General features: G+C 41.2%; 48 protein-coding genes, 1 pseudogene and 1 riboswitch (1 of these 50 running past the window's edge). Of the genes and pseudogenes, 33 read left to right on the top strand and 16 right to left on the bottom strand.

The features are described 5' to 3' along the window. Both BCU84_RS05070 and BCU84_RS05065 read left to right on the top strand, forming a co-directional pair. Positions 1-461 carry the final stretch of a sigma-54 dependent transcriptional regulator gene (locus tag BCU84_RS05070; RefSeq protein WP_102527012.1) on the top strand. 922 nt of this gene lie to the left of the window's left edge, so only the last 461 of its 1,383 coding nucleotides appear in the window; its start codon lies beyond the left edge, outside the window; its stop codon occupies positions 459-461. A 3-nt stretch (positions 462-464) separates the two neighbouring features. Next, positions 465-2,594, top strand: a complete 2,130-nt coding sequence (locus BCU84_RS05065) for a HAMP domain-containing sensor histidine kinase (RefSeq protein ID WP_102527011.1) — start codon at positions 465-467, stop codon at positions 2,592-2,594. An 820-nt stretch (positions 2,595-3,414) separates the two neighbouring features. On the opposite strand, the gene BCU84_RS05060 is transcribed toward BCU84_RS05065, so the two are convergent. Beyond that, positions 3,415-3,870 carry a GNAT family N-acetyltransferase gene (locus tag BCU84_RS05060; RefSeq protein WP_102527010.1) on the bottom strand — a complete coding sequence of 152 codons (456 nt, stop codon included), beginning with the start codon at positions 3,868-3,870 and terminating at the stop codon, positions 3,415-3,417. Positions 3,871-3,934: 64 nt separating this feature from the next. On the opposite strand from BCU84_RS05060, the gene BCU84_RS20685 reads away from it, so the two are divergent. Continuing rightward, on the top strand, positions 3,935-4,075 hold the full coding sequence (locus BCU84_RS20685) for a hypothetical protein (protein ID WP_157936192.1): 141 nt from the start codon (positions 3,935-3,937) through the stop codon (positions 4,073-4,075). Between the two features lie 11 nt (positions 4,076-4,086). Here the strand turns inward: BCU84_RS20685 and BCU84_RS05055 are convergent, their stop codons facing one another. Beyond that, positions 4,087-4,770, bottom strand: coding sequence for a 7-cyano-7-deazaguanine/7-aminomethyl-7-deazaguanine transporter (locus tag BCU84_RS05055; protein ID WP_102527009.1), 684 nt, complete (start codon positions 4,768-4,770; stop codon positions 4,087-4,089). Positions 4,771-5,044: 274 nt separating this feature from the next. After that, positions 5,045-6,346, bottom strand: coding sequence for an isochorismate synthase (locus tag BCU84_RS05050; protein ID WP_102527049.1), 1,302 nt, complete (start codon positions 6,344-6,346; stop codon positions 5,045-5,047). A gap of 408 nt (positions 6,347-6,754) precedes the next feature. On the opposite strand from BCU84_RS05050, the gene BCU84_RS05045 reads away from it, so the two are divergent. From BCU84_RS05045 to BCU84_RS05035, 3 genes are all read left to right on the top strand, one after another. Beyond that, complete coding sequence (locus BCU84_RS05045) at positions 6,755-7,933, top strand: HD-GYP domain-containing protein (protein ID WP_102527008.1); 1,179 nt, start codon at positions 6,755-6,757, stop codon at positions 7,931-7,933. 160 nt (positions 7,934-8,093) lie between these two features. Then, entirely contained in the window at positions 8,094-8,756 is a 663-nt protein-coding gene (locus BCU84_RS05040; protein ID WP_102527007.1) for a paraquat-inducible protein A, read from the top strand. A 183-nt stretch (positions 8,757-8,939) separates the two neighbouring features. Further along, positions 8,940-9,158 (top strand): hypothetical protein, encoded by a 219-nt coding sequence (locus BCU84_RS05035; RefSeq protein WP_102527006.1) that lies wholly within the window; start codon positions 8,940-8,942, stop codon positions 9,156-9,158. 84 nt (positions 9,159-9,242) lie between these two features. Here BCU84_RS05035 and BCU84_RS05030 read toward each other — a convergent pair whose 3' ends face one another. Next, positions 9,243-10,181: a putative sulfate exporter family transporter gene (locus BCU84_RS05030; protein ID WP_102527005.1), complete on the bottom strand. Its 939-nt coding sequence runs from the start codon at positions 10,179-10,181 to the stop codon at positions 9,243-9,245. 192 nt (positions 10,182-10,373) lie between these two features. Between BCU84_RS05030 and BCU84_RS05025 the strand changes: the two genes are divergently transcribed. The 4 genes from BCU84_RS05025 to BCU84_RS05010 all read left to right on the top strand — a co-directional run bounded on the left by BCU84_RS05025 (position 10,374) and on the right by BCU84_RS05010 (position 16,408). Next, positions 10,374-11,816: a sigma 54-interacting transcriptional regulator gene (locus tag BCU84_RS05025; RefSeq protein ID WP_102527004.1), complete on the top strand. Its 1,443-nt coding sequence runs from the start codon at positions 10,374-10,376 to the stop codon at positions 11,814-11,816. 190 nt (positions 11,817-12,006) lie between these two features. Further along, on the top strand, positions 12,007-13,512 hold the full coding sequence (gene ccoG, locus BCU84_RS05020; protein ID WP_102527003.1) for a cytochrome c oxidase accessory protein CcoG: 1,506 nt from the start codon (positions 12,007-12,009) through the stop codon (positions 13,510-13,512). 210 nt (positions 13,513-13,722) lie between these two features. Next, positions 13,723-14,559, top strand: a complete 837-nt coding sequence (locus BCU84_RS05015; RefSeq protein WP_102527002.1) for a formate/nitrite transporter family protein — start codon at positions 13,723-13,725, stop codon at positions 14,557-14,559. 70 nt (positions 14,560-14,629) lie between these two features. Continuing rightward, positions 14,630-16,408: a bifunctional protein-serine/threonine kinase/phosphatase gene (locus tag BCU84_RS05010; RefSeq protein WP_102527001.1), complete on the top strand. Its 1,779-nt coding sequence runs from the start codon at positions 14,630-14,632 to the stop codon at positions 16,406-16,408. A gap of 93 nt (positions 16,409-16,501) precedes the next feature. On the opposite strand, the gene cynS is transcribed toward BCU84_RS05010, so the two are convergent. Together cynS and BCU84_RS05000 are read right to left on the bottom strand one after the other, a co-directional pair. Next, positions 16,502-16,942 carry a cyanase gene (gene cynS / locus BCU84_RS05005; protein ID WP_102527000.1) on the bottom strand — a complete coding sequence of 147 codons (441 nt, stop codon included), beginning with the start codon at positions 16,940-16,942 and terminating at the stop codon, positions 16,502-16,504. Positions 16,943-17,220: 278 nt separating this feature from the next. Further along, positions 17,221-17,739 (bottom strand): malate synthase, encoded by a 519-nt coding sequence (locus BCU84_RS05000; protein ID WP_102526999.1) that lies wholly within the window; start codon positions 17,737-17,739, stop codon positions 17,221-17,223. A 198-nt stretch (positions 17,740-17,937) separates the two neighbouring features. On the opposite strand from BCU84_RS05000, the gene BCU84_RS04995 reads away from it, so the two are divergent. Further along, positions 17,938-19,461, top strand: coding sequence for a DUF3612 domain-containing protein (locus BCU84_RS04995; RefSeq protein WP_102526998.1), 1,524 nt, complete (start codon positions 17,938-17,940; stop codon positions 19,459-19,461). A gap of 54 nt (positions 19,462-19,515) precedes the next feature. On the opposite strand, the gene BCU84_RS04990 is transcribed toward BCU84_RS04995, so the two are convergent. Further along, complete coding sequence (locus BCU84_RS04990) at positions 19,516-20,154, bottom strand: gamma-glutamyl-gamma-aminobutyrate hydrolase family protein (RefSeq protein WP_102526997.1); 639 nt, start codon at positions 20,152-20,154, stop codon at positions 19,516-19,518. A gap of 25 nt (positions 20,155-20,179) precedes the next feature. Beyond that, complete coding sequence (locus BCU84_RS04985) at positions 20,180-20,956, bottom strand: hypothetical protein (protein ID WP_102526996.1); 777 nt, start codon at positions 20,954-20,956, stop codon at positions 20,180-20,182. A 478-nt stretch (positions 20,957-21,434) separates the two neighbouring features. On the opposite strand from BCU84_RS04985, the gene BCU84_RS04980 reads away from it, so the two are divergent. Beyond that, positions 21,435-23,342, top strand: coding sequence for a S9 family peptidase (locus BCU84_RS04980; RefSeq protein ID WP_102526995.1), 1,908 nt, complete (start codon positions 21,435-21,437; stop codon positions 23,340-23,342). Positions 23,343-23,817: 475 nt separating this feature from the next. Then, positions 23,818-25,770, top strand: a complete 1,953-nt coding sequence (locus BCU84_RS04975) for a BCCT family transporter (RefSeq protein WP_102526994.1) — start codon at positions 23,818-23,820, stop codon at positions 25,768-25,770. 121 nt (positions 25,771-25,891) lie between these two features. Here BCU84_RS04975 and gorA read toward each other — a convergent pair whose 3' ends face one another. The 3 genes from gorA to BCU84_RS04960 all read right to left on the bottom strand — a co-directional run bounded on the left by gorA (position 25,892) and on the right by BCU84_RS04960 (position 28,878). After that, entirely contained in the window at positions 25,892-27,247 is a 1,356-nt protein-coding gene (gene gorA, locus BCU84_RS04970) for a glutathione-disulfide reductase (RefSeq protein WP_102526993.1), read from the bottom strand. Positions 27,248-27,518: 271 nt separating this feature from the next. Next, complete coding sequence (locus tag BCU84_RS04965; RefSeq protein ID WP_102526992.1) at positions 27,519-28,031, bottom strand: hypothetical protein; 513 nt, start codon at positions 28,029-28,031, stop codon at positions 27,519-27,521. Between the two features lie 121 nt (positions 28,032-28,152). After that, positions 28,153-28,878, bottom strand: coding sequence for a hypothetical protein (locus BCU84_RS04960; protein WP_102526991.1), 726 nt, complete (start codon positions 28,876-28,878; stop codon positions 28,153-28,155). A gap of 322 nt (positions 28,879-29,200) precedes the next feature. Here BCU84_RS04960 and prlC point away from each other — a divergent pair, with 322 nt between their 5' ends. From prlC to BCU84_RS04935, 5 genes are all read left to right on the top strand, one after another. Then, a complete protein-coding gene (prlC, locus tag BCU84_RS04955) occupies positions 29,201-31,255 on the top strand; it encodes an oligopeptidase A (protein WP_102526990.1) in 2,055 nt (684 codons plus the stop codon). Between the two features lie 250 nt (positions 31,256-31,505). Continuing rightward, a complete protein-coding gene (locus BCU84_RS04950; protein ID WP_102526989.1) occupies positions 31,506-32,189 on the top strand; it encodes a flagellar brake protein in 684 nt (227 codons plus the stop codon). A 179-nt stretch (positions 32,190-32,368) separates the two neighbouring features. After that, on the top strand, positions 32,369-32,944 hold the full coding sequence (locus BCU84_RS04945; RefSeq protein ID WP_102526988.1) for a DUF2975 domain-containing protein: 576 nt from the start codon (positions 32,369-32,371) through the stop codon (positions 32,942-32,944). Beyond that, positions 32,944-33,153, top strand: coding sequence for a helix-turn-helix transcriptional regulator (locus BCU84_RS04940; RefSeq protein ID WP_102526987.1), 210 nt, complete (start codon positions 32,944-32,946; stop codon positions 33,151-33,153). The genes BCU84_RS04945 and BCU84_RS04940 overlap by 1 nt, the downstream gene beginning before the upstream one ends. A gap of 27 nt (positions 33,154-33,180) precedes the next feature. Next, positions 33,181-34,041 carry an alpha/beta fold hydrolase gene (locus BCU84_RS04935; protein ID WP_102526986.1) on the top strand — a complete coding sequence of 287 codons (861 nt, stop codon included), beginning with the start codon at positions 33,181-33,183 and terminating at the stop codon, positions 34,039-34,041. 175 nt (positions 34,042-34,216) lie between these two features. Here BCU84_RS04935 and ribB read toward each other — a convergent pair whose 3' ends face one another. Further along, on the bottom strand, positions 34,217-34,873 hold the full coding sequence (gene ribB, locus BCU84_RS04930; RefSeq protein WP_102526985.1) for a 3,4-dihydroxy-2-butanone-4-phosphate synthase: 657 nt from the start codon (positions 34,871-34,873) through the stop codon (positions 34,217-34,219). Positions 34,874-35,018: 145 nt separating this feature from the next. Between ribB and BCU84_RS20955 the strand changes: the two are divergent. The 3 genes and pseudogenes from BCU84_RS20955 to BCU84_RS04920 all read left to right on the top strand — a co-directional run. After that, positions 35,019-35,213, top strand: a pseudogene (locus BCU84_RS20955) (hypothetical protein); the annotation flags it as partial. Positions 35,214-35,229: 16 nt separating this feature from the next. Then, positions 35,230-35,405, bottom strand: a riboswitch (FMN riboswitch). Between the two features lie 238 nt (positions 35,406-35,643). After that, positions 35,644-36,198 carry a thioesterase family protein gene (locus tag BCU84_RS04925; protein ID WP_102526984.1) on the top strand — a complete coding sequence of 185 codons (555 nt, stop codon included), beginning with the start codon at positions 35,644-35,646 and terminating at the stop codon, positions 36,196-36,198. 43 nt (positions 36,199-36,241) lie between these two features. After that, positions 36,242-36,931 (top strand): DNA-3-methyladenine glycosylase I, encoded by a 690-nt coding sequence (locus BCU84_RS04920; RefSeq protein WP_102527048.1) that lies wholly within the window; start codon positions 36,242-36,244, stop codon positions 36,929-36,931. Between the two features lie 6 nt (positions 36,932-36,937). On the opposite strand, the gene BCU84_RS04915 is transcribed toward BCU84_RS04920, so the two are convergent. After that, positions 36,938-37,558 (bottom strand): TetR/AcrR family transcriptional regulator, encoded by a 621-nt coding sequence (locus tag BCU84_RS04915; RefSeq protein ID WP_102526983.1) that lies wholly within the window; start codon positions 37,556-37,558, stop codon positions 36,938-36,940. 106 nt (positions 37,559-37,664) lie between these two features. On the opposite strand from BCU84_RS04915, the gene BCU84_RS04910 reads away from it, so the two are divergent. The 4 genes from BCU84_RS04910 (at position 37,665) to BCU84_RS04895 (ending at position 44,126) form a co-directional block, all read left to right on the top strand. Beyond that, positions 37,665-38,756, top strand: a complete 1,092-nt coding sequence (locus BCU84_RS04910) for an MBL fold metallo-hydrolase (protein ID WP_102526982.1) — start codon at positions 37,665-37,667, stop codon at positions 38,754-38,756. Between the two features lie 378 nt (positions 38,757-39,134). After that, positions 39,135-40,289, top strand: a complete 1,155-nt coding sequence (locus BCU84_RS04905; protein WP_102526981.1) for an efflux RND transporter periplasmic adaptor subunit — start codon at positions 39,135-39,137, stop codon at positions 40,287-40,289. A gap of 9 nt (positions 40,290-40,298) precedes the next feature. Continuing rightward, positions 40,299-43,451 (top strand): efflux RND transporter permease subunit, encoded by a 3,153-nt coding sequence (locus tag BCU84_RS04900; protein ID WP_102526980.1) that lies wholly within the window; start codon positions 40,299-40,301, stop codon positions 43,449-43,451. Positions 43,452-43,655: 204 nt separating this feature from the next. After that, entirely contained in the window at positions 43,656-44,126 is a 471-nt protein-coding gene (locus BCU84_RS04895; RefSeq protein WP_102526979.1) for a TlpA disulfide reductase family protein, read from the top strand. Positions 44,127-44,181: 55 nt separating this feature from the next. Here the strand turns inward: BCU84_RS04895 and BCU84_RS04890 are convergent, their stop codons facing one another. Next, the gene (locus BCU84_RS04890; RefSeq protein ID WP_229370582.1) at positions 44,182-45,813 is read right to left on the bottom strand and encodes an AbgT family transporter; all 1,632 of its coding nucleotides are present in this window, start codon (positions 45,811-45,813) and stop codon (positions 44,182-44,184) included. A gap of 595 nt (positions 45,814-46,408) precedes the next feature. Between BCU84_RS04890 and BCU84_RS21125 the strand changes: the two genes are divergently transcribed. From BCU84_RS21125 to BCU84_RS04875, 3 genes are all read left to right on the top strand, one after another. Further along, positions 46,409-47,701 (top strand): lytic transglycosylase domain-containing protein, encoded by a 1,293-nt coding sequence (locus tag BCU84_RS21125; RefSeq protein ID WP_347231188.1) that lies wholly within the window; start codon positions 46,409-46,411, stop codon positions 47,699-47,701. Positions 47,702-47,709: 8 nt separating this feature from the next. Further along, complete coding sequence (locus BCU84_RS04880; protein ID WP_102526978.1) at positions 47,710-49,080, top strand: M28 family metallopeptidase; 1,371 nt, start codon at positions 47,710-47,712, stop codon at positions 49,078-49,080. Positions 49,081-49,172: 92 nt separating this feature from the next. Beyond that, on the top strand, positions 49,173-49,418 hold the full coding sequence (locus tag BCU84_RS04875) for a hypothetical protein (protein ID WP_133146619.1): 246 nt from the start codon (positions 49,173-49,175) through the stop codon (positions 49,416-49,418). A gap of 104 nt (positions 49,419-49,522) precedes the next feature. On the opposite strand, the gene rlmJ is transcribed toward BCU84_RS04875, so the two are convergent. Then, positions 49,523-50,365, bottom strand: a complete 843-nt coding sequence (gene rlmJ, locus BCU84_RS04870) for a 23S rRNA (adenine(2030)-N(6))-methyltransferase RlmJ (protein ID WP_102526976.1) — start codon at positions 50,363-50,365, stop codon at positions 49,523-49,525. 133 nt (positions 50,366-50,498) lie between these two features. On the opposite strand from rlmJ, the gene BCU84_RS04865 reads away from it, so the two are divergent. Further along, on the top strand, positions 50,499-51,266 hold the full coding sequence (locus BCU84_RS04865) for a class I SAM-dependent methyltransferase (protein ID WP_198589529.1): 768 nt from the start codon (positions 50,499-50,501) through the stop codon (positions 51,264-51,266). 137 nt (positions 51,267-51,403) lie between these two features. Here BCU84_RS04865 and BCU84_RS04860 read toward each other — a convergent pair whose 3' ends face one another. Continuing rightward, positions 51,404-51,799: a nuclear transport factor 2 family protein gene (locus tag BCU84_RS04860; protein WP_102526975.1), complete on the bottom strand. Its 396-nt coding sequence runs from the start codon at positions 51,797-51,799 to the stop codon at positions 51,404-51,406. Between the two features lie 112 nt (positions 51,800-51,911). Here BCU84_RS04860 and BCU84_RS04855 point away from each other — a divergent pair, with 112 nt between their 5' ends. From BCU84_RS04855 to BCU84_RS04840, 4 genes are all read left to right on the top strand, one after another. Beyond that, positions 51,912-52,781: a LysR family transcriptional regulator gene (locus BCU84_RS04855; RefSeq protein ID WP_102526974.1), complete on the top strand. Its 870-nt coding sequence runs from the start codon at positions 51,912-51,914 to the stop codon at positions 52,779-52,781. Between the two features lie 396 nt (positions 52,782-53,177). After that, entirely contained in the window at positions 53,178-55,115 is a 1,938-nt protein-coding gene (locus BCU84_RS04850) for a GGDEF domain-containing protein (RefSeq protein WP_102526973.1), read from the top strand. A 371-nt stretch (positions 55,116-55,486) separates the two neighbouring features. Next, entirely contained in the window at positions 55,487-56,341 is an 855-nt protein-coding gene (locus tag BCU84_RS04845) for an HAD-IIB family hydrolase (protein WP_102526972.1), read from the top strand. A gap of 1 nt (position 56,342) precedes the next feature. Beyond that, positions 56,343-57,563, top strand: a complete 1,221-nt coding sequence (locus tag BCU84_RS04840; protein WP_102526971.1) for a glycosyl transferase — start codon at positions 56,343-56,345, stop codon at positions 57,561-57,563. Positions 57,564-57,671: the final 108 nt, after the last annotated feature.

Raw genomic sequence — 57,671 nt, 5'->3', positions numbered from 1 at the left:
GTGACTTGTACTATCGTTTGAATGTCTTAAATATTTTAATTCCACCGCTGCGTACTCGCCCTGAAGATGTGATTGAATTAACCCATCACTTTACCTGGCAGCTTGCTCGTGAGCTTGGAGTTAAAGAAGTCGTATGGAGTCATGAAGATTTGCAGGTACTGCAGCAACATGAGTGGCCAGGTAATATCCGTGAACTGCGTAATATGATTGAACGCTGCATTTTATTGGGTAAGCCACCGGCAGAATACTGGAAGAAAAATGAACAAGCAGAAGTGGTAACGCAAGCAGGTTACCCGTTGAGCTGGCCTTTAAAGGAAGTTGAAAAGCAACATGTCATGAGCGTTGTTGATGCTCATAGCGGTAATAAGTCTGCAGCAGCAAGAGATTTAGGTGTTTCGCGTAAAACACTGGATCGTAAATATAAAGAATGGTTTGAAGTCGAATCGGATAAGGAAGACTAAATCGTGTCTGTTTTTAGTCAGTTTTTTGGAGTCAGTTGGCAGCAAATGCAGGCCAAGGTGCGTTATCGCATCCTGATATTAACTCTGTTACCGATTTTACTTACCTTGATCAGTTTAGTTTTCATCACTATTTACTGGAATATCAGCTACACAGGCAAGCAGCTGTTTATGAAAGTAAAAGCTGATTTAACTGTGGCAACCAACACCTTAGAACAGGTTCAAAAGCAACAAGAGATTCAACTACTTAATGTTAGTAAGTCTTGGGATTTTCAAAATGCATTCCTAGAAGTCGATAAAGGGAATCAAAGTGAATTAGCCGCGCTCAATCGTTACCTCAAACAGCAAAAAGATATTCTTCAGTTAGATGTCTTACGATTAATCAGGCTCGAAGAAGCTAATGCCGATCCAGATTTACGTCAGATGTTGCCTAGAGTTGAAAACAAAGCCTTATCAGGTTTAATGGTGTTATCTGCTAAACGATTAGACAGGTTAGATCCGAGTTTAGCTAAACTCGCAAGGGTGCCATTGTCTGCAACTATGCGTGCAGAAGAGCCTACAAAGCTTGCTGAAACTCGGGGCATGTTAAGCCGGACACTGCTGCCGATTGCTGATGAATCAGGTCAAGTAAGCTGGTATCTGGATGGGGCAACATTGTTCAATCGAGATACGGTTATTGTCGACCACATCCGGGATCTTGTTTACGACAAAGGTACATTACCTGAGCGCTCAATAGGTACCGTGACTATCTTTTTAGATAACGCACGGATTAGTACCAATGTGCCTATGGACATGTTTTCTCCGAATAAAGATCTCCAATCACGGGCGTTAGGCACATTAGTATCCGAAGAAGTTCGTCAAAAGGTGTTGGTTGATGGCACGCCATGGGTTGATCGTGCTTTCGTATTAAATGATTGGTTTATTTCAGGTTACTCACCGTTAGAAGATGTGCGTGGAAAACGAATAGGTATGATTTACACCGGCTTTTCTGAAGCGCCATTCATTCACACCTATATCTTAAACATCATCGAACTGGGCACCATATTAATGTTAGTGCTCTTGGTGTCTGGCTTTCTGGTGTATCGAGGGGCAAACAGCTTACTTGAACCAATCGAACGTATTCACCATGTGGTAAAAGCGGTGCAATCAGGTCGAGATTTGCGGATTGGTGAGCTTGGATTAGATAGGGATAATGAGCTATCCAATCTTGCTGAACAATTTGATCATATGTTGGATTTACTGCAGCGCCGTAACTTACAGATACAGTCTGCTGCTGAGCAGCTTGAAGTCAAAGTAGAAGAACGAACTCGCAGCTTGCAAGACAAAACTGAAGAGTTACAACGCAATGTGGCCTTACTCAATGAAACTCGCCAACAGTTAGTCACCAATGAAAAACTGACGGCATTAGGTGAGTTAACTGCTGGTATTGCCCATGAGATTAATAATCCGACGGCAGTGATCTTGGGTAACATGGAGTTGATGAAATACGAACTTGGCCCCAATGCAAATGTGGTTGAAGAAGAAATTGAGTTAGTGATCCAACAGGTTGGTAGAATAAGCACGATTATTCGCAGTTTGTTGCAATACAGCCGTCCTGGTGAATTTAATGCCCCACTAGAGATGCATCAAGTACAGTCAATGATTGAAGAAGTGTTAGTTCTGGTTCGACATTCGATTGAAAAGCAAAAAGTAGAACTGATTCAGCAAGTCAATACAACCGCAGAGGTCCAAGTTAACCGCCCTCAGGTTATTCAGGTGTTGATTAATTTAGTGGTCAATGCTGCTCATGCAATTGAGAGTAAAGGCAAGATCTGGATTAGAGCTGATGACTGGATAGAAAATGGAAACGTGGTGGGCGTAAAAGTAGAAGTAGAAGATGAAGGTGTGGGGATTGCACCAGAGCGCTTAAGTCGAATCTTCGACCCGTTTTATACCACCCGCAAGGATGGAACAGGTTTAGGTCTATCGTTGAGCTACGGTATTATTAAGCGCATTGGCGGCACCATTGAAGTTAAATCGACATTAGGAAAGGGCACTGTTTTCTCTATTGGTATTTATAATAAAGCCAAAGAAGAGCAAGCGGATAATCCTTATGATGGCTTACATTTTGGTGCGGTAGATGACACGAATGGCTAATTTATGGGTGTCAATTAATCTTATGCGACAAATGCTATGTGGCAAGTGTGATGTGACAAATGTGGTACAGCTAAGACTTAACACGAATTATAGGCAAAAAAAAGCCGGGTGATGAACCCGGCCACAAAGAGTGTGTGAGCAATGTCGTGCTTGCATACTCAGTAGGGGTAATAGGAGATGAAGCTATTATCTTAACTGAGCTTTGGAACGCACACAAATAATAATCATTCTCATTATCGTTTGCAATCATTTATTCAAATTAATTACCTACTTTACATTCTCTTTACAACCTTTTTAGTCTCTGCTGTATTGATTTTTAGTCCTATTTTTAGTTTTTCTATTCAAAAACAAACTGTTACATAAGTTGTATATATGTCGTATCCAAGGGGATCAAATGTGGGTGTTTGCATGCTCATTAATGGAAAGCCGATAAGGGAAATAGATAACGAGAGGGCGTTTAACGAAAGAGCTTAATCTGCGCTAATCACTGAACGATAATAAGAAAAGATATAATCGGAAATTAAAAGCTGACTACAAGGCACGAGTAGAGGTTTTTAAATCACTAAATTTTAGGCGAAAAAAAGCCAGGTGATGAGCCTGGCTTTTAAAGAGTGTATGAGCAATGATGTGCTAATTCAGCGTATTTAATAGGAGATGAAGCTATTAACATTACTGAGTTTTGGAACGCAATCAAATAGTAATCATTATCATTTGCGTTTGCAAGTCAATTGCTCAATATTTTTCAATTTTGTTATAAAAAAGCACCGTAATTGAAAACACTCTTCATTTTTCATTTTATAAAAGTCGTTAAATTAATGATTTAAAGCGACTTTTGTAAATGTAATTTATTTTTAGCAATATTGCTGTGGCTTTCAACCTGTGTGATCTGATATTGATTCGCCACTAACATATTCAGCATCGCTTTATATTGATTACGGGTTTTCACTTCTAGACGACTAAACCCCTGTGCTGCAGCCCATTTCTCTTGGTATTCAAGCATAGATTTTGCTAGACCAATATTTCTGAAATCAGCCACTACACCACCTAACCAACTGTAGAAGCAATGCGCTTCAATTTGGTACCCCAATTTAAAACCAGCCAGCTCACCTTCAACATAAGTCAGTAGAATTAAGCTGGTCTTGTTACTCAGCCTTTGCTCAATAGATTCAATCGTTTGAGCACGATCTAATTCACTAATTTGAGCCGTTAATAAGGCAATTTTTTCAGCTAGCTCAGCTGTCAGCTCTGTATGAGCTTCGATTTGGATATTTAACATTTAATCTTCCGCAAGGCCGATAAACTTATCATGCTTACAGTAGAACTTTTCTGAACTATCTAGCATGGATAATTTAAACGGTAAAAAACACCTAAGCATTATATCTCATCGTACCAGTTGGGTCGTGGTAGTGATTAAAAAGTGCAGTATCGATCGAATTATCGCCAATCATTTTGAGCTTAAGCAAGACGAAGGCGATAAATAGTGTCGATATAGTTAGGTTATAGCTGGTTTATCGCCGTTATTCTCTTCAGTGTTTGCGCTGGTAGTAATCAGCTTTTCGCTGAGCACTTTGAGCAATACACCGTAAGCAGGCAGGAACAAGCCTAAACTGACAATAAGTTTAAATGCATAATCCACCATGGCAATTTCAGGCCAGTGTTGAGCCATAAAGGTATCTGTAGAGGCATAGAAAGCCACACTGAAGAAGACAATAGTATCAACGAGGTTGCCAAATAAGGTTGATGCCGCAGGGGCAATCCACCATGCTTTTGCTTTACGCATTTTGGCAAATACAGTGATATCCATTAACTGACCGACTAAGTAAGCGACAAAGCTGGCGAAGGCGATACGAAATACAAACTGGTTCCATTGAGCTAATGAATCTGTACCTTGAAAAGCGCCATTATGGAAAATAACCCCCATAACGTAGGAAATCACAAGCGCTGGCAGCATAGCTTTAAAAATAATACTTCGAGCTGCTTTTTGACCAAATATTCTGACCGTTAAGTCGGTGGCTAAATATACAAACGGAAAGCTGAAAGCACCCCAAGTAGTGTGATAGCCAAATATCTGAAAAGGGAGTTGTACCAAGTAGTTACTGGCACAAATAATAATGATATGAAAACTGACAAGAAACATCAGTGCTCGACGACATTGCGCCTGCGTTAGTTTTAACATGTTGTAGCCTTTTTATTGGATTAGACGGGGTGAGGGAACCCGTATTTGAATGAGGTTGGCAGTGTTATTTGATTGATTATCGCGAACGTTTTGCTCTTTATCCAAACTGGATTAAAAATCGTCAGCTACGCCAAGGAGGACGCATTATAGAGAGCAAAAATTAAGATGCAACTATCAATTGTGTTTTTTGGTGTTTAGTCAGCTAAACCTAAGCACTAGTTAAGTGGCTAAAGTGTAAGTAGCTAAAATTTAAGTGGCTAAAGTTAGCAGAGCGTTATAGCTCGACCAATATGGATAAAATAGTGGTGAGTTTATTTTCGAGCTCTTGCCATTCGGCAAGAGGATCTGAGCCTGCCACAATACCAGCACCTGCAAACAGGTTAATTCGTCCCGGTTCAATTAAAGCGCTGCGAATAGCCACCGAAAACTCACTTTCATATTTGTTCAAATAACCACAGGCTCCAGCATACCAACCGCGATTATATCCTTCACGTTGGCGGATAAAACTGAGTGCCGATTCTTTTGGTAAACCGCCAACCGCAGGTGTTGGGTGTAAGCCTTGAAGTAATTGAAAGTCATTTACTCCTGCTTTTAACTCTGCGCGAATTGAGCGGTGTAAATGCTGAATATGGGTGAGTTTAAAGATTTTAGCTGATTCATCAGCACCTACATAATTGCTCAGAGGGGTGAGTACATCAACAATCTCTTGTCTAACCAATTGGTTTTCATGGCTGTTTTTTGAGTCTTCTAAAAGCTGTTTAGCTAAAAATTCATCTTCTTCCTGATTGAGCCCACGCACAGTCGTCCCAGCTAATGCTTCAGTAAACAATTCTTTTTGTCTACGCAAATATAAGCGCTCAGGCGAGCATGATATAAAGGTTCTGTCTGGGCTGAACTGAAAGCCAAATTGGAAACTATTTGGGTTTCTTCCTTGCCAACATGCCAATACCATCCAAGGGTCGACAACATCATTAATCTCAAGTTGAGTTTGACGAGACAGTACTACTTTAGGCGTGGTTTGATTGAATTTGGGTTGAGTGACCTGTTCAACCAGCTCTTTCCAACGCTGATAATTAGGTAAGTCGCTACGGCCCATCAATGGCAGTTTATTAGGTGGTGATAGCGGTTTGGCTGGCTTTAATTGCTCTATTGCTTCTATTGCAGCATCGCATTCAGTTTGTTGATCAGTATCTTCAAAATTAAGGTTGACCAAGAGTTTGACAATATTGCCATGACGTCGAAGTTCGATACGTGGCAGCACAAAGCGTGTGCGCCCAAAATCAGGCCAGCATTCTACTGTGCGATCAAACGCGACGCCGCCATAATAGCGAATATCTTGATTACTGCTTTTACCGCGTTGTGATTGGTAAATCGATGACAGTAATTCATCATCAATTTCTTGTTCTTGTTTGAAGTCTTTACAGGCGCCAATAGCGGCAACTTCTTCCTGTTTATCACGCCCATGCCAATAAATTCGTGGATACTGTGTTTGAGCACCTAACCAAGACAGTAATGGAATTGACTTTGCTTCCACAGAAATCTGCACTATGTGTTCTTTGGCGTGAGCCAACTTCATAGCGTTTAGCTTGTCGATTAACTGGCTAAATTGCTCAGAAAAAATGTGGCTAGGCAACAAAGACTCCAATAGTTGATAACTCAAATTGATGAAATGAGGAAGAGTAATATGGGTTTATGTAAATTATGCCTTAAGTTAATGAAGGGTTCAAAAACTGTCAATCTTAAGCCGCAATTGCTGTGATCTTAATTGCTAATATAATCTATAAAAATGGGCGATAATGATAATCAATCCCGCTAACTGCCTGAATTTGAACACTGTTAAAGATTAGTACATTTTATTTGGAGTATTTAGTCGAGACAGGATAAAATAACGATACTAAATTTACACATTTAACATTTTAAGTCATAAGTATTAGCATTATTCACTACTACTACTTCTTTACCGTATTCGGAGATTTACCCGTTAATGAGTCAGATTGATGAGTCAAAAGATGTCATTCGCATTCCAGTAAGCCGCTTAGGTTTAGGGATGTTTGTGGTAGCGATTGACCGTAAAGAAAGCAAAGTGGCCATTAGCAATGCAGGACAAATTAAGCATCGTGACTCAATTGCGAAACTCGATAAAGCAGGTATCAAAGCTGTTTGGGTGGATGTTGAGCGTTCATCTGATAGTTGTGGCTTAAAGAAAAACAATTCAGCTAAATTAGCACGAAAACCAGTAGCTACCCGCGAAACTAAGCAAACTCAAGCGAAGAAAATTCTCTCTGAGGCGAAAAACCTCGTGCGGAAAGTGCTGTCTGAAACTTATGAAGGTAAAGCGGTTGAAGTCGCGCCTTTTGAAGATATTGCAGACAAAATGATTGAATCAGTGATGGATGATGCCGATGCATTAAAGTGTGTTTCAGCGTTAAGAACAAAAGATGCCTATTTACTTGAGCATTCTGTCAATGTGGCATTTTTGTTGGTGACATTTGGTAAGCATCTAAATCTCGATAAAGCATTATTGAAAGAAATGGCTGTGGGAGGAATTTTGCATGATATTGGTAAAATTCAAGTGGATAACAAGATCCTCCACAAACCAGGCAAACTGACTGATGAAGAGTTTGAAGAAATCAAAATGCATCAGGTGTACGCAAGAGATATCATGCAAGAAACCACTGGTTTATCGCAAGTGAGTAAAGATGTTTGCTTAATGCATCATGAAAAGCTAGATGGTAACGGTTATCCCAATGGCCTTAAAGGTGATGAAATACCACAACATGGCCGTATGAGCTGTATTGTTGATATCTTTGATGCCTTGACTGCCACTCGTTGCTATAAAGAAGCAATGAGCCCTGCGGCTGCGTTTAAAATCTTAATGAAGTTAACCCCATTTCATCTCGATCAAACACTCGTTTATGAGTTCATCCGCTGCGTCGGGATTTACCCTGTGGGTTCACTAGTGCAATTGTCTGATGAAAGAGTTGGCATTGTGTGGGAATCAAAGGGACGTGATGCATTAAACCCTGTGGTGAAGTGTTTTTATTCGCAAAAGCATCGACGTTATACCGATGTCACCTTTGTTGATTTACGTAAATCAGATTTAAATATTGAGCGGGGTATATCTCCTCGTTCTCTCGAAGTCGACCCTAGCCCATTTTATTAATTCACAATAAATACAAACGCTCAATGAACACTCATGTGAGCGTTTGAAGTTAATTACTTACCCGTATTTTTTGATTGCTCCCATTCACCAGCGTCACCCTTTTTAGCTTTCTTGTTGTATATTCCCTTTGACTTACTCTCAATCCATTTTCGGAGATAAAATGAAATCTTTGGTTAGCATTATTGTCATTCTACTTTCTTTAGCGTTGCTTATTCCTGGGGTGACACAACCTATTTTGACCATTCAAGGCAGCATCGAAAAAGCTGAGTTGGTTGAAACTGGGGTCAATATGTTTACCGACAGCTTATCTGAAAGTTCGCGAAATAGTGCTCGCAGCATGATGGAGATGGCCATTAATATGTTTGGGTTTGATTCCATTGAAGGCGAAGTCGAGGTGTTTTATAAAACCCGCAGCATTGTCGATACTGTCAATGAGCTTTATCAGTCAAATAATGTGCTTGTCGCAGCTTTAGTTGGCATATTTAGCATGGTGTTTCCTGCAATAAAGCTACTTCTCATGCTGGTTATCTGCTTACCATGGTTTACTCGTCAGCAGCAAAGTGTGATTAAGGTGATTAGTGCTATTGGCAAGTGGTCAATGGCAGATGTATTTGTTGTTGCTTTGATTGTTGTTTATATGGCAGGTAATGCTTCAGCGGGAATGGGTGAATTATTAAAGACCACTGCTCAATTTGAACCTGGCTTTTATTTTTTCAGCGCTTATTGCGTCTTTTCAATCGCCAGTCATTGGATGGTTACGAGTATATTTATCAACTCAGCAGAAGATGTGTCTCATAAATTAGCTAACAGCCACACGGCGTAAATTCTGAGACGGCTTAGCTATTATTTTTGTATTACTTATTGAAAAAGTTACTATTTAAATTATCCAATAAGCCTGTCTTTAAATGACGACAGTGTAATTCAGCATAACTTAGAAATAATCAGTATTGGCGGCTTAAATAGACTCTTCCGATAATTGCCTTGAGTATCCTAAATCGAGGCAATGATGATTTCATTGTTTAAAGCAGGGTTAAAACCCCAATCTAAAATAAAAATATACAAAGCTATCGCGATTATCAGCTTGTGCATTATTGCTATTGTTGCTTCTGTGCAAACAACAGGACTAACCCGTGCGGTGATAGAGCTATTAGCTTTTGGCGGGCTTATTGGGCTCGCGTTAGCTAAGCCCTATATTCAGACACAAGCATCACAGGACGCTGAGTAGCGACCTTCCAGCAATATTCACATTGCTAGATTTAGTGCTGCTTTACTGTTTTTCCTATCCTTCACTATCCTTCACTATCCTTCACTATCTTATCCATAAAATATAACCCAGTGATGAACTACCAATGGCTAGCCAGAGTAGTACGCCTAACAACAGAGGCTTAGGTCCATTGGCGCGCATTTTACTGACTGTGATACCCGCACCAATCAAGAATAAACACACAATCAATAATTGCTTCGATACGCTAAAAAGCACGTCATAGACAGGTTGGCCTTGGGGAATAAAATAAGCCGTTAAAATAGCTAAACAATAAAAACCAATAAAGTACGGAATAGATATTTTTGACTTGTCACCACCAAACGCGATGGCGCTGAGTAAAGCGATTGGAATTATCCACAAAGCGCGAGCTAGCTTAATTGTGGTTGCCGTTTTTAAAGCTTCATCGCCATAAGCTGACGCAGCGCCAACAACTGAAGAAGTATCGTGAATCGCAATCGCGCTCCAAACCCCAAAGTCATACTGGCTCAACGATAATGCATGACCAATGGTTGGAAAGAGGAACAATGCGGCTGAATTGAGTAAAAAAATACAGGCGAGCGATACAGCAATTTGATCATTCTTAGCATTAATCGCAGGCGCGACAGCGGCAATCGCGCTGCCACCACAAATCGCGGTGCCACAGCTAATCAAGTGGCCAGTTTTATCTTCTAACTTCATTAATCGGGTTAACCCGAAACCCAATATAAGGGTGAAAAAAATAGAGCCAACGATTAAGCCTAAGTTATTGCTACTTGCAGAAATTGCTTCAGGTAAATTAATACCAAAACCTAAGCCGACAATAGAATAAGCCAATAGCTTTTTGGTGACTTTATTTAAATCAATACTGACTGGTACCATACCTAAGCTGGCAAGAGTAAAGCCCATTAGCAAGGCTATTGGAGAGGAGATAATTGGCGTTAAACATATCAAACCTACAGCAATAAATAGCCATAATTTGAATTGCGCAGAAAAACCACTAGTCATGAACAGTCACTCAAAAAATTGATGGTCTATTGTAGCAATTCGAAAGACATTGAACGATAACAGAAGATGAAAAACCATCAGCTAGAATAACTTTTGTCGTGTTGCGGCGCTTGAGTGATATTTTAGTCGCGAAATATCGTGACTTGATTATAATAACCGCACTAATGATGAGTTTTACAGATGGTATTAGAGATGACAACGTCAGCAAACTTAGCTACTCCCCACTTTTTGCCTGAGAACACTTTATTGCTAAATGCGATAACCGAAGGTGTTTACGGCTTTGATCTCAATGGTAATGCCGTATTTATTAACCCTGCAGCGGAGCAAATGACAGGCTGGGAAAGTGCTGAATTAATTGGCAGAAATATTCATGACTGTCATCACCATAGTCACGCTGATGGTAGCCCTTATCCTCAGCATGATTGCCCCATTTACCGAACCTTGCACGATGGTGTTGCTCGTCAGGTATCGGAGGATGTTTTTTGGCGTAAAGATGGCACTAGCTTTCCCGTTTATTATAGTTCTACCCCTGTTTATGATAACGGTGTGTTGATTGGAGTCATCGCGATATTTCGAGATGTCAGTATACAAAAACATACCGAAGACTCACTGCGCGAGGCATTAGCACAGGTGCAGGCACTGTCGGAGCGACTCGCCTCTGAAAATCAATATTTACTTACTGAGCTTCAAGGAAAGCAAGGTGCGATGGGGTTATCTGGTAACAGCCAAGCAATTAGCCATTTAACTCAGCAAATCAACCTAGTGGCTAATACCGACAGTACCGTGTTGATTTGCGGCGAGAATGGCACTGGTAAAGAGCTGGTGGCACGAAGCCTTCATCAATTAAGTCATCGAAAAGATCATCCTTTAGTAAGCGTGAACTGTGCGGCCTTTTCTGCATCGATATTAGAAAGTGAACTGTTTGGTCATGAAAAAGGCGCCTTTACTGGTGCAGTTAGCAGACGCAAGGGGCGATTTGAGTTGGCCCATAATGGCACCTTATTTTTAGATGAAATTGCCGAATTAAGCCTTGAAGCCCAATCAAAGCTATTGCGAGTAATTCAAGAGCAGGCCTTTGAGCGAGTCGGCAGCAGCGAAACGATTAAGGTCAACATTCGACTAATCGCCGCGACTCATCACGATTTGCAAGCACGAGTGGAGCAAGGCTTGTTTAGAATGGATTTGTACTATCGACTCAATGTGTTTCCTATTATCGTGCCGCCCTTACGACAACGTCGTGAAGATTTACCTGCATTAGTCAGCGACTTAGTCGCTTCTTTAAGTCAGAAATTAGGCAAGAAAATCACCAAAGTGAGTGCCCAAGGTTTAAAGAAACTTCAGCAATATGCTTGGCCTGGCAATGTACGTGAACTGCAAAATCTAATTGAGCGCGAAATCATTCTGACGCAAACTCAAATGCTTGATTTTAAGAGCTTATCGCTTAATTCTGCTCAACAAGCTGATTTATCGACTAGTCAATCCCTCACTATGGCGCAAGCTGAAGCTGCACATATTGTCAAAACGCTTGAGGCTACTCAATGGCGAATTTCTGGGGCTCATGGCGCAGCTGCCATGCTTGATATGCCGCCAAGTACCTTACGTTCAAGAATGAAGAAGTTATCCATTAGCCGCTAGATGATTTGGTTAAACAGAAAGATAAGTTCGATTGAGTCACGGTATATCGCCAATTGGTGATATGTCGTGACTTGTTAAGTAGCAGATATTATTTATAGTGATTAAAATCAGGTGGTTATGTTTTTATTGTGATTGGCGCAGGTTTTGCTATTTAGCGTACAGCTAATAAGAGAAAACTAGGAACCACACAATGTCAGATCCAGTATCGTCAGAGCCAGTATCAAGTCGGTTACCCACTTCTTCCACCCTGCGTATTCCCGTTGTTAATGTTAGCGCTTCAGGCAAAATTCATGTGCGGGAACAGCAAGGCGTGTTTCAAAAGATCCGTCAGCACACTAATACTTTGCTAATAGCCATATTTTTCATTATCCCTTTCCTCAATTTCAACGGGCGTCAGGCTATTTTGCTTGATGTGACCGAGCAGCAGTTTTTCTTTTTCAATATTACCTTGTGGCCGCAAGATTTCACTGTGTTGGCCTGGGTGTTCATGGCTGCGGCATTCGCGCTGTTTTTTGTCACTGTGTATTGGGGCCGAGTTTGGTGCGGTTTTTTATGTCCGCAAACTGCCTGGACAGCTATGTTTATGTGGGTTGAAGCGAAAATTGAAGGTAATCATCATCACCGTACAGCATTAGATAATGCGCCGTTATCTGCATCTAAAGTGGGCAAAAGGTTGTCAAAGCATACTGCTTGGGCATTCATTGCATTAGTGACAGGTTGTGGTTTTATGGGGTACTTCATGCCTGCACGCGACTTGTATATTGATATTTTCACTTTTAGCAGCGGTTTTTGGACCGGAGTCTGGGTGTGGTTTTTTGCACTCTGTACTTACTTAAATGCGGGTTGGATGCGAGAGATGATGTGCTTGCATTGCTGTCCTTATTCACGATTTCAGGCGGTGATGTTCGACTCGAACACTAAAACGGTCAGTTATGACGCGGCTCGAGGTGAAAATCGTGGTCCTCGTAAGCGCAATAAAAGAGGAACAGACATCGACAAAGTCGTTAAACCTGAAAGTTTAGGTGACTGCGTTGATTGTCATTTGTGTGTCGATGTTTGTCCAACTGGTATTGATATCCGTAATGGACTGCAATATGAGTGCATTAATTGTGGTGCCTGCGTTGATGCCTGTAACCAAACGATGGAAAAGTTTGGGTATCAGCCAAACCTTATTAGCTTTACCAGCGAAAATGCCCTTGATAAAGGCCAGAAACCGTCTATCTGGTCAGTCAAAGCGCTGGGCTATGCGAGTGCGCTATTAGTGATGTTGGTGCTCATTGTGATGGATTTGAATAGTCGCACTGATATTCAATTAAATGTAATTCGTGATCGCCAAAGTCTGTATCGCGTGATCAATAGTCAGTCGGATAATGAAGTGATAGAGAATAGTTATTTACTGAAAATACGTAATAAAACTCAGCAAGCGGCTTTTTATAATATCAGTATTGCTTATGACAACGTGTCTGCTTATGAATTTGAGATTGAAACCGAAACCTTGGTATTGATTAAGGCGGCTGAACAGTTGGAATATCCAGTAACGGTCACCAGTGTAATGAGAGATAATCTTGGCATGACAGCAGGTAATGCACGTGATGAACTCACTTTCTTGATCACTGAAGTGAATTCAGCGGCTGAAATTGACTCTCAAAAACCCTTAAATCAAGTGTCTCAAGAATCGCGGTTTTTTAGGCCTTAATAGATAAAAAAGAACAATAAATACAAGATACAGCGGGAAAATTTTAACGTTCCATTTTAGGGCGAGCTGAACAAATAACGAACTATTATAGTGCTTTAGATAAATAACTTATAGCATCACAATATGTTAACAACTTGTTTCTTTTGGTTTTTTAATAATGGCATAGAACTGGCAAAACATGATCAGAATTAAGTCTAGGAGTGTGTAGCTATGTCGTATATTGAACCAAAAGAGTTCGCCGTAAAAATGGTCGATTCAGGTGAGCAGAAAATCTTCATGTCAACCAAGGACACTTTAGTCCGTGCCTTTATGGCGGGGGCTATTTTAGGTCTGGCGGCATTTTTTGCCATAACCGTGATAGTTAAGACAGGCAGCTTACTTACGGGATCAATTTTGTTCCCTGTAGGTTTTATTATGCTGTATTTAATGAAGTTTGATCTATTGACTGGGGTATTCACTCTGGTGCCATTAGCAGTGTTAGATAAACGAAATGGTTGTACTGTCGACCAAATGCTGCGTAATTGGGGTTTAGTGTTTGTGGGTAACTTTGCCGGCGCCCTTACTGTGGCCTTTTTTGCATCGTTCATTTTGACTTATGGATATAACACCGATGGTGGTGTGTTGGCTGCGAAAGTCAGTAGTATTGGTGAGTCACGAACCTTAGGTTATCAGGAACATGGCTTTGCTGGATGGATGACCATTTTCATCCGTGGCATGTTATGTAACTGGATGGTATCTATGGGGGTTGTTGGTGCAATGATTTCAACTTCAGCCAGTGGCAAAATGATGGCGATGTGGATGCCGGTGATGTTGTTCTTCTTTATGGGGTTTGAACACTCAATTGTGAACATGTTCCTGTTCCCATTCTCGATGATCATGGGGGGGGACTTCACTGTAATGGATTACCTTGTTTGGAATGAAATCCCTACCGCGCTTGGTAATTTAGTTGGTGGATTTGTGTTAGTTGGTTTACCGCTTTATCTTACTCATGTAAAAGAAAGCCCAGCACGTAAGCGTGAACAAGCACGCCGCGAAAAGCTTGCATAAGCTTTTGATGATTAATGCTCTGTGCCATTAAGCAGGTTTAGCTTACGGTAGCAGAGCATTTTTATTTTCTATGTCTAAAACACTCAAACTGACCATTGGCCAACATAGCGTTAGCGGGGTTAAACCTGTTAACCAAGATTGCTGTGGCAGCCGACAGCCGAAAAGCCCACAGCTTAATAGTAAAGGTGCCGTGGTCGCAATTGCCGATGGTATTAGTAGCAGTGACGTCAGTGATATTGCTAGCGAAACCGCGATTAGTAACTTTCTTAATGATTACTATGCAACCTCTGACGCTTGGTCGGTTAAAACCTCCGCACATAAAGTCTTACAAGCCTTAAATCATTGGTTGTTTGCTCAAGGCCAACAAGGTCTGCACCGCCATGATGCGAATAAAGGTTATGTCTGCACCTTCAGCGCATTAGTGTTTAAATCTAATACCGCGCATTTATTTCACTGTGGCGATTCACGTATTTATCAATTAAGTGGTCAGTCATTAGAGCAATTGACTAAGGATCATCGCCGTTATGTTGGTGATACAAGTTACCTGAGCCAAGCATTAGGTATTAGTCCATTGTTAAGCTGTGATTATCATGCTCATCCGGTTAAACAGGGCGACATTTTTGTGCTCACGACAGACGGAGTACATGAGTTTTTATCTGCTAAAGTCATTGCTGATGCGATTATTCAAGAGGTCGAACGAGGACAGAAAAGGGCTAGTGCAGTTACAACTCTTGTTGATAAAAAAGCTATTGATGCAAAAGGTGCTGATTTTGATCGAGTTGCGCAAGACTTGGTGGCGCAAGCGTTGGCTGCTGGGGGGGATGATAATCTGACAATCCAAATTGTCAGCGTTGATGGGTTGCCCAGCCATGAGGTGAATGAGTTTAAACAATTGTTGACTCAACTGCCTTTACCGCCCGCTTTGCATAGCGAACAAGAGTTCGAAGGCTTTACCATTCAGCGTGAATTGTATGTTAGCAGTCGCAGTCGAGTTTACCTTGCTCAGGATAAAGCATCAGCCCAGCGGGTGGTCATTAAGGTTCCTTCTGATGAAATGCGCCACAATGAAGGTCATTTAGAAACCTTGTTAATGGAAGATTGGGTGGCACAAAGAGTATCTAACACTCACTTATTAAAATCATTCGTATCAACATCGCCTAAACAATACCTTTATACAGTAACTGAGTATGTTGAAGGCTGTACTTTGGCCCAGTGGATCCATGACCACGCACAACCTGACTTAGACACAGTGAGAAATCTGGTTATTCAAATAGCCCGAGGCTTACAAGCTTTGCACCGACAAGAAATGGTTCATCAAGACTTACGTCCTGAAAATATTATGATAGATACTGCTGGTGTGATTAAAATTATCGACTTTGGCGCGGCGGCAGTGGCTGGAATCATTGAAACCCAAGGGCTTGATGATCACATGCTGGGCACGGCGCAATACAGTGGTCCAGAGTACTTTGTTGGGGAATTAGGGGATAATCGCAGTGATATTTTCTCACTGGCGGTGATTACCTATCAGATGCTCACTGGTTATTTACCCTATGACGCGAATGTTGCTAAGGCGACAACATTAAAAGCGCAACAAAGTTTGCGATATATTCCAGCCCGAAGTCGAAATGCTGCCGTGCCTCACTGGGTTGATTATGCACTTGAAAAAGCCCTGGCAGTGGATCCCGCAAAGCGCACCGCAGAAGTATCTGAGTTTATTTATAACCTCAAATACCCACACCCTAAAGCGACTCGAGAGAGCGTGCCTTTTATTGATAAAGACCCGATTTTATTTTGGCAGCGGTTATCTTTGTTGTTAGGGCTAGGATTAGTCATTGCTTTGCTGAATTAAGCTGAATATGACTTAATATAAATAGCTAACCCCAAGATTTCAAAGTTAATAGTATTTACTCAACCGCTCAGCTTAATTCATTTTTAACGATAATTACCAAGCTTTATAAGGCAAAAACTTACCATTCATGGTGATCACCACTCTGTCGCCCTTCGGATCTGTTTGCTTTTCAACATCCATAGAGAAATCAATGGCGCTCATAATGCCATCGCCAAACTGTTCTTGGATGACTTCTTTAAGTGTTTCACCGTAAACACCAACCACTTCATATAAACGATACACTAGCGGATCTTGTGGTACATCACGTTGCCATTTTTTGGTGGGATAGGCCTTAAGTGCAGCTTGTGATCCTGCAGGAAGCTCCAGTAACTGGCACAGTTTTTCTGCCACTTTCTCTGGCATGCTGTTCATCCCTAAACAAGCTGATGTGACCCAAACACAGCCCATTCCTAATTCATCAGCAATATTTTGCCAACTTAATTGACGTGCATGTTTTGCTAATACAATGGCTTCAACGACTTGTTCTTTATTCATTTTATATTCCTATAGGGATGATAAACACAGATAAGACGTCGCAAGAGTTAGACCATGATTGAATCTATTTAAAATCAGTGGCTTACTGTTTTAAAATGTAGGGTCGCGTCTGTTTTAGTGCAAGAGCAGCAAATTATTGGTGCGATATTATTGGTGTGATAAATGATGAGGAGCTCTAAGAAGGGTGGCGGTAGAATTGTTGATAACAAAAAGGCTGACAATTATGTCAGCCTTAATAACAGTGTTTACTAACGCTAACTAACGCTAACTAACGCTAACTAACGCTGATGCATAGCGTAATCGGTACCGTCTTTAGCGGTAAATACTTTGCAATTTCCTTCTGTCGGTAAACAGCGAGAGTGCAGCATGCTTACCCATTGCTTGTAAGGTGTTGGTAGGTTTTTAATTGGCAATGCAACTTGTATATCTTCAATGTGTGCAGGGTCGTTCGCACCTAGTTCGCCATTTCGATCAAAACTTACTTCAACATGGGTATCGTTATTTTTTAGTACGATAGAAGTTGGATCACTTTTATGACCGGTTAGCGCAACAAATTGACAAGGATTTTGTAATCCACATTGGCTACCATCTTTCATAAACGCTAAAAGATGCGTGTAGTAAATAACATAGCTACTGACATCGGCATGTGAGCCTTCTGTTAGTGGAAAATTGTCATCTAAAAATACTTTCGCATTGTTAATCTTATCTGCGTTAGTACTGGTCGCCACAAATTGTTCTTCAATGAAGTTGTTAAGGTTGTGAGCGGCTGTGTTGGTGTGCATTGTTGTCATAGTCATAACCTTATCCTCTTCGCTTGGGTCATTACACTGACTGGTTGTTTAACTCAGCTCAGTGTTACTTCTATTTATTTCTGATTCATGTTGTAAGTTCAGTAAGCAAATCTTAAAAACTGTTTCCCGATTGCTTAATTTGTAGTCTAGAGTATTTTTCACTACAATTTCACAATAAAAATTTTACACTGTGAATTTTACAAAATGCGTAATGATCAAAGCTTAATGAGAAAGTCACATTTTCTTGGCACCAAGATTAGAAATCTACGTAAACGAAATCACCTGACGATGGAAGATTTATCGGCCAGGTGTATTCGTGTCGATTCCAGTTCTGCGCCTTCGGTATCGTATCTGTCGATGATAGAGCGAGGTAAACGAGTGCCCAGTGCTGGGATGTTGGCTGTGATTGCGACAGTGTTTCAAAAAGAGGTGGAATGGTTCTTAGATGACATGCCTGAAGAGCAATCCATTACGCCAGAAAAAGGTCGCCGTGGTGGTATAAGTGGCATGCCACTTGAGCCCAGCTTCTTATTTTCAAATGATATTCTACAGATTGCGATCCCTGAAATGTTGTCACAAACCGGCACATCAGGAAGGCAATTTGCGCAGTTACTTATTCGTGCTCATCAAGAGCATCATCAAAACCACTTTCCTGATCTTGAACGCGCCGCAGAAGATATCGGCAAGAAACAAATGCCATTAAGCGCCGATGAAATGCTCAGTACAGCTAAAAGTATGGGGCTAAAAATTAAGTGGATTGATGAAATTCCTACTGAAGTCTTGGATGAAACAGGGGCGAGTTCTGCGCGGCTGACGACATCATTTTTTGAACCGCCAGCGACAATTTTTATTAATAAAGCCCTAAAATCTAATGCGCCAAGATTGAAATATGACCTAGCAGTGCATATTGGTCATTGTGTTTTACACAATAAAGATGGCTTAAAAAGTGTCATGACTTCAGGGCGACGTATTGAGGCTGATGACGATGCCACCATGCAATCAAATACCCTAAATGCGCAAGATATTTTGCACGCTTGGCGTGATTTTGAATCTAGCTTTTTTGCAGGAGCATTGTTGTGCCCTAAGGTGCCATTTAGACAGCTACTTGACCGCCACGGTTACGAGATTGATATCCATAAACAATTGCAAGTTTCGGCTTCTGTGGCGATGAGACGGATGACGGTGGTTTCGCCTTATCCGCATTGGCATTACTTTGATGCTTATGCGCCAGGAAAGCTTAAGGCCGTTTATCGTGGCAATGGTATTCCACTGCCTTGGGGTAACATGCGCATTGTTGAAGACCCTTGTCATCACTGGGCTGTGTTTAGAAAAATCAATGAGCCTTCAACAGGCACATCAGCGCAAATATCGATTTTGAATGTGGGTAATGAACCGCGAATTTATTGTTGTGAATCGATAAAAGTAGATGATTCCGCAGGTAACCCACATGTGTTGTGTGCTGGGATTGATCTGAACCCTGCCATTGAAGCACAAGGTAAAGATGCGGTTAAAATTACCGAAGATTTAAAGCAAGCCTGTGTTGAAAATGGTGGCTTAGTGGCGATTCCAAAAGCCATTAAAGCGGATCTCACTAGTGTGGCTAAAATACTCAATATTAATTGGATTGAACGTGGTATCGAAAATGATGCTAGGGTGATTTGTTCACGTGGTGCAGTGTGTCCACGTCAGCCAAGCTGCTATGCCAGTGGCAAAGCGCAGTGTGAATAAAACCCTTTGCTGTGTTATGTGAATAAGCCCTATGCAGAGCATAGGGCTTACCAGTTAAGTAAACATACGATTAAGCAAATTATTAAGCCAAGTATCGAGCTGTAGTTGGGCTGATAACATTTGCCCATCATTGTTATTGAATGGACAGTCATCGCCAAAAGCGAGTTGTAGCTGCACGATTTGTGCTGTATCCCACTCAGGGTGAAATTGCACACCCACTTGCCGCTGATGATGGAACATTTGCTGCGACCAAAGGGAAGAACTTGCCGTAATTGTTACTGCAGCATCTGTGAAATTAAACCCTTGATAATGCCATTGAGGCACCTGCATCAATTGGTTATTATCAAAAATCACTCGCTGCCAGCCTAACTCTGGCTTTTTCAAAGGGCTTAAGCTTGCGCCCAATGTTGAAGCTAATAACTGGGCCCCTAAACAAATTCCTAAAATAGGCATGTTACGCTGAACAGCTTGGTTGATAAGTGCCAGCTCTGCTCGCATCCAACTGGGACAATCGACCACATCCATTGGCCCACCTAATATGATTAATCCATCTATTTCATCTAATCTAGGTAAGCAGTTATTCGGCGCCATGAAGTGCACCAAAGTGTGCCCCTCAATGCTGGCCCAATCAGCAATTCTCCCAGCACCTTCGGCTGGGTGATGTTGGATTATTGCTATGGTTAAATTTGACATATGCTTTCCCTAATCGTCATTTCCACTACTGCAATTCACCTGTTTCAAGGTAAATCTCAATCAGCTGTTCAGGCGAAATGGACAAGTGCTCAGCAAATTCAACCTTTGATGCGTGCAATGAATTTGATAATTCTAGGGTTATCGGAGCCGTGAATGGCCCAGCTTGTTTTTCAGTTGTAAGTTGCTCAGTAAGTGCAGAATTCACTTGATAAGTCATTGGTCGGTCTGGGTTTAATACCCGTAAAAGGTGGTCGGCTTCAGGCCTGTTTTCAAGTAATTTAATTAAAAACTGATTCTGGCTTTGGTTAGAGGCTGCAATCATTAAGTATTGAGCAATGTTGGTCTTCTCTTGGGCGGTTTGCATACTGAGCTCAGTAAAGATGATCACTTTATCAATAATAATCTTCTGCGATGAGAAACGTGATGTTCCACCCCGCTCAAAATGTCCCTCTACAACCTCTATTTGTAAATGGGTGAGAGGGTTATCGCTGTCGGGATGTAAGCGCATTAAGTCAAAGGGCTTAGGGACAATCGTCCAAAGTTGTTCAGACTGCGTTGATTGTTGCGCTAGCTGCTGTTTGACCGCTTTGTCGGTTGCGGCATCACTAAAGTGAAACTGCATGACCATTTGTACATTATGAGGTTGATGATACATGGGCAAATGCGATGCAAACAAGCCATCATCGCCACCGAATAAGGTCATGCCGTGCAAACCAAAATGGCTGTCATCTGCATGGGAGGTGGGAGAAATAAACTGGCTGATGACGATAAAACATACTGCGAGAAATCTGAGGTTGTACATTGTCGGCTCCTATCTGGAAAATAAATCAGATGGGGCCGTCCCCGGATGAATATCTACTGGCATACATCCCTTATGTGGAAGGTATAAGTAAATTGAGGTCGTCCTCAAATACCATTTTACTACAAACTAATAACAATTCGTAGCCATGAAAATGGCTAGAACATTTGACTACTTATTAAACTAATTTTGGTCTAAGCATCTGTATTGTAGGCTATTGGTTCTAAATCTTAATAGTGCTGTTGAATCTTGAAAGTAAAGGCTGCAATATTCGCCATGATATATAGCTTATATCAGTAGTTTGCTGCCCAAGGAATAGGGGTTATTTATACATTTCATGATTAATTCCACTTTATATTCCTTCTTCGGCATCCCTTTATTGCCAAGCTATTAGTTTAGTAAAAATAAATTAGATTAAGCTCAATTAAGCCAAATTTTAAGGATAAAACTATCTCGAGAAGGTAGATTTCAAGGAGCAACCATGAAGTACATCAAGTTGATGGTATGGGGATTGTCATTGTGCATTTCACATTCTATTGTCGCCGCCACAGTGGAAGATTATTCTCGCCACAGTGATTATTACAATGTCAAAGTTTCACCTGATGGTAAACACTTAGCTGTACTAGTGAATGATGAAGGTAAAAGAAAACTGGCCTTTTTACGCACTGATAGTTTTGAACTCGTTTTTGCACTCAATTCTAATGGTAAAGATCAGCCTGCAGATTTTTATTGGGTCAATAATGAGCGCGTGATTGTGCAAGTTGTTCAGAGCCGAGGAAGATTAGAACAACCGATTAATGTGGGTGAGATTTTTGCGGTTAACTACGATGGCACTAAACGCAAAATGATTTTTGGTTATCGTGCACAATCAGGCAACTATCAAGGTTTTTTACTTGATAAGCTGGAAGGTGAAAAAAAGTATGTACTAATTAGCAAGCAAGCATTGAGTCGAGATGGGGATGTTTTACCAGAAGTGGTTAGGCTTAATGTTTATACAGGGAAGGAGCGTCGAGTTAAACGCGCACCGATTTCTTATAGCCAGTTTTTAGTCGATAACGATGGTGTGCCAAGATTTGTGGTTGGTGCTGATAAGAATGCTAAGACTAAAATTTTCTATCGTGAAGGAAAAGGTGAAGATTGGCAGTCATTCGAGCAGCAAATTGATGGTGAGTTTACGCCGTTAGCATTCACCAGTGATAACCAGTCGGTTTATGCATTAAAAACTGATCCTGAAAAACCGAAAGGTTTATATCGTTATGACTTAAAAACCAACGAAGAAACCTTTTTATACCGCAGTGAGATTGCCGATCCAACATATGCGATTAAATCTGATTTAAATGAAGTGTATGGCTTGAGGTTAGATGAAGATTACTCAAGCTACATTTTTATTAAACCTGATACCCAGGAAGCTAAATTACATAAAGCATTAGTGCAAGCCTTTAATGGCGACAGCGTGGAAATCACCAGTAAAACTCAAGACGGAAAGCAAATGGTGGTGCATGTTTCCAGCGATCGTAATCCTGGTTCGTTTTATTTATTCGATACAGAAACTATGAATGCACGCTTTTTATTAGCCAGCCAATCTTGGATTAAAAAAGAGCAGCAAGCGCAAACAGAGCCATTCCGTATTAAAACGCCTGACGGACTAGTACTTAATGGCTATTTAACACTACCGATAGGCAAAAAAGAAAACTTACCTACAGTGGTGTTACCTCATGGTGGCCCTCATGTTAGAGACTATTGGATGTATGATCCTCAAGCGCAGATGCTCGCAAACGGAGGCTATGCAGTCGTCAAAGTCAATTTTAGGGGGTCTGAAGGTTACGGCAAAAGCTTTATGGAAGCGGGTTACGGCCAATGGGGAACTGGGATACAGGACGATATTACTTTAGCGCTGAACTATGCCATTCAAGCAGGGGTAACAGATAAAGAGCGGGTTTGTATTTTTGGTGCAAGTTTTGGTGGTTACAGTGCCTTGCAAAGCGCAATCCGCCAGCCTGACATGTACCAATGTGCCATTGGTTACGTTGGGGTTTATGATTTACCTATGCTTTACAACGAAGGTGATATCGAAACGGCAAAATGGGGTGAGGCTTATTTAGATAAAACGTTAGGAACAAATGTTGTTGAGCAAAAGGCTCAGTCTCCGGTTTATAATCTTGATAAGTTAAAAGCGCCAGTATTAATTATTCATGGCGAAGATGATCAACGAGCTCATTTTGAACATGCTTTAGTGTTAAAAGATGCCTTAGACAAAAAAAATCACCCTTATGAGTGGTTAGTGAAAGATAAAGAAGGCCATGGTTTCTATAATGAAGATAATATTTTAGAAGCCAATAAAGCCATTTTGGCCTTTTTAGATAAGTATATTGGCGCTAATACCCAATAGCGATAAATAATTAAATCAGCTTAGTTTGATAAACCGTTTAAATTCATTTCACCTGAATTTAAACGGTTTTTTTATGTTTTAACCATTTACTATTAAATTATTCTTTTACTGGATTTGGCGGTAGTTCGACGTTTTAAACAGTAAACGTATGCAGAGATACAAGCTATTTATCGCCTGCAAATCGAGTGGTGAACTTTTTGTTTTTTATATTGGCGAATACAGATGAGAACTCGCTCACATATCGGTTAAGTTTGTAACAAAATTTTGTCGACAGTTTACTAAATTAACATTATTTTAGCGTGCCTGTATTGCCGTTAATGTCATAAGCATTAGACAACCTGGCGTTTTAACAACGGTTCACGCACAGTATTCCAACTCTTCAAAAATTAAACCAACCTGGCTGTCTCGCAGCATGGGGAAGCACGTGTGGTGTGGACTCTCTCAAATGAGTTTTTAATTGTTTCGGACAATGAAAATGAACAAACACTTCGAGCTTATCGATAAACCGACCTTTTTTGGTGCGTTAATATTACTTTTTTCAGTTGTGATCCCCTTGATGATATTCCCTGTAGAGGGAGCAGAATGGATTGCAGTGGCTAAAACCTTCATGACGGATAAGTTAGGCTTTGCTTACCTTGCTCTGGGGTTAGCGGCATTTTTCTTTATGATCTATATCGTTTTTTCTGATATTGGTCAGATTAAACTAGGCGATCCAGATGAATCGCCAGAATTTGGTTTAGCCTCTTGGGCTGCAATGCTTTTTTGCGGTGGCATTGGTGCCAGTATTTTATTTTGGGGCACCATTGAATGGGCTTATTACTATCAAAACCCACCTTTTCAATTAGAGCCAGGTAGCGAAGAAGCTATTCGTTGGGCTGCCACCTATGGTCTATTTCATTGGGGACCGATTGCTTGGTGTATCTATATGATCCCAGCAATCCCAATTGCCTACTTTTTCTATGTTCGCAAACAGCCGGTGTTGAAAGTCTCTGCTGCGTTAATGCCAGTGATTGGCGAAGCCCACAGTTTTGGTAAAGTGGGAAAGTTTATCGATATTCTGTTTATCTTTGGTCTGTTAGGAGGTGCGGCAACGACACTTGGTTTAGCTGCGCCATTGATCAATGAAGGTATTAGTTACTTATTTGGCATCCCTACTACGACAGGTAGCCAAATTGGTGTGTTGATGCTGTGTACTGCTATTTTTGCCTATTCAGCTTATATGGGCATGGATAAAGGGATTAAAATTCTTAGTAATATTAATTTCTGGGGTGCATTAGGGTTATTACTATTTGTGCTGGTGTGTGGTCCAACCATTTTCATGCTAGAAACTGGCTTAGACTCCATTGGTCGAATGCTATCAAACTTCTTTGTGATGGCCACGTGGGCAGAGCCTTTTGGCGGCCTAGGGACATTTGAAAATACTCACTTCCCACAGGATTGGACTATTTTTTACTGGGCTTGGTGGTTGGTTTTTGCACCTAGTATGGGGCTGTTTGTTGCGCGAATTTCTCGTGGAAGAACCATTAAACAGATGATTTCTGGTGCGGTGTTCTTTGGTTCGCTTGGTTGCTCAATGTACTTCATTATTCTGGGTAACTATGGTTTATCATTGCAGTTATCTGGTCAATTGGATGTGGTGTCAATCCTCAATACTGAAGGGGCTACCCGAGCAATTTTTGCTATTTTAGAGCAATTGCCTTTTAGTACGCTGGTTATAACGGTGTTTACTCTACTGTGTATCATTTTCACTGCCACTACATTTGACTCTATTTCCTATATTTTGGCGTCTGTCGTGCAAACCAACGTAACCGACGATCCTCTACGCTGGAACCGACTTTTCTGGGCTTTTACGTTATCCCTCATGCCTTCAGCATTGATGTTTATGGGCGGTTTAGCCACGTTACAAACTGCTGCCATTGTTGGTGGTTTACCCTTGCTAGTGATTGCAGTCATGCTGATGATTTCTGGTGTTAAAGCGGCTTCGTTAGATTTGAGTCATCAAGATGACTATGTTGACCCTGTGATTAATATTTCTGATCTGCCTGATGTTGATCCATGGAGCAAAGAAGGCCAAGCTTTGGCTCGTTTTGAACTCTTACGGGACAATGCTATTGAAGCGGCCAACTCAGAGCGTGAAGCTAATGAAGCCATTTGGATGTTGAAAAAACAATTACGAAAAGAGGCATTATCTCGCGGTGAATCTAGTGTCGATTTAGGAGATGCACCAGATGATATTATTGCTAACTTGCAGCAGCTTAATGTAGATGCTTTAAAAGCAAAAGAGGCAAAACTTGCAGCATCTGAACTTGCACAGCAGGCTCGTGTCGCCTTTGATGTTTTGATGAGAGAAAAGGAAGAACAGGAGCTGTTACTTGAACAAGAAGAAGTAAAACTTGCGATTCAAGCAAGACTAAACTCGCAAAGCTAATTAGGATTAATTTGCTGAAATTAAGCCACAAAAAAGCCGCTATTAAGCGGCTTTTTTATTCAAGATGAAGAATGAGGTTGAAGTGCTATCGCACTCATTATCTCAATATTTATCTCAATCTTTATCGCATGGTAACAAATTCTTCAGCGCCGGTCGGGTGAATCGCGACAACAGCATCAAAGTCAGCTTTTGTTGCACCCATCTTCATCGCAACACCAAAGCCTTGGAGGATTTCATCCATGCCAAAACCAATACCATGAATACCGACAACCACTTCATTTTCGCCAGCACAGATTAACTTCATTTTACAGGCTTCACGATGAGCGGTAATTGCGGTGTACATAGAGGTGAATCCAGATGTGTACACTTTAATGTTATCTTCGCCGAACTGTTCAGCCGCTTCTGGTTCAGTTAAGCCCATAGTGCCAATTGGTGGGTGACTGAATACGACAGTTGGAATGACACTGTAATCCATTTTAGCGTTTGGCATATTGCCAAATAAACGCTCAGACAGTAGACGCCCAGCTTTAACCGCAACAGGGGTCAGCTCTACGCCGCCTTCCATAATGTCGCCAACACAGTAAATGCCTTTTGCTGTGGTATTTTGCTGCTCATCAGTGACAACATAACCTTTAGCGTTAAGCTTAACGTCGGTGTTTTCTAAGCCGATATTACCCGTTGAAGGTGAGCGACCAATTGCCCAAATCAGCGTATCGACAGTGATGCTTTCACCGTTTTCAAGCTCAAGAGTTAAGCTGTCGTCTGCATTTTTCACTACTGCTTTTGGAATGCTGTGAGTGTGCAGCGTTGGGCCATTGATTTCCATGGCTTCAACTAAAGTGTCAGTTAAAATTGGGTCAAAATTACGAAGTGGAGCATGCTTACGGACTAACAAATGGGTTTCGCTGCCTAGGGCATGCAATACACCAGCAAGCTCTACAGCAATGTAACCAGCACCAACTACAGCGACACGTTTAGGTTGTTCGCGTAGCGCGAAGAAACCGTCAGAGTCGATACCGTACTCTGCGCCTAGAATATTTGGAATCGTTGGCGCGCCGCCTGTGGCAATAAGAATATGATCGGCAGTGTAATGCTCGCCATCGACTTCAATAGTATTGCTATTGACGAATTTACCGTAACCGTTCAGTAGAGTGACGTTGTTACTTGCAAAGCCACGGCCGTACGCATCATGGATGCGGCTGATATAAGCTTCACGGTTATCGACTAAGGTATTCCAGTTAAAGTTATTAACGGTGACGTCAAAACCATAATCTTTAGCAAATAAATGCATTGCTTCGGCTACATGAGCGCCATACCACATGACTTTTTTCGGTACACAGCCCACGTTTACGCAAGTGCCGCCAACGTGCTTAGCTTCAATAACCAATACTTTTGCGCCACGCATAGCCGCGCGATTACCAGAAGCGATACCACCACTACCTGCACCTAGGCAGATATAGTCAAAATGTTGAGCCATGTTAACCCTCTCTATTTATTACTTCTGCCAAGCTATCAATTAATTACAGCCTGACTTTAATAAGTGTTTATTTGAGTTTGAATGATTTAATTGCAGCCATTGTAGGGTGGAATGCAATCACAAGCTAGTTTCAAAGACCGTAAAGTCGGGGAATTTATTGCAGCGAATTGCTGACACTCAGTTTAAGACAGAGTCACAATACAGATACAAACAATCATGACTTTGCAGTGAGTAAGACTGCAAAGCTCTGTGTTAAATGATGAGTTGATCATTAGCGGCGGTACTGACATTCAGCTTGTTGCCCTTGTGAAGGACCTTCGCCTTCACAATCCATGCATTGCCATTCTGTCTCACGATGTGACAATTCAGTTTGCAGGTATGCCGCCTGATCATGGTGTTTGAGTTGATTCGATAACTGCTTTATGCGGTTGCCAAGCCAGCGGCAACTCGGGTCATTAGCAGTTTTTCCTGAGCTGGCGCTCAGTTTTGTTGGCTCAGGTTTACCTGTTATTTGGGGCTTATTATAAGGGGCAATGGATTCATCTCGGAGCATATCTGTGGATGAAAAGTTTAGCGAGCCTTGTTCTGGTGGCAGCGAGATAGGCTGACCTTGATGGTCGAGCACCATGCCCATGGGGATTGGCTTTGGGGGCGTTGAACTTGTTTTGGTTTGCGTTCCTGTTTGCGTTTTAGCTTTAGTGAGTGTTGATAAGTCACTGGCTTGAGTGGCTGAGCTGAAAAAAGCACAGATAATGAGGCACAAGTATCCTTTTGAATATGTCATAAGCATTCCTTTGCTTGGTGAGTTTACGCCTTGTTTGCAATGTAAAAACAAACAGGCTTAGCCCACTGAGCTTAGAAGGCGATGCGTATTAATGCCAGTTTGAGGGAGAGGGTGATGGAAGTTAAAAGCGCCAAGTTAAATGAATGCCAGCGTAACTTTCATCTAAACTACCGCTAAGGCCCTCAACTTTTGCTTGTTCTTTGATATCGTCCATAGCAATGGAGTGACTAAAGTGAGCACTGACGGCGATATTGCTTGAGAGTTCATAACTTGCTTCAACGCCCATTTGGAAATGGTTGGCACCATTGTGTTCTTCAGTCGCATATTGAAAATCAAAGCCCTGAGTAATATATGGGGTTACTGTGAACTGCTCTGTCAATTGCCAAGGGCTATGTAAGCTGACCTCGACAAAATATCCTCCAGCTTCTGTTGCATAGGTATACGCAACTGATGGGATCAACCAGTCGACACCGGTGTAGGCTATGACGGCAAAGACTTCATTGTCTGAGCTGCGTTCATCACCATAAAACTCTAAACGTTGGTAACCTATTACTGTCTCAATATCTTCATGTAGGTGTAAAGCGTACTCAAGACCAAAATTCCATTCGATGTAATGTTCAGAGTCACCCCTGACCATAGTGGCATAAGTGGTTAAATCACCAGATGTCACCGCCGCTCCAGCTTGATATATGCCACCACTGTCTAAATTATTTCTACCTTCTGACACATACTTAGAATCCCAGCCCGCATTAAAAGCAAACTCAAGATCTTCTGCTTTAGCATGGGAAGAGCAAAGAGCGGTAATCGTCATTATTGATAAGAACAAAGGGGTTATGTTTACTTTCATATCAGTAACGTTTCTCAATAGTGTCAGTAGATGAGTCAAGAATACATCAACTTAACGGGCTAAAAATGATAATGAGTTAGATTTGCGATCAGCTTGTCAATAATTGATATGTAAATTATGAGTAAATGAATATGAATGATACATCACATTTTTTAAGGTTATTTTCAGGTAGAAGAAAAATTAGCCATGTTTATGCCAATCAATGCCATTTAAACAGAGGGCTAATTCTTACTTCAATAAAGAGCTAGACTTGAATTCAATCACTTGAGCCCTTATTAATGTGTAACAGGCAATTATTACCCTATTTCCCGAGGAATCACCTATGAGCAACCCATTGCTAGATAATCCTTTGCTTAAACAAAGCGAACTGCCGCAGTTTTCAGCCATTAAAGCAGAGCATATTCAGCCAGCTGTTGAGCAAGCGATTGCCGATTGTCGTAGTAAAATTGAACAAGTATTGGCAAGTACTGACCAATACACTTGGGAAAACTTGATTGAGCCACTTGAAGAAGTCGATGACCGCTTAAGTAAAATTTGGTCTCCAGTTTCACATATGAATTCAGTGACAAGTACAGATGAATGGCGCGAAGCACACGATGCTTGCTTACCATTATTGTCTGAGTACGGCACGTTCGTTGGTCAACATGAAGGTTTATACCAAGCGTATAAATCGATTCAAGAATCTGCAGATTTTGAACAACTGACGACCCCGCAAAAAACCTTATTAACTCAAAGCTTACGTGACTTTGAATTGTCAGGCATTGGTTTGAATGATGAGCAAAAAGTACGTTATGGTGAGATTGTAAAACGCTTATCGGAATTAACTAGCAGCTTTTCAAACCAACTATTAGATGCGACAGAAGCATGGTCTAAATTGATCACTGATGAGGCAGCATTGGCTGGATTACCTGATTCAGCAATTGCTGCAGCAAAGGCAATGGCTGAGGATAAACAGCAGCAAGGTTGGTTATTCACGCTGGATTTCCCTTCCTATTTACCAGTAATGACTTACAGCGAAAACCGTGAGTTGCGTGAAGAGTGCTACCGTGCTTTCGTTACTCGCGCATCAGACCAAGGCCCGAATGCGGGTGAGTTTGATAACAGTGCCAATATGGATGAGATTTTGGCCTTACGCCATGAGCTTGCGCAATTGCTTGGGTTCGATAGCTACGCAGATAAGTCTTTGGCAACTAAAATGGCCAACAACCCAAGCCAAGTTTTATCATTCTTAAATGAATTAGCATTACGTTCAAAAGAGCAAGGAAAGGCAGAACTCGCTGAACTGAAAGCCTTTGCTAAAGAGCACTTTGATGTCACTGAAATGGCTTCATGGGATTTAAGTTTTTATGCTGAAAAATTACAGCAGCACAAATATGAAGTCTCTCAAGAATTACTGCGTCCATATTTTCCTGAAGACAAAGTCTTATCAGGTTTGTTTTATACCGTGTCACGCTTATTCGGCTTGAGCATTGAAGAACAAAAAGACGTGGATACTTGGCATAACGATGTACGCTTCTTCCAGATTTATGATGCTGACAAGGTTCACCGTGGTAGCTTCTATTTAGATTTGTACGCCCGCAGCGGCAAACGTGGCGGCGCATGGATGGATGATTGTCGAGGCCGTCGTGTAACAAGTTCTGGTCTTCAAAAACCCGTTGCTTACTTAACGTGTAACTTTAATGGTCCAGTCGATGGTAAACCCGCGTTGTTTACCCATGATGAAGTCACCACTTTATTCCATGAATTTGGTCATGGTATTCACCATATGTTGACGCAAATTGAAGTCGGCGGTGTTGCTGGCATTAACGGCGTACCTTGGGATGCCGTTGAGCTACCAAGTCAGTTTATGGAAAACTGGTGTTGGCAAGAAGAGGCACTGGCTGAAATTTCTGGTCACTTTGAAACCGGCGAACAGTTACCAAAAGCCTTGTTAGATAAGATGCTAGCAGCAAAGAATTTCCAGTCAGGCATGATGATGTTGCGCCAGCTTGAATTCTCACTGTTTGATTTCAGAATGCATCATGAGTTTGATGCTGAAAAGGGCGCTGATATTCAAGGCATTTTGGATGAAGTACGTAGCCAGGTTGCGGTGAATGTACCTCCTGAGTTCAATCGTTTCCAACATGGTTTTGCACACATTTTTGCTGGTGGATATGCCGCAGGCTATTACAGTTACAAGTGGGCAGAAGTGCTGTCAGCTGATGCATTTTCTCGTTTTGAGGATGAAGGTATTTTTAATCCTGAAACGGGTAAAAGCTTCTTGAATAACATCCTAGAAATGGGCGGCAGTGAAGAACCAATGACTTTATTTGTGCGCTTTATGGGTCGTGAGCCTAATACAGATGCATTATTGCGTCACTCTGGGATCAATGCCTAAGTTGCATTTACTCTTATTTTACGTGTAAGCCATTTATACGTATTAAGAAATGCTAAAAATGAAGAGGCGCCCTAGGGTGCCTTTTATTATTTTTATTTCATCGCAGCTAGTTGGGTTGCAAAATAAACTTATTTTATCGTGAAAGTTACATTACTATGATGGAAGCTACGATAAAAATTACGATAGAACTAATACTATCGAATAAATAATATCGAATAAATAATATCGAATAAATAATCGAATGATTTGAATGGACTCTATTTTGAACGAACAGCCATCACCAGAACAACAAATCTTTTTTAACCTATCGCCAGGGCGAACGGTTGATTTGCAGATTGATTTTCCTGTGAAATTTAGAACCAAAGCAACATTAGTAGGTTATGAGTTAGGAAAGTACATCATCTTAAAGCATCCCGCACCGCAGCAGATGAATAACTACAGCGATGTGTTTGTTGAAGGTAATGGCGTGGTGGTGCGCTACTTGTTAGAAGGTCAGCAGGGCGAGTGTTACGCATTCAAGTCAAACATCCGCAATATTACCAAATTACCTGAAAAGCTGATCTTCCTTTCATATCCGAAGCAAATTGAGAATCGGCAATTACGTACTCACCAACGATATGTCACTCATTTGCCCGCCGCGATTCAAGCGAAAGACGAAAATGATGCCAGTCGTGGCACTCAATTAAAGGGCATTATTTCGGATATTTCGCCTAAAGGCTGTGGCTTTGTTTTTAAAACAGATAACCCTAACCTAAAAGTGAGTCAGAAGGACATCATAGTGATGATCCGCAATCCAAATGACGAAGGAATTAGCATTCCTGCTAAAGTTTGTAATAGCCGATTTGAAGACGGCAAGGTCAATGTAGGGATTAAGTTTGAAGAGAATGACCAGCAGATTAAAACCTTACTAAATCAACTTTATATTGATTTGTAACCCCCAACATGAATACCATTTCAATGAAAAAGCGACTGATTTCAGTCGCTTTTGCCATCGTGCGATCACCTTTAGTAAACCTTTAGACTGAATTGATTATCGTTTATCGATAACTTATTGCTGTTATATAACCAATCCGCTAGTTTGGGTTTAAACATTAGTTAGCCCTAAAGTGAATCATGGATAGAATTAATCGCTTAAGTAAATGGATAAAAGGATTGTTGCTGTTGCTCTCATTGATGCAATTAGGCAGTTATATTGCTGTGATGTTTAGTGGCGAATATCGTGATGGTGAATACGCAATGAGTATTGACTGGTGGGGATATTTCAGTAGTTTCTTAAGTGTCAGTTTTGAGTCTTCATGGCAAGCACTCGCAGAGAATTTATACTCGGCAGGATTACATCCTGGCATCATATTAGGCAGCGTTGAAATATTGCCTTATTTATTCATTTACTATTTCTTGTTCCAACTGTTTAGCCTTTATCAGCAGGGGCAGGTATTCACTTCAGCTAATTTCCGCTGTTTAACTCGTATTGCTCAAGTCTTTTTAGTGTGGATTTTTGTCAGCCTTTTTTACCCCATGCTGGTGGCCTATTTCATTCATGTAACCGATCTCGCCGATGGGGTGCCAGGATATTTTACATTAGGCAGTCAAGAACTCGAATATGCGTTATTTGGACTGATTTTTTACTGTATCGGTTGGGTAATGAAGCAAGCTGTAGAGTTGCAAGCAGAAGCGGAATTAACCATTTAATGGCCATCATTATTGAACTAGATGTCATGTTGGCAAAACGGAAAATGAAGTCAACGCAGTTGGCTGAACTTGTAGGTATTACCCCGCAAAATTTATCGGTATTACGCAGTGGCCGCGCTAAGGCTATTCGCTTTTCAACGCTGGACGCAATTTGTCATCACTTACAATGTTCGCCCGGCGATATTTTGGTGTATCAGGACGAAACGTAAGCATGTTTTTTTATTAAGGAAAATAGTATGCACAATTCAGTAAACAGAGTGTCTATTGTCATTATTGCGGCAGCAGTTCTTATGACAACAGCCTGTACGGTTAGATTAAGTGAAGACACTTTCATTGCCAGCGATGATTCCGTCACCCCTTTTACCGCTGAGTTTACTCAGCAGTTACAACAAGTTATGCCTAAAAATACCATTAACCCAATAAGCTTAGACGCCAGCGAGCAAGCCCGTTTACATGGCTTTTATATTGATAACCCTAATAGCAAAACCACCATTATGTTCTTTCAAGGTAATGGCATGAAAATCGAGCCTCATACCCTTAATACGCTAACAAGGTTATCGACATTAAATACTGACATTCTAATCGTTGATAGACGCGGACTCGGTGCGAGTGAAGGTCAGCCCAGAATTTACAACCTTGTTGCTGATGCGCAACTGCAGCTAGATTATTTACATCAACAATATCAGCCAGACAACGTGATTATTCACGGCTATTCATTGGGTAGTTTTATTGCCGCAGATTTAGCAAAAAACAACAAGATTGCAGGATTGGTATTACAAGGTTCTGCAACAAATGCCGATGACTGGGTCGATGAAAAAACACCATGGTACATGTCACCTTTTATGAGCTTAGAAATGCCACAAGGTTTCCGTAATATAGACAATGAACAAGTGGTGGCTAAGCATTATCAAGGGCCGTTATTAGTTATTGCGGGTGAAAATGACGAAGAGGTGCCGCCAGAGTTATCTGAGAAACTCTTTGCTGCTAGTCAGTCTGTTCAAAAACAACTGATAATGGTGCCTAATGTGGGTCATCAAGGTATGTTAGATAGCAAAAAGACCTTGCAGCAATATCAGGCCTTTATAGCCGAGCTTTAAATATGTTGTTTGTGTATACGGAGCTTAATTTCTGATAAATCATATCGTCTGAAATAATAAAAAACGGTACAGCGTATTTACGCTATACCGTTTATTTTTATCTGCATTATGTTGCTTAAAGTTAATTCCGACCACCTTTTAAAGCAGGCCGATATCAAACTTAACTCGATTAAAGTTAAGCTAATTTAAGGTCATATTGCTGACGGTACATCACCATGTCTTCAATGGTGAGCACTGGCATATTGTGCTTTAAGCCAAATGCGACAATTTCAGGCGCTTTTGCCATCGTGCCATCTTCGTTAGTGACTTCACACAATACGCCATAAGGCTGTAAACCTGCCATTTGCATTAAATCTACTGTGCCTTCGGTATGACCACGGCGAGTGAGCACACCACCTGCGCGAGCGCGTAATGGGAACACATGTCCTGGTCTTGCTAAATCTGATGCTTTAGCATTTGCCGCAGTAGCCGTTTTGATTGTTGTCACGCGATCGGCTGCTGAAACGCCAGTCGTGACGCCTTCTTTAGCTTCAATTGATACCGTAAATGCGGTTTGATTGGCGCTATTGTTATCTGCAACCATTGGCGGTAATTCAAGTTTGCTCGCTTGTGCATCCGTTAAGCATAAACACACGATACCGCTGCATTCGCGGATCATTAATGCCATTTGCTGACTGGTAAGATGCTCAGCTGAATAGATAATATCGCCTTCGTTTTCTCGATCTTCATCATCGAGTAACAATACGCCATTACCTTGTCTTAAGGCAGCTAAGGCTTTTTCAACACGTTCTAGAGGATCGCCAAAAGGCGCAAGTAGTGATAGCTGATTCATGGTTAACTCCTAAAAAATACCAGAATCAGGGCTTTAAAGAGGGTTTTTACGCCAAACGAAATACACCAGTAAGCTAGGGTCTGTTGTTCTTTTCTGGTTAAGTTTTGTTCGAAATAAAAGCGTTTTAATCGAGGCGGATGAGTTGATGCCTAGTTATCTAAGCAAAATTCATCCAACAAAGAGTAAAACGCTTTTAGTCGAACCCCTTGGGCAGCGTTTGTTGGTCATTTTTACTGCGTTATCGATTTTTTATGTAGAATAACTACACTACAAAGTCTCTGCCTTGTATAAATGGCCAACAACTCGCTGCAAAAACAACCTTGAAAGATCAACAGACCCTGGGCTCACTGGTGTATTTCTATTCTCTCTCATCCGGACTATAACCGTCGGCTCTGGAATATGAAGTATTACACTTCAGTCACCAAATCTGCTGACCTCGAAAAATCGAGCGCTCGCGGGCTTAGCTAACTCTACATATAGGTAAAATAGCATCACCGCCGGTGGGGAATTTCGCCCCGCCCTGAGAATTAAAATAATCTGCTTAACGCCCTATGCATTAAACAGCGCCGTCATGGTAAGCCAAAATGTAGCGATAAAAAAGTGCTAATGCTCACAGAGATGGTAATTATTTATTCAACTCTGGCAGGTGAACTTTTCAGGGCTCAATTCGTAATAAGATGTTCTATTTTATGATTTGTTAATTTAGGTGACGGACTTGATAGCTGGTATGACCTCTGATAGCCTGATGCGCTCAAAAGGAGTAGTAGTATATGAATTTATATTTCCGTCTAATATGGTTAATGTTTTGGCGTAATCGCAAAGCCAAAAAAATCGGCTTTTTAGATATCAGCCGTATTAGTTACCGTGCATGGCCACTTGATTGCGATATCAATATGCATTTAACCAACTCCCGCTATCCAGCGTTTATGGATCTCGCGCGTACCCATATGATTGCCGAAATGGGCATCATGAAAAAACTATTAAAGCTGAAATGGCTACCCATCGTGAATGCGTCGGAATTTACTTTTTTCCGCGACATTAAGCCGATGGAAAAGTTTGAGATTGAAACCAGAATTGTCAGCTGGGATGAAAAATACTTTTATATCGAGCAGCGCTTTGTCACTGCTAGAGGTTTGCACTGCATCATGCATGTTCGTGGTGTATTTGTGTGTAAGGGTAAACAAGTGCCTATTACTGAATTAGTGGCCGCGGCAGGTTATGAAGGCCCCACTCCTGAAATGCCACCTGAATTAGTTAAGTGGAAAGCGTTTTTACAGGTGAAGAAAGAACAAAATCAAGCGCCTAAATTGAGTTTAGCATCATAAAGTTTATGATAGGTATTTAGGCTCAACATTGACTGGAATGACTGTGGCAACATTAGAGAAGTTTAATGATATTTTTGATCGTGCAGCTGAGCGAAAAGGCGGTGCTAAATCGTTAGGCTTATTGATGCCACACACCTTAGAAGCCGACGAAATTGGACAGTTTTCTGATGCTCAGTTGTTATCAGCGATGAGCAAGCAAGTGTTTCAGAGTGGTTTTGTATGGCGGGTTGTTGAAAATAAATGGCCAGCGTACGAAAAAGCCTTCTTTGACTTTGAGCCACTCAAAGTATTGATGTTGTCACCGGATCAAATCCAGCAAAGAGCATCAGATGCGACACTCATTCGTCATCAAAAGAAAACCCAGTCGATTGTCGATAATGCTTATATGATCCAACAAATTGCTGCGGAACACGGTAGCTTTGCGGAGTTTATTGCTAACTGGCCTGAAGAGGATATTACTGGTCTGTGGCAAGCTCTAAAAAAGAAAGGTAGCCGTTTAGGCGGGAATACTGGGCCATACTTTTTACGCAATGTTGGTAAAGATACGTTTTTATTGACCAATGACGTACAGTCATACCTTAAAGCAACTCAGGTTGTTGATGCTGGATTTACGTCACAAACGGCTTTACGCCAAGCGCAAGCCGCTTTTAATCATTGGCAGCAAGAATCAGGCTTAAGCCTTGCACACATTAGTCGGATTATTTCGCTGAGTGTAGGTGATAACCGAGTTTAATTGGGTTTAACTGGTTTTCGTTTCATAGCGACATAAAAACATCAATGCGACTTCTGACGCTATTTCGTGCAGCTCTGCCTCAGTGAGTTGTTTTGAAAATTGCAGCACTTGAGGCCAAAAGCATGGTCCTTTAATCAGGCTGTGAATTTGCATTAAAGCAACATTCTCATCTTTTATCTCGAGTTTACCATCTGCCATTGCCGCTCTTATCCAGCGTAAAGTCGCCCCTTCCTGATTTTTAACTCGCATCAGTTCTTGGTTCATTTCTTGCGGACAATAAAAAAAGTGTCCCATTGCCATGCGCGTTAACTCGATATATTCATTACTGTTGATGAAGTTAATCTCAGTGAGTACTAAGTCCGTTAACTGCTGGTGTAGCGGAACATCAAGCTGATATTTAGCGACATTATGATTGATTGAACGTTCCCACAGATCAGCCATTAATGTCATGACAATGGCTTCTTTAGTTTCAAAATGATTGTAAACCGTGCGCTTAGATACTTTGGCGACTTCCGCTAATTTATCCATGCTTGTTGCTGCTACACCAAATTCAGTAAAGGTGATTTTGGCTGCCTCAATAATCGCGATGCGCTTTTTTTGGCTTAAGGTCATTTTTTCAGTGGTCATCGTTAGGTCTCAAATCATCTTCTGCGGGATATTCTACACTGAGCAGTTTACTTTTCAATATAAGTTTAATAAACTGCACCGTGTAGTTTACTTTTTGGTGGTATGAATGAAATATTTACTTGTCTTGATAGGGGTCGTAGTGATGGGGTTGTCAATTAAGTCATTTTTGGGTGCTGATAAAACAGAGACACCTAAATACCAAAATAGCGATATTCAGTACCAGTCAGGTTTAAGTGATATATGGAGTATTGCTAAAAGCTATATGACCACTAAAAGATTGCATCCAGTCCCAGAAGTAGACGTACCAGTCAAACCTATGACTGCTGTTAGTTTAAGTTTTTCTACAGAAGATGAAATTTTTAGACTTGGCCATTCCACCATACTTATTCGCCTTGATGGTGAATATATCCTTTTAGATCCGGTGTTTAGTCAAAGGGCATCACCTGTTCAATGGGCGGGGCCAAAACGTTTTCATCAGTCTCCGATAAATATTGAACTATTACCCCCTATAAAGACGGTCATTATTAGTCATGACCATTATGATCATCTTGATAAAGCAGCCGTGATTGCACTTGAAGATAAGGTTGAGCATTTTGTGACGCCCCAAAAAGTTGGCGATCACTTAATTGAGTGGGGTATTGAACCAAGCAAAGTGACACAGTTAGCTTGGTGGGATGAGTTGACGTTAGGTGAGTTAACCTTAGTCGCCACACCAGCTCAGCATTTTTCTGGGCGCGGGCTATTTGATCGAGATGCGACTTTATGGGCGAGTTGGGTGATCCAAGGTCAGCAAAGTAAGCTATTTTTTAGTGGTGACGGTGGTTATTTTTCTGGTTTCAAGGAAATCGGTGAAAGATACGGACCATTTGATCTCACCATGATTGAAACGGGTGCCTATAATGAAATGTGGAGTGAGATCCATATGCTTCCTGAACAAAGTTTACAGGCGCACATTGATTTAAATGGCGAACTGTTTAATCAAAAAGCCATGTTACCAATTCATAATGGCACCTTTGATTTAGCATTACATGATTGGTTTGAACCATTGGAGCGTATTGTGGCATTAGGTGAAAAAGCCAATGTAAATGTGATTACTCCTGTGTTTGGTGAGGCGATTAGCTTGAAAGCGCCTACAGTTAAATCACGGTGGTGGCGTGAGATGCTTGCCAATGAAGAGTTGGTTTTGCAGTCACAGTAAATTTTTGTAAGAAAATAGGAAAATATCTGGTTTAACCTAAATTAAACCAAACAATATACTATTTCATATGCATTTATTTTAACGTTATGTTGTATATTGGTGTTTTTATAACCCGTTTCAATGTAACGTTTTTGTAACATAGAGGGGTTGTATTTTTTGTTGACACAAATTAGTTAACAAACCCGAAACAAGTCAGCTAAGTTTATTATTTGTTTACAATTTATAATATTTTAAATGGTTGTTGAGTTTATATGGGTGTGCGATAACAGTGCCCATCAAAAAGTAAGTAAATTAAAACGTTAGGAATATCGCTATTTAGCAACTGTTACGCAATGAAGCGAATGGTTACTGATGATGTCATTAGGAGTAAGAACAGTCATGCACAAAGCACTGAAAATAGCCTCAGTAATCACTGCGGCTTTATGGATTACCGCTTGTGGTCAAGCCGATAAGGCTCAAACCCAGCAAAAAGCACCTCCCGTTCCAGTTGGAGTGTTGAGTGTGACTGAGCAATCTCAAGCTATTCAAGTTGAGCTACCTGGTCGTAGTCGTGCTTTTTTAGAAGCTGAAGTACGTCCGCAGGTATCTGGCATTATCACTAATCGTGGTTTTGTTGAAGGCAAAGATGTTGAAGCCGGTCAATCACTGTATCAAATTGACTCAGCAACATATAAAGCTGCGTTAATCAGTGCAGAAGCTGACTTAGCAAGCGCCAATGCAGCTTTAGGTTCAGCAAAAGCAACGGCTGATCGTTATGCTGCACTTGTGCAAACCAATGCCATTAGTAAGCAAGACTTTGATGAAGCAGATGCCGCTTATAAAGAAGCGATTGCGAATGTGACAGTGGCCAAAGCTGCGATTAACACTGCCAACATTAACCTTGAATATACAGAAGTTAAAGCGCCTATTTCTGGCCGCATCGGTAAATCAAGTGTGACTCCTGGTGCATTGGTTACAGCTAACCAATCAACGATTTTAGCTAAAATTCAGAAACTTGATCCAATTAATGTTGATATCGCTCAATCAAGTGCCCAGTTACTTCGTTTAAAAGCAAAGCTGAAAGCAGGTAAATTACAGCAAAGTGAAAATGCCGAAGTAAAGCTTATTCTTGAAGATGGCAGCACTTACGAGCAGATCGGTACGTTACAGTTTGCTGAAGTCAGTGTTGATGAAGCAACAGGTTCAGTGACCTTACGTGCTGAATTCCCTAACCCTGATGGTGTGTTGCTGCCTGGTATGTATGTACGTGCGATTTTGAATGCTGGTCAAGATCCTAAAGCGATTTTAGTTCCGCAAAAAGCCATTTCACGTAATACCAAAGGCGAAGCAGTGGCGATGGTTGTTGGTGAAGGCAATAAAGTTGAAACGCGTGTTGTGACAACTGCTGAAGTGATTAATCACCAATGGCGTATCACTGAAGGTTTGAAAACTGGCGATAAATTGATTGTTGAAGGCTTACAAAAAATTCGCCACGGATCGGAAGTAACTCCACAAGTATTGTCAGCGACTAAAGCAACCACTGAAACTAAATAGGGTAACGTTATGGCTCGTTTCTTTATCGATCGCCCTATTTTTGCATGGGTGATTTCAATCTTAATCATGCTGGCAGGTGTCTTAGCAATTAAAGACCTTCCAGTTGCACAATACCCAAGTATTGCGCCACCAACCGTAGAGATTACTGCGTTTTATCCAGGTGCGTCTGCAAAGACCATGGAAGATACAGTAACTCAGGTTATTGAGCAGCGTATGACAGGTATTGACCATCTGCGCTACATTGCTTCAAGCAGTGACAGTTTCGGTAATGCGACTATTACCTTAACGTTTAATGCTGAAGCAGACCCTGATATTGCCCAAGTACAGGTGCAAAATAAGCTGCAAGCAGCGATGACTTTGTTACCTCAAGAAGTGCAGTCTCAAGGGGTTAACGTTGTTAAATCAAGTGCTGGCTTCTTGATGGTTGCAGCATTTGTATCTGAAGATGGCTCTTTAGAAAAAGGCGACATCGCGGATTATGTTGCTGCCAACATTCAAGATCCATTAAGCCGTGTACCTGGCGTAGGTGAAATCCAGTTATTTGGTGCCCAGTATGCAATGCGTATATGGCTAGACCCGCTTAAACTTACCCAATATAACCTGACCAGTATTGATGTCATGGCTGCGATTCAAGAGCAAAATGCTCAAGTTTCAGCGGGTCAATTAGGTGGTGCGCCATCGGTTGCAGGTCAAGAGTTAAATGCAACAGTAACAGCGCAAAGTCGTCTACAAACGCCTGAGCAATTCCGCGAGATTATTCTTAAGTCTGACCCATCAGGCGCGAATGTTTACCTGAATGATGTTGCTCGTGTTGAGCTAGGGTCTGAAAGTTATTCTGTTGAATCATTTTATAATGGTAAGCCTGCATCAGGTGTTGGTGTTCAGCTAGCAACTGGTGCTAACGCGCTAGATACTGCTAAGAATGTCCGTGAAAAGTTAGATGAATTAAAAACTTACTTCCCTGATAGTTTAGAAATTTACTATCCATATGACACGACACCATTCGTTGAGAAATCAATTGAGGGTGTTGTACATACGCTGATTGAAGCGGTTGTTTTAGTGTTCTTGATTATGTATCTGTTCCTGCAGAACTTCAGAGCAACGCTTATTCCGACGATTGCGGTTCCTGTTGTATTACTTGGTACTTTCGCGATTTTATCAGCGACAGGTTTCTCGATTAATACCTTGACCATGTTTGCAATGGTACTGGCCATCGGTCTACTGGTGGATGATGCCATCGTGGTGGTGGAAAACGTCGAGCGGGTCATGTCCGAAGAGGGGCTCAGTCCACTCGAAGCTACCCGAAAATCGATGGACCAGATCACCGGTGCACTAATTGGTATTGGTTTAACCTTATCGGCTGTATTTGTTCCAATGGCATTTATGTCAGGCTCAACGGGTGTTATTTACCGTCAGTTCTCGATTACGATTGTGTCAGCGATGGCATTATCTGTATTGATTGCAATGATCTTAACTCCAGCACTTTGTGCCACCATGCTTAAGCCTATTCCAAAAGGCCATACTCACACGAATAAAGGCTTCTTCGGTTGGTTTAACCGCAGCTTTGACAAGTTAACATCGCGTTATGAAGCCAGCGTTGCAGCTATCCTGAAACGTACCGTTCGCATGATGGGTGTATATCTTGTACTTGTGATTGCTACGGCATGGATATTCATGCGTATGCCAACGGCATTCTTGCCTGATGAAGACCAAGGTATCTTATTTACTCAAGCTATTTTGCCGACTAACTCGACGCAAGAAAGTACCATTAAAGTGCTTGAAGAAGTCAGTGACTATTACCTTAATGAAGAAGGCGATACCGTTAAATCTGTATTTAGCGTAGCTGGTTTCAGTTTTGCGGGTTCTGGTCAAAACATGGGTATTGCTTTCGTAGGTCTTGAAGACTGGGCCGAGCGTGGTGAAGGGCAAGATGTTCAATCATTGTCTAACCGTGCTATGGGTCGCTTCATGCAAATGAAAGAGGCATTGGTGTTTGCCTTTGTGCCGCCCGCGGTAATCGAATTAGGTACATCGAATGGTTTCGATATGTATCTGCAAGATCGCGGTGGTCAAGGACACGAGGCCTTAGTGGCAGCGCGTAACCAACTGCTGGGTATGGCAGCGCAAAATCCAAACCTTGTGGGGGTTCGTCCAAATGGACAAGAAGACGCCCCGATGTATGAAATCCATGTTGATCAAGCCAAAATCCGCGCTTTAGGTGTCGATATTGATAACGTCAACAGCGTACTGGCAACCGCTTATGGTGGTTCATACGTCAATGATTTCATCGACCGTGGCCGAGTGAAGAAAGTATACGTTCAAGGTGAAGCTGAATACCGTATGCAGCCTAGCGATTTAGATAGCTGGTATGTACGTAATTCAGAAGGTGAAATGGTACCTTTCTCAGCCTTTACCACAGGTACTTGGGAGTTTGGTTCACCTCAGTTACAACGTTTTAATGGTTTACCAGCAATCAATATTCAAGGTGCCACTATGCCTGGATACAGTACTGGTGACGCTATGAATGATTTCGAGGAAATGGTGAAGCAGTTACCACCAGGATTCGGCATTGAGTGGAACGGTCTATCTTATGAAGAAAGATTGTCAGGCAACCAAGCTCCTGCGTTATATGCCTTATCCATTTTGGTCGTATTCTTAGTACTTGCGGCGCTATATGAAAGTTGGTCAGTACCCTTTGCGGTTATCTTGGTAGTACCTTTAGGAGTTATCGGGGCATTATTAGCGATGAACGGTCGTGGATTACCGAACGATGTATTCTTCCAAGTAGGCCTACTGACGACAGTGGGGCTTGCGACCAAGAATGCGATCTTAATTGTAGAATTTGCTAAAGAATTCTACGACAAAGGCGCAGGATTGATTGAGGCAACATTGCATGCGGTTCGTGTACGTTTGCGTCCAATCTTGATGACATCATTAGCATTTGGTTTAGGTGTTGTTCCACTGGCAATCAGTACTGGTGTTGGTTCTGGTAGTAAGAATGCACTTGGTACTGGTGTACTAGGTGGCATGATGAGCTCAACCTTTATTGGTATCTTCTTAATCCCGCTGTTCTTCGTGGTGGTTGAGAGAATATTCAGTAAAAAAGAGCGTAAAGGCTATAAACCGCCTGAAGCTGAATCGGAAAGCACTGAGAAAAGTTAATCGTATTAACTGACTATCACTTAAAAAGCCTGCAATATGCAGGCTTTTTTATGCCCGAACATAAATTATAGTTAAGTCCAAATAGGCAATATACTGATCCTTATAGTGTCCGATAAACGTAACATGGTCATCAGTTTAGTTATAAGATACTGGCATTAATAAGGATGTGGGTTGGATGTAGGATGTAGGATGTAGGAGTGAACGATGAAAATGATAATCGGAATATTGCTGTTGATTGCGCCATTAATAGCATCAGCGGCGCCCTCATTAAATCATCTTGTGGAGGATGTAGAAGGTAATAAGGTTAGCTTGAGCGAGTTTAAAGGCAAAGTCGTTTATGTGGATTTTTGGTCATCTTGGTGTGGGCCATGTAGAAAATCATTTCCATGGATGAATCAAATGCATGAGCAATATCAGCAGCAAGGCTTAGCTGTTGTGGCGATTAATTTAGATGTTGAAGTCGAATTAGCCCAAGTATTTTTAGAACAGTTACCAGCACAATTTACGATTCGTTATGATCCCGAAAGTGAAGTCGCAAGACTATTTGGCTTAAAAGGGATGCCAAGTAGCTTTATCTTCAATCGCCAAGGAGAACTCGTGCAGCAACATACTGGGTTTAATTTGGAGCAGACTTCTCAATATGAACAAGAGCTAGTGAATTTACTGGAGCAATAAAAAAGCCAATGACAGCTGATTGCTATCATTGGCTTTAAGGCGTTTTCATTCTTTTCTATGGTGTGTAGTAAGTTGCAGCACCAGGGCCTACAGGGAAGCCAAGCACGAACACCCATAGGAAGAAGAACAGAGTCCAGCCAATAAAGAACACGATAGAGTATGGCAACATGGTAGCGATCAGTGTACCAATTCCTAGATTCTTCTTATAACGGCTTGCGACCGCAAGAATAAGTCCAAAGTAACTCATCATTGGGGTGATAAGGTTCGTTACCGAATCACCAATACGGTACGCTGCCTGAATAGTTTCAGGGGCATAACCGACAAGCATCAGCATAGGCACAAAAATAGGTGCAGTTACCGCCCATTGTGCAGATGCACTGCCTAGCATTAAGTTAATAAAACCACATAGCATGATAAACAATACAAACACGAGTGGTCCAGTTAATCCTATGCTGCTCAATGCATCGGCGCCAGTAACCGCAAGCACAGCGCCTAAGTTTGTCCATTTAAAGAATGCGACAAATTGAGATGCAAAGAAAACCAACACAATGTACATACCCATGGTGCTCATGCTGTGAGACATGGCATTAATGATATCAGTGTCTTTTTTCATGCTGCCGACCACTTTACCGTAAACTAAGCCTGGAATAGCAAAGCCGATAAAGATGAATGCAACAATCCCTTTCAGAAATGGTGAACCTGCGACTAACCCTGTTTCAGGGTTACGAAGTGCGCCCCATTCTGGAACAATGGTTAAAGCAAGTAAGCCAGATAGGACTAATACAGAAAAGCCTGCCATTTTTAGCGCATGTTTTTCTTCTGCAGTCACCACATCCATTTTTTGTTCTGATAAATCGTCAGCGGCTTCAGCTACGTCATATTTCCCCAGTTTAGGCTCAACGATTTTTTCAGTGACTAATGCGCCTAATCCGGTGATTAAAAAGGTGGAAACGAACATGAAGTACCAATTCACTTCTGGTCCAACAATGTACTCAGGATCAATCATCTGAGCGGCCGCTTCGGTAATACCTGAAAGCAGTGGATCGACGGTTCCTAACAATAAGTTGGCACTATAACCGCCCGATACCCCAGCAAAGGCAGCAGCAAGACCGGCTAATGGATGGCGACCAAGGGAGTGAAATATCATCGCAGCCATTGGGATAAGCACGACGTAACCTAACTCTGAGGCTGTGTTAGACACAATACCCGCAAACACAATCGTGAGTGTCACAAGACGCTTAGAAGCGCCCATCACTAACAAACGCATAGCGGCAGAAAGTAGTCCTGAGCGTTCGGCAATACCTACACCTAGTAAGGCAACAAGTACGGTACCTAGTGGCGTGAAGCCAGTAAAGTTAGTGACGAGGTTTGAGACAATCATTCTCAAGCCTTCAGCATTCATTAAGCTGACGACATGGATCAGTCCATCTTCGCTTCGGCCTGAACTACCAATGGGTCTAGGGTCTGCGACCGTGAGCTCGAAATAACCTGCAATACCGCTCATAGCGATAACGGCTAAACAGAACATGGCAAATAAGGTAATTGGGTGAGGTAACAGGTTACCTAAACGCTCAACAATATTAAGAAATTTTACAAAAGCACCACTAGAAGCAATATCTTGAGGTGTCTGATTATTTGGCGGCGCGCCATTACCGGTTGGGCTCGTATTTGATGGAGTTGTGGTCATGATCTTCCCTTTAGCTTGGCTTAATTATTATGTGTTTGAGATTTTGCCAAGTTACAGCCTAGCGTATTTATTTTAAATTAAGCTTAAATTAACGATGAAAAAGTTGATAAAAATAACTTAACAACCATTATTCATTGAAGTTAACTTTATCACAACTCAACCAAGATAAAACAGCCTATATCGTGATGATTTATTTGTAAGCTGGTATAAAAAACACCCAGGGCGGTTTGTGGTTATGGTGCTGTTATTTAACGGTAAAATTTAGTTCGTGGGTGATTTGTTCATTATTTAGTTGTATATAAAGCAATTCATTGACTGTTAATTGTAAAGTTGCTTTTTTTACTGGTTTAACCCCTTCTTTTTATCCGGTTTTTGAATGGATTGTAAAAAAGTGCGCAATAAAAAAACACTGCTTGTTACGCTATTAAAGGTGAACTTTGGTTCAAAGTATGACTATTATGAACAATAACAATAGGTGAACTGAGCTCGGTATTACCTTGAATAATAAAGAAATAGAGCTTCATAAGCTTGAGCATTAGGATTTTACAGTTTAAACATAATGAGAAAAATACAGTTTTTAATCAAAAGCTTAAGCATGTTTATTGCAGTATTAACTGTCATGACCAACCCTGTGCTGGCGAATGATAGCGCTACGTCAGACTCTACAACGCCTAAAACAAAACTCAGTATGAAACCCGTTGCAGTTAATTTAGAGCGCAAACAGCAGCAAAAGGCTTTGCTAACCTTATCACCAACTACTGCAGTAGTTGGTGATATTAACTTCACCGATTCGCCTGAAGAAAATACACTAAAAGAATCTAAGCCAACTCTGACATCTCAGTCATCTAAACCAACTAAGCCATCTAAACCAACTAAGCAATATCACTATGTTGAAACAGTTAAGCCGCAAAAGCAGTTTTCGCAATCAGTAACAGAACACATCAAACCCAACAAAGTGGCTCAAGTACAGCCAGAGCCTGTAAAGCAAACTAAATCACAGCAAGTGCTATTAGCGCCGATAGTTGTGTTACCAACGCAAAATTCATCTACAAAGGATGTTGAAAGTCGATTGCAGTTAAAGCCGAAAAAGCAGCAAGTGCTTCATCCTTCTGTTGTTGCACTAGCAAGTGAATCACCAAAACCCATGTTGGTGTTACAACCTAAAGTCGTCGAAGCGCCAATTCTCGAAACGAGAGTTATTGAAACTAAAGTTATTGAAACTAAAGGTGTTCAACTTTCTCCGGCAACATCAGTGGTTTCTAAGCCTAAAAAAGCTTGGATTAAACCCAATAAAACGGCTTCTTTGTCTACAACAAATTTATCTCAAGGTAAAACCAAAGCGAAGCGCAAAATTTATCAATATGAGCAAGGTGGTATTACAACGTTTTCAAACATAGTGCCTGACTCTGTAGACTTTGAAGTGCTGCTTTATGATTGTTTTGCGTGTCAGGTCAACTCCCAGGTCGATTGGCATAGCATTCCATTATTTACTTTTAAACATGCCGACTTTGTTACCGATGCAGCTGAGCAGTTTCAATTAGATCCTGCGTTAATTCGTGCGGTCATTCATGCTGAGTCAGCCTTTAATGCCAAAGCTCGCTCAAAAGTGGGGGCTATTGGCCTAATGCAATTAATGCCTGCGACGGCAAAAGAATTAGGTGTTAGTGATGCCTTTGATATCAAACAAAATATTTGGGGAGGAAGTCAATATTTGGCTTACTTACTCAACCGGTTTGATAATGATATTGATCTTGCTTGTGCCGCCTATAACGCCGGCCCTACAACTGTGACTAAATATCAAGGCATACCGCCTTATCCTGAAACACAAGCCTATGTAGAGCGAGTCAAAATATTACTAAAACGCTATCGCGCTGCACTACAAAGTTAGAGGATGTTATGAACCAAAAAACATTAATAAAAACCTTCACGTCTGCAGTCGGATTAACGTCGTTAATCAGCTTAAGCGCTGCAGCAACACCTGCACCTTCACAAGAAGATCTGCGTTTATACGATATTGCCAGCGCACCACAAGCGAGCCGCTTACATGATGATGTGGCTAAACTGGTGAGTTTTGGCACACGTCATACTTTGTCTGAAACTCAGTCAGATAGCCGTGGGATTGGTGCGGCAAGACGCTGGATTAAAGATGAGTTTGAGCGTATTTCTGCTGATTGTGGCGGTTGCCTTGAAGTGGTGATGGTAGGAGAAACCGTTAGCGGTAAACGTATTCCTGAACCCACTGAGGTGGTCAATGTATTTGCAATACAAAGAGGTAAAACAGATCCCAATCGTGTAGTGATGATGAGTGGTGATATTGACTCACGGGTTACCGACCCGATGGACTTTACTTCAGATTCACCAGGTGCGAACGATAATGCCTCAGGCGTGGCAGGTGCGTTAGAAGCTGCGCGCGTATTATCGCAATACCAATTTAATGGCACGATTGTTTATGCAGCGCTTTCAGGAGAAGAACAAGGCTTATATGGCGGCGATGTACTGATTAATTATGCTAATAAGCATGATTGGCAGGTTCAAGCTGTGTTGAATAACGACATGATCGGCAATATTGCTGGCATAAATGGCGTTATCAATAATTCAACCGTTAGAGTGTTTTCTGAAGGTGTGCGTATTGCTGAAACCAAAGAAGAAGCGAAAGAGCGTTATTTTAGTGGTGGCGAAAATGATTCTGCATCGCGTAATTTAGCTCGTAACATTAAATCTTTAGCAGATCAGTACATGACCAATTTAGATGTAATGCTGGTTTATCGTCTAGATCGTTTTGGCCGTGGTGGACACCACTTGCCCTTTAACAAAGCGGGTTTACCAGCGGTTAGAGTGATGGAAACCAATGAACATTACGACCGTCAACACCAAGACTTACGCACTGAAAATGGCATTGAATACGGCGATGTGATTGAAGGAGTCGATTTTGACTTTAATGCTAAGTTAACAGCATTAAATGCGATCAGTTTGGCTTCAATGGCATGGGCGCCTGCGCCGCCAACGGGGGTGAAGATTGAAGGCATTATGCAGCCAAACACTAAAATACAGTGGGATGCCAGTAAAGATAAAGCTGTGGTGGGCTATCGTGTTTATTGGCGCTTAACCACAGAATCTGAATGGACTCATAGCCGTTATGTTGGCAATGTGAGTGAATTTATACTAAAGAATATGGTCATAGATAATTATCTTTATGGCGTAGCTGCCGTGGGTAAAGACGGCAACACTAGCCCTGTGGTATTTCCTGGAGCGGCTGGGGCATTTTAAAAAGTAATTTAATGATTAAGATTAAGGGCTAATTTAAAGTCTAAGTCTAAGTCTAAGTCTAAGTCTAAGTCTAAGTCTAAGGGTTAAGGATGATGAAGAATAAAAGGATTTTATTGGCGTGTTTGTTAGTACCGTTACTTACAGCGTGTTCCGCACGAACGGCTACAAATGCAGCTAACGACTTTGTTATTGGTGCATATGAAAATGCAGAAATGAGGGAAGTTGAGGAGTCTCGTCCCCAAAGTCAGACATCGAGTAATAATACCCGTAAGGATGTCAGTGCTGGTTTTTTTAGTGCGATTTTAGGTGCTCTTTCTCGGACGTTAAATGGCGATTAGTAAGTTGATATCACTATTTTGAAGCTAAAAATTTGAAACTAAAAAGCCCATGCAATTAAAATTACATGGGCTTTTTGTTGAGTACTAAATTATTTTGTCACTAATTATTCTGGCACTTCTAATTTCACAACGGTTTTACCGCCACTTTTACCAAGACAGCGCTCTAAATAGTCTAAGGTTTCTTTAGCCGCGATATCTAATTTCCATGGTGGATTAATCACCCACAAGCCTGCTGCTGTCATGCCAAACACATTATTATCAGGAGTAATTGATTGTTCAATTCGCAGTTGATGCTTAATGCCACTGTCAGTCAAAATCTTTAGCATCGCTTCTGTTTGCGCTCTATCTACAACTGGATACCAAAGCATATAAACACCCGTTGCAAAACGTTTATGGGCTTTGATGATGGCATGAGCAACATCTTGATAGTCTGTTTTCATTTCATAGCTTGGGTCGATCAGCGCGACAGCACGGCGCTCTAGTGGTGGCACTGCAGCAATCAAACCTTTTAAACCATCACCTTTAATCACGCGAACATGTCGGTCGTTACTAAATTGCTCATCTAATGAAGCAAAGTCGGTGCCGTGTAATTCATGCAATACCATGCGATCTTTTTCGCGCATGTTCATGTCAACAAAAGCCGGTGAGCCTGGGTAAAACGCTAACTCTTCTTCACCTTGATTAAAGTGTTTTACATCTTCAATATACTGCTGCAAAGGTTCAGGTAAATCATCTCGTTCCCAAAGTTTGGCGACACCATCTAAGTATTCACCCGTTTTCTTCGAAAACTCATCAGTTAACGCATAACCTCCCGCGCCAGCATGGGAGTCAATATAGGCCATAGGCTTATCTTTTTTGTGCATCAATTTAAGCACTTGAAGCAGCATTGTGTGCTTGAGTACATCAGCATAATTGCCAGCGTGATAACCGTGACGATAACTTAACATGAGAGATCCCAACTTATTTGAACAGCAAAATGCTGTGTAATAGCTGCATTATAAGTTTTCTAAGGCATCAGGTATAGGTATTCACTGCCGCAGGCTTTTGGCATAATAAACAGGAATCACTTTGACTGTCGGGATCCCTTTGCAAATACCTATCTTTTTTAATCAACAATATCCTTCTCTCATCGATATTACTGAGCGTTGGGGATTAGTGTGGGACAAAGAAGCGGATTTTGAGCTGCGTTTTGAACACAACAGCTTGAGTTTACATAAACGCGACGAGCCAAAACTCGATGGGATCAGTGTTGATTTTGTCTCTGGTGCCGTTGCTCATCGACGTAAATTCGGTGGCGGTCGCGGTCAAACTATTGCAAAAGCAGTGGGACTTAAGCAAGGCGTGACGCCGACGGTAGTAGATGGCACCGCTGGTTTAGGCCGTGATGCGTTTGTGCTTGCCAGTTTAGGTTGCAAAGTGATTATGGTTGAGCGTCACCCAGTAGTCGCTGCTTTACTTGAAGATGGCCTTCGCCGGGCCTATGAAGATGCTGAAATTGGTGAATGGATGCTCGCTCGCATGAGTTTATTCCATGGTTCAAGCATTGAGGCTTTGGCTGATGCAGCAGCGCAATCAGGTGAAGCAATCGATGTCGTCTATCTTGATCCTATGTATCCACATCGCGAGAAGTCGGCGTTAGTAAAAAAAGAAATGCGCGTGTTTCAAACCTTAGTGGGTGCAGACCTAGATGCTGACGGACTATTAAAACCTGCTCAGGCACTGGCAACAAAACGTGTTGTGGTTAAGCGGCCTGACTATGCAGAAGATTTAGATGGGGTAAAACCTAGCATGGTATTAGCGCAGAAGAAAAACCGTTTTGATGTGTATGTAAAAGCAGCAATGAAATAGTTTAAACTGCAACCAACCTAGGCATTGATAAAGCTAAACAACCCTTTCCCTCAAAGTTAAGGGAAAGGTTGTGAATCGATGAGTTGTCAATCATGTTAGCTGCATTCATCAACGGAGATAAACAGTTAGCATGATGTTTAGCGCTCGCCTTGTACTTCAAACTCGTCGCTAGCGAGTCTAGCGCGTCCGTCTGCTTCAACAACCCAAAGTTCGCGATGTACAACACCAAAAGCTTTATTCATTGTCCATTGTGAGGTTAAAATATAGCCACTTTCGCCTTCAGCTTCCCAAGTCACTTGAGTGTAGTCAACTTGGTTAAAACCTTGGTCCATAATACCTTGCCAAAAAGCTTCAATAGCTTCGCGCCCTTCAAATACACCAAATGGACGTGCTGTCATAATGCAGTTTTGTTGATATTGAGCTGCACAGGCCTTGGCATCTTGATGGTTAAATGCGACTTGCCATGCAGCAATCCCTTTTTTGCATGCGGCTAATATTGAGTTGTCAGTGCCAGTAATCGTGTTATTTGTCATTTGAGGTTCCTTGATAAGCTGTTATTTCGTCATTGAGATCTAGATTAGTCTTATCATTAGCTCTTAAAAACAGCTATATTGATATTCACTGTTAAGTTAAATAGAACAATAAATGTCTAGATTACGACAAATGTCAGTATTTGCTCATATTGTTGAAATGGGCTCGATTACCGCCGCAGCTGAAGCGTTAGAAGTATCAAAGTCAGTGGTAAGTCAGCATTTAAAATCCTTGGAAGCTTCTTTGGGCATCATATTGTTGAAACGCACCACCAGAAAGCAAGCTCTGACCGCTGCAGGTGAGCAGTTTTATCAACAATGTAAAACGATAAATCAGATCGCCAGTGACGCATGGCTCGAAGCTGAGGAAACAAAGAATGTGCCTCAAGGTAAAGTAAGAATAACGGCACCAAATGCGCTTATGGAAACCCTCGTTGCTCCTGCTATTACACAACTGTTAGTGCAATATCCGCAATTAAAACCAGAGTTAATTAGTCATGACCAACATTTGGATTTGGTAAATGAAGACATTGACTTAGCGATTCGAGTTGGCCAGTCACCATCAAGTAACTTAAAGCAAAAACGCATTGGCGAGTTTAGAGATGTACTTGTTGGCAACAAAACACTTATTGAATCAAAGGCGTGGCAAGTTTTACCCTATGTCGCCAATTCATGGCAAAGTAAAACTATTAGCCATCAATTTATCAATTCAGAAAAATTAATTTGGCATTATCAAGCACAAGCACACTGTATTGCTAACTCATTTCATACTTGCTTAGCGTTAATCCAATCAGGAAGCGGTATAGGAATAGTGCCAGATTTTTATTTTTCCAAGTCTGAACATGAGTTATGTGAAGTTTTTCTGGGGCAGAAATTAGCGTTAAATAGTGTCTATGGCTTACACCCCTTTGACAATAGGATGCCACTGAGTGTCAAAGTGTGCTTAGATGCCATTAGTCAGCAGTTAACCCTAGCGACCGCATAATGCCAAATAGCTTTTGATCTATGCACGATTAAGCAATTTACAAAAGCATTGCACATAAACATTGCACATAAGCGCTTCATATAAGCATTTAACATCTCTATTTGGCAGCATGTTAATACTGAAACACTCCAAAAATATTAAAATCAATCGAGGCTTACAATGAGGTCTAATGAAAGCTGAGTGTAGATATTTTGTTTATTCGACAGTGTCATATTTTTATTCATTCACGAGAGTCATATTTTTACTTTAGAAACAGTAAATATTTTTGTTCTATATGTAACTATACGCCACAAATATTTCTTTAAATCAACATTCTGCCTTTAATGGAATGCTATGTTGGCTTGAAATAGATATACTGCTAAAGGGTTAGTGGATTGAGATGGATAGGGATTTTAAATGATGCAAAATTGGCGAGTATGGCTGTGTTGTGCCATTTTTGCATTCAGTGCAAGTGGAGTTGCAAATTCTCGTGATTTAAATTCTCATGATATAAATTCTCGTGATATAAATTCTCATGATATAAATTCTCATGATATAAACAGTCTAGATATATTAGAAGAGTCAGCTTTATCTGTTAGCCCTCAAGAAGGTATAGCGTTATTAGATCAGTTTGGTCTGGGAAATAACGACTTGAAACCAGAGCAGCAAGCCAAAGTGTGGTTTCTCTATGGTCAATTATATGAAAAAGCTCGTGAATTGGATAAAGCCATTGCCAGTTATGACAAAGGCATTGCATTAGTAAAGTATCTGCCAATTACTGATGTACTTATTGATAGTCATTTAGAAAGGTCCTTTGCTTTGTATTTACAAAGCAATGATCCTGCTGTGTATTGTGCCGATAGAAAACAAGCACTTATTTATGCCCGCCAACATAACAACTCTGAACTACTCGCAAAAACCTTAACTCAAAATGCATTTTGTTACAGTGAGCCTGAAACTGTTTATCAAGGGATTGCCTTACTTGATGAAGCCATGCTGATTATTGATAAGAGTGAGAATCTCAATGTACATCGTAAAGCTATGATTTATAACGCAACAGGCAGTTTATATCGGAGCGTAGGCTTACATCAAAGAGGCTATGAAAATTTTGAAAAAGCGTATCAAACCTGGCAAAGCATTAATGACATTGAAGATATGTTTAACATGCAACATAACATGGTCAGCCAAGCGATTAAGTTAGCTGATTGGGACAAAGCGCGTAAGAGCATTGAAGCACAATTTGCCCTAGCAAATATGGTTGATGAAACCAAAGATTTACTGTTTTTTGCTCATTTAAATGCAGGACGTATTGCATTACGGACTCAAAATTATCAACAAGCTATATTCCATTTAGAAAATGCGGTTTCCTTAGAGCACACCACAAAAGAAAAGTATTTTATCTCCAGTAATTATTTGTATTTAGCCTTGGCCTATTTTAAAAGTGGAGATGCCAAAAAAGCTGCTGAAGCTGCAAGAACGTTTCGATTAAACAAGCGCTTTGCCGCCAATATGAAAGCAATGTTTCTAAAGGCCGATGCCATTATCGCACTGGATGAAAATAAGCCCGTTATTGCGGCAAGTAAATTGTTTGAAGTTATTGATATAGAGAGAAAAGTTAATCAAAGTGTTATCGATAACAAAGTGGTGAGTAATTCGCTGGAGCATAATTCAAAAATTGCCGATTTTGAGAATGAATTACTGGCAAATAAGTTAGCCATCAATGAATTGAATTGGGCATCAGTAAAAGATAAAGAACGTATCAATGAGCTTAAAATGAGCTTGTTCATCGTCATTCTGGTTGTTCTAGCTAGCATAGTATTGTTTTTACTTTTTTCGAGAAAATCTTTAAAAGTAAGGGCGCAAACCGATTTTTTAACGGGGCTTGCAAACCGTGGTCATACTTTTCAAATCGGTCAAAAAATCGTAGAAAAAGCCTGGAAGAAGCACCAACCTGTCGCTGTGATTATTTTTGATATCGACAACTTTAAATCGATCAATGACCAATATGGTCACCATATTGGTGATTTAGCGATTGATGCAACCGCTAAACGAGCAAAAAGCTGGCTTAAAAAGCATGATCTCGTAGGACGTATTGGTGGTGAAGAGTTTTTAATCATTCTAGACAATACCAATAAAGAAGAAGCATTTAATATTGCAGATCGATTACGCAATGGAATAGCATCTCAATCATTTCAATTTGATGATGAGACTGTCGAGTTCACCGTGAGCCTAGGAGTTGCAGTGCTAAGCGACAGCCATACAGCACTAACGACATTAGTTAAACAGGCAGATGATGCGCTTTACCAAGCTAAATTTTCAGGAAGAAATAAAGTTTACCTTGCTGAATGTGCTTAAAGTAAACTGTTGTTTTTCTTTCTGAGCATTAAAAATTTATTAAATAGCCTAGCAATTCAAACGTTGGGGCCGCATAAGTTTACCTCGTTTGTTATTTAAAAGATGATGGTTCAAGTGGCTCTCTCTGCGCAACTCAATGACCAAATTTGCACCTTATTGGTGCGTAAGTTGTTTTAAAACCTCGCAACAATGCCCTTAATTACCTCAAAAGCAGTATTTGTTTTGCAAATATCACTCAATAATTTATTGATTACTTTCAATGGTTAAAGCCTCTGTCTGTTCCAATTTAGTGCAGCCTATTACGATCTGGCATATAACCTGAAACGTTTTAAACAGAGATATTTTTTGTTTGCGAACGGAAGGGAATAAATATGACGACAAGACCGCTTATTTTTACCGACATGGATGGCACGTTACTGGATCATTACGATTATAGCTTTTCGAGTGCAATCGGGGTGATTGAGGCTTTGGTAGAAAAACAAATTCCCATCATTGCGAATACTAGTAAAACCTTTGCTGAAATGGAAAAAATCCAACAGACAATTGGTTTCAATTCTCCTTTTATTTCCGAAAATGGCGCGGTGGTTTATATCCCCATCGGCTATTTTGATACCCAACCTGCTGATACATTTACCCAAGGGTACTATTGGGTAAAAGAGTTCTGTGAACCCCGCGAACATTGGCTACAGCTATTAGATTCAAAGGCGAGTGATTTTGCCAGCGACTATATTGGCTTTTCAACTTTAACTGCAGAAGAGTTATGTGAATTTACTGATTTATCAGCTGAAAAGGCGACCTTAGCCTTAGTGAGACATTATTCCGAACCTGTACTTTGGACGGCCGATGAAAGCCGAAAAAGAGCCTTTATAGAACATATGAACAGCCTTGGAGCGAACATGCTTCAAGGAGGTCGTTTTTTACATGTGGGTGGTCATACAGATAAAGGTCGCGCAATGGATTGGCTTGCGCAAGTGTATGCAGACAAGTATCAAACCAGCGTGCAAACCATCGCCCTAGGCGACAGTGGTAATGACAGCGCCATGTTAGAGGCCGCTGATGTGGCAATTCAAATTAAGTCACCCACTCATACTTTTCCAAAAATCATCACAGACAACAAAACCATGCAGAGCGAGCATTATGGCCCTAAAGGTTGGGCTGAATGTTTGCAGGCCTTGTTATTAGAGTCATCGACATCCACACCATCATTCACACTTGAGGAGGCATAATATGGCCGATTTCTACCAAAATGGCATTGTTACTACGCTACATAACTTAACTCAGCGTACCCATGATGAAATGGAAAAGGACTTACTCAAGTTTTCTAAAACCCGTCCTTTAGGCTTGATCTTGCCTTCATTATATTCAGAGCTTGAAGGCGAAGCCTTACCGCAGATAATCAGTAAGTTAAAAGAAGTACCCTATCTCAGTGAGATTGTTATTGGGCTTGATAGGGCCGATAAAGAGCAATATAAGCAAGCGCTTGGTTTCTTTAATCAACTGCCGCAACATCATCGAGTATTGTGGAATGATGGCCCTAGATTACAGGCATTAGATGCCAAACTGAGTAAGTTAGGTTTAGCACCAAAAGAACTCGGTAAAGGACGAAATGTCTGGTATTGCATGGGTTACACCTTAGCGTCTGGTAAAACGGAATCGGTGGCACTGCATGATTGCGATATTGTCACTTATGAAAAATCATTACTTGCTCGTCTGTTATACCCAGTGGCCAATCCACAGTTTAATTACGAATTTAGTAAAGGGTTTTATGCCCGTATGTCGGATGGAAAAATCAATGGCCGCGTATCACGATTACTAGTGACCCCATTGATTAAGGCACTTCAGAGGGTTTTAGGACACAATGAATATCTAGAATATATGGACAGTTTTCGTTACCCATTGGCGGGTGAGTTTTCATTTCGCCGTGACGTATTAAACGATCTGCGTATTCCTAGCGATTGGGGTCTCGAAATTGGTGTGCTCAGTGAAATGCACCGTAACTATGCTCATAATCGTATTTGTCAGGTGGATATTGCGGATAATTATGATCATAAGCATCAGGATTTATCCTTAGATAATGCTGAGGCTGGCTTATCTAAAATGTCGATCGATATCACTAAGGCTTTCTTTAGAAAACTCGCCACTCAAGGTGAAACCTTTAATACAGAAGCCTTTAGAACCTTAAAAGCCACTTATTACCGTATCGCACTCGATTACGTAGAAACCTATCATAATGATGCGTTGATGAATGGGCTCACTACTGATATTCATACTGAAGAAAAAGCAGTAGAAATGTTCACCCAAAATATTGTCACAGCAGGGCAACGCTTTTTAGATAATCCGATGGAAACGCCGTTCATGCCAACGTGGAGCCGCGTGATTAGCGCAATGCCGGATGTACTCGAACAGCTTAAAGCCGCTGTCGAAGCAGATAACGCCGAGTTCATGTAAGTTATGAGTGTTGGGTTTTCTGGTCTATGGTTTTCACTGCAAAGTCCTTAAACGATTTAGTACTTAGATTAAGTACCTAGATTAAGTGCCTAGGTTTAGTACCTAGGT

Source organism: Shewanella sp. 10N.286.51.B7, from assembly GCF_002873615.1.
Lineage (GTDB): Bacteria > Pseudomonadota > Gammaproteobacteria > Enterobacterales > Shewanellaceae > Shewanella > Shewanella electrodiphila.
This window is presented reverse-complemented; position numbering and strand designations above follow the sequence as displayed.

What these genes read in the sequence shown, in the direction of transcription:
- BCU84_RS04860 (WP_102526975.1), bottom strand. Translation starts at nt 51,799, where the DNA reads ATGACAAATAACACGATTACTGGCACTGACAACTCAATATTAGCCGCA.
- BCU84_RS04895 (WP_102526979.1), top strand. Translation starts at nt 43,656, where the DNA reads ATGAAAATGATAATCGGAATATTGCTGTTGATTGCGCCATTAATAGCA.
- BCU84_RS04935 (WP_102526986.1), top strand. Translation starts at nt 33,181, where the DNA reads ATGCACAATTCAGTAAACAGAGTGTCTATTGTCATTATTGCGGCAGCA.
- BCU84_RS04990 (WP_102526997.1), bottom strand. Translation starts at nt 20,154, where the DNA reads ATGTCAAATTTAACCATAGCAATAATCCAACATCACCCAGCCGAAGGT.
- BCU84_RS05050 (WP_102527049.1), bottom strand. Translation starts at nt 6,346, where the DNA reads ATGAAGTTGGCTCACGCCAAAGAACACATAGTGCAGATTTCTGTGGAA.
- BCU84_RS05060 (WP_102527010.1), bottom strand. Translation starts at nt 3,870, where the DNA reads ATGTTAAATATCCAAATCGAAGCTCATACAGAGCTGACAGCTGAGCTA.
- BCU84_RS04910 (WP_102526982.1), top strand. Translation starts at nt 37,665, where the DNA reads ATGAAATATTTACTTGTCTTGATAGGGGTCGTAGTGATGGGGTTGTCA.
- BCU84_RS04940 (WP_102526987.1), top strand. Translation starts at nt 32,944, where the DNA reads ATGGCCATCATTATTGAACTAGATGTCATGTTGGCAAAACGGAAAATG.
- BCU84_RS05030 (WP_102527005.1), bottom strand. Translation starts at nt 10,181, where the DNA reads ATGACTAGTGGTTTTTCTGCGCAATTCAAATTATGGCTATTTATTGCT.
- BCU84_RS04915 (WP_102526983.1), bottom strand. Translation starts at nt 37,558, where the DNA reads ATGACCACTGAAAAAATGACCTTAAGCCAAAAAAAGCGCATCGCGATT.
- BCU84_RS04995 (WP_102526998.1), top strand. Translation starts at nt 17,938, where the DNA reads ATGCGTAATGATCAAAGCTTAATGAGAAAGTCACATTTTCTTGGCACC.
- prlC (WP_102526990.1), top strand. Translation starts at nt 29,201, where the DNA reads ATGAGCAACCCATTGCTAGATAATCCTTTGCTTAAACAAAGCGAACTG.
- BCU84_RS04855 (WP_102526974.1), top strand. Translation starts at nt 51,912, where the DNA reads ATGTCTAGATTACGACAAATGTCAGTATTTGCTCATATTGTTGAAATG.
- BCU84_RS05045 (WP_102527008.1), top strand. Translation starts at nt 6,755, where the DNA reads ATGAGTCAGATTGATGAGTCAAAAGATGTCATTCGCATTCCAGTAAGC.
- cynS (WP_102527000.1), bottom strand. Translation starts at nt 16,942, where the DNA reads ATGAATAAAGAACAAGTCGTTGAAGCCATTGTATTAGCAAAACATGCA.
- rlmJ (WP_102526976.1), bottom strand. Translation starts at nt 50,365, where the DNA reads ATGTTAAGTTATCGTCACGGTTATCACGCTGGCAATTATGCTGATGTA.
- BCU84_RS04925 (WP_102526984.1), top strand. Translation starts at nt 35,644, where the DNA reads ATGAATTTATATTTCCGTCTAATATGGTTAATGTTTTGGCGTAATCGC.
- BCU84_RS04900 (WP_102526980.1), top strand. Translation starts at nt 40,299, where the DNA reads ATGGCTCGTTTCTTTATCGATCGCCCTATTTTTGCATGGGTGATTTCA.
- gorA (WP_102526993.1), bottom strand. Translation starts at nt 27,247, where the DNA reads ATGGCTCAACATTTTGACTATATCTGCCTAGGTGCAGGTAGTGGTGGT.
- BCU84_RS04850 (WP_102526973.1), top strand. Translation starts at nt 53,178, where the DNA reads ATGATGCAAAATTGGCGAGTATGGCTGTGTTGTGCCATTTTTGCATTC.
- BCU84_RS04960 (WP_102526991.1), bottom strand. Translation starts at nt 28,878, where the DNA reads ATGAAAGTAAACATAACCCCTTTGTTCTTATCAATAATGACGATTACC.
- BCU84_RS04945 (WP_102526988.1), top strand. Translation starts at nt 32,369, where the DNA reads ATGGATAGAATTAATCGCTTAAGTAAATGGATAAAAGGATTGTTGCTG.
- BCU84_RS05055 (WP_102527009.1), bottom strand. Translation starts at nt 4,770, where the DNA reads ATGTTAAAACTAACGCAGGCGCAATGTCGTCGAGCACTGATGTTTCTT.
- ccoG (WP_102527003.1), top strand. Translation starts at nt 12,007, where the DNA reads ATGTCAGATCCAGTATCGTCAGAGCCAGTATCAAGTCGGTTACCCACT.
- BCU84_RS04845 (WP_102526972.1), top strand. Translation starts at nt 55,487, where the DNA reads ATGACGACAAGACCGCTTATTTTTACCGACATGGATGGCACGTTACTG.
- BCU84_RS05015 (WP_102527002.1), top strand. Translation starts at nt 13,723, where the DNA reads ATGTCGTATATTGAACCAAAAGAGTTCGCCGTAAAAATGGTCGATTCA.
- BCU84_RS04975 (WP_102526994.1), top strand. Translation starts at nt 23,818, where the DNA reads ATGAACAAACACTTCGAGCTTATCGATAAACCGACCTTTTTTGGTGCG.
- BCU84_RS05000 (WP_102526999.1), bottom strand. Translation starts at nt 17,739, where the DNA reads ATGACTATGACAACAATGCACACCAACACAGCCGCTCACAACCTTAAC.
- BCU84_RS05010 (WP_102527001.1), top strand. Translation starts at nt 14,630, where the DNA reads ATGTCTAAAACACTCAAACTGACCATTGGCCAACATAGCGTTAGCGGG.
- BCU84_RS04875 (WP_133146619.1), top strand. Translation starts at nt 49,173, where the DNA reads ATGAAGAATAAAAGGATTTTATTGGCGTGTTTGTTAGTACCGTTACTT.
- BCU84_RS04980 (WP_102526995.1), top strand. Translation starts at nt 21,435, where the DNA reads ATGAAGTACATCAAGTTGATGGTATGGGGATTGTCATTGTGCATTTCA.
- BCU84_RS05040 (WP_102527007.1), top strand. Translation starts at nt 8,094, where the DNA reads ATGAAATCTTTGGTTAGCATTATTGTCATTCTACTTTCTTTAGCGTTG.
- BCU84_RS05035 (WP_102527006.1), top strand. Translation starts at nt 8,940, where the DNA reads ATGATTTCATTGTTTAAAGCAGGGTTAAAACCCCAATCTAAAATAAAA.
- BCU84_RS04985 (WP_102526996.1), bottom strand. Translation starts at nt 20,956, where the DNA reads ATGTACAACCTCAGATTTCTCGCAGTATGTTTTATCGTCATCAGCCAG.
- BCU84_RS04950 (WP_102526989.1), top strand. Translation starts at nt 31,506, where the DNA reads ATGGACTCTATTTTGAACGAACAGCCATCACCAGAACAACAAATCTTT.
- BCU84_RS21125 (WP_347231188.1), top strand. Translation starts at nt 46,409, where the DNA reads ATGTTTATTGCAGTATTAACTGTCATGACCAACCCTGTGCTGGCGAAT.
- BCU84_RS20685 (WP_157936192.1), top strand. Translation starts at nt 3,935, where the DNA reads ATGGATAATTTAAACGGTAAAAAACACCTAAGCATTATATCTCATCGT.
- BCU84_RS04880 (WP_102526978.1), top strand. Translation starts at nt 47,710, where the DNA reads ATGAACCAAAAAACATTAATAAAAACCTTCACGTCTGCAGTCGGATTA.
- BCU84_RS04840 (WP_102526971.1), top strand. Translation starts at nt 56,343, where the DNA reads ATGGCCGATTTCTACCAAAATGGCATTGTTACTACGCTACATAACTTA.
- BCU84_RS04965 (WP_102526992.1), bottom strand. Translation starts at nt 28,031, where the DNA reads ATGACATATTCAAAAGGATACTTGTGCCTCATTATCTGTGCTTTTTTC.
- ribB (WP_102526985.1), bottom strand. Translation starts at nt 34,873, where the DNA reads ATGAATCAGCTATCACTACTTGCGCCTTTTGGCGATCCTCTAGAACGT.
- BCU84_RS04890 (WP_229370582.1), bottom strand. Translation starts at nt 45,813, where the DNA reads ATGACCACAACTCCATCAAATACGAGCCCAACCGGTAATGGCGCGCCG.
- BCU84_RS05025 (WP_102527004.1), top strand. Translation starts at nt 10,374, where the DNA reads ATGACAACGTCAGCAAACTTAGCTACTCCCCACTTTTTGCCTGAGAAC.
- BCU84_RS04905 (WP_102526981.1), top strand. Translation starts at nt 39,135, where the DNA reads ATGCACAAAGCACTGAAAATAGCCTCAGTAATCACTGCGGCTTTATGG.